The 57,028-nt window shown below is 64.0% G+C and carries 50 protein-coding genes and 1 pseudogene (1 of these 51 cut by a window edge); 24 read left to right on the top strand and 27 right to left on the bottom strand.

The features are described from left to right. Positions 1-278 precede the first annotated feature (278 nt). The 7 genes from QXZ85_RS00495 to QXZ85_RS00465 form a co-directional block, all read right to left on the bottom strand. Positions 279-989, bottom strand: a complete 711-nt coding sequence (locus QXZ85_RS00495; RefSeq protein ID WP_315706302.1) for a DUF1028 domain-containing protein — start codon at positions 987-989, stop codon at positions 279-281. 10 nt (positions 990-999) lie between these two features. Next, positions 1,000-2,802 carry a gamma-glutamyltransferase family protein gene (locus tag QXZ85_RS00490; RefSeq protein ID WP_315706301.1) on the bottom strand — a complete coding sequence of 601 codons (1,803 nt, stop codon included), beginning with the start codon at positions 2,800-2,802 and terminating at the stop codon, positions 1,000-1,002. Positions 2,803-2,903: 101 nt separating this feature from the next. Beyond that, positions 2,904-3,899 (bottom strand): oligopeptide/dipeptide ABC transporter ATP-binding protein, encoded by a 996-nt coding sequence (locus QXZ85_RS00485; RefSeq protein WP_316173667.1) that lies wholly within the window; start codon positions 3,897-3,899, stop codon positions 2,904-2,906. Beyond that, entirely contained in the window at positions 3,896-4,879 is a 984-nt protein-coding gene (locus tag QXZ85_RS00480) for an ABC transporter ATP-binding protein (protein WP_315706299.1), read from the bottom strand. The genes QXZ85_RS00485 and QXZ85_RS00480 overlap by 4 nt, the downstream gene beginning before the upstream one ends. Positions 4,880-4,910: 31 nt before the next feature. After that, entirely contained in the window at positions 4,911-5,882 is a 972-nt protein-coding gene (locus QXZ85_RS00475) for an ABC transporter permease (protein WP_315706298.1), read from the bottom strand. Next, entirely contained in the window at positions 5,879-6,865 is a 987-nt protein-coding gene (locus QXZ85_RS00470) for an ABC transporter permease (protein ID WP_316173669.1), read from the bottom strand. The genes QXZ85_RS00475 and QXZ85_RS00470 overlap by 4 nt, the downstream gene beginning before the upstream one ends. A gap of 103 nt (positions 6,866-6,968) precedes the next feature. Further along, entirely contained in the window at positions 6,969-8,567 is a 1,599-nt protein-coding gene (locus tag QXZ85_RS00465) for an ABC transporter substrate-binding protein (RefSeq protein WP_315729754.1), read from the bottom strand. Between the two features lie 564 nt (positions 8,568-9,131). Between QXZ85_RS00465 and QXZ85_RS00460 the strand changes: the two genes are divergently transcribed. Then, positions 9,132-9,392, top strand: a complete 261-nt coding sequence (locus QXZ85_RS00460) for a DUF6489 family protein (RefSeq protein ID WP_315706295.1) — start codon at positions 9,132-9,134, stop codon at positions 9,390-9,392. A gap of 134 nt (positions 9,393-9,526) precedes the next feature. Further along, positions 9,527-10,531: an alpha/beta hydrolase gene (locus tag QXZ85_RS00455; RefSeq protein WP_315706294.1), complete on the top strand. Its 1,005-nt coding sequence runs from the start codon at positions 9,527-9,529 to the stop codon at positions 10,529-10,531. Between the two features lie 111 nt (positions 10,532-10,642). On the opposite strand, the gene QXZ85_RS00450 is transcribed toward QXZ85_RS00455, so the two are convergent. Continuing rightward, positions 10,643-11,563 (bottom strand): alpha/beta hydrolase, encoded by a 921-nt coding sequence (locus tag QXZ85_RS00450; RefSeq protein ID WP_316173671.1) that lies wholly within the window; start codon positions 11,561-11,563, stop codon positions 10,643-10,645. 182 nt (positions 11,564-11,745) lie between these two features. On the opposite strand from QXZ85_RS00450, the gene QXZ85_RS00445 reads away from it, so the two are divergent. The 8 genes from QXZ85_RS00445 to paaE all read left to right on the top strand — a co-directional run bounded on the left by QXZ85_RS00445 (position 11,746) and on the right by paaE (position 17,748). After that, positions 11,746-12,144, top strand: a complete 399-nt coding sequence (locus QXZ85_RS00445; RefSeq protein WP_316173673.1) for a hypothetical protein — start codon at positions 11,746-11,748, stop codon at positions 12,142-12,144. Between the two features lie 156 nt (positions 12,145-12,300). Beyond that, positions 12,301-12,777, top strand: a complete 477-nt coding sequence (locus QXZ85_RS00440) for a phasin family protein (RefSeq protein WP_315764862.1) — start codon at positions 12,301-12,303, stop codon at positions 12,775-12,777. Positions 12,778-12,897: 120 nt separating this feature from the next. Next, a complete protein-coding gene (paaX, locus tag QXZ85_RS00435) occupies positions 12,898-13,764 on the top strand; it encodes a phenylacetic acid degradation operon negative regulatory protein PaaX (RefSeq protein ID WP_315706357.1) in 867 nt (288 codons plus the stop codon). A 93-nt stretch (positions 13,765-13,857) separates the two neighbouring features. Continuing rightward, positions 13,858-14,847 (top strand): 1,2-phenylacetyl-CoA epoxidase subunit PaaA, encoded by a 990-nt coding sequence (gene paaA, locus QXZ85_RS00430; RefSeq protein ID WP_315706290.1) that lies wholly within the window; start codon positions 13,858-13,860, stop codon positions 14,845-14,847. Between the two features lie 17 nt (positions 14,848-14,864). After that, positions 14,865-15,152: a 1,2-phenylacetyl-CoA epoxidase subunit PaaB gene (paaB, locus tag QXZ85_RS00425; RefSeq protein WP_315706289.1), complete on the top strand. Its 288-nt coding sequence runs from the start codon at positions 14,865-14,867 to the stop codon at positions 15,150-15,152. 133 nt (positions 15,153-15,285) lie between these two features. Further along, positions 15,286-16,062, top strand: a complete 777-nt coding sequence (gene paaC, locus QXZ85_RS00420; protein ID WP_315706288.1) for a 1,2-phenylacetyl-CoA epoxidase subunit PaaC — start codon at positions 15,286-15,288, stop codon at positions 16,060-16,062. Continuing rightward, a complete protein-coding gene (paaD, locus tag QXZ85_RS00415; protein WP_316173676.1) occupies positions 16,056-16,559 on the top strand; it encodes a 1,2-phenylacetyl-CoA epoxidase subunit PaaD in 504 nt (167 codons plus the stop codon). Before paaC ends, paaD begins: the two co-directional genes overlap by 7 nt. Before the next feature lie 112 nt (positions 16,560-16,671). Beyond that, positions 16,672-17,748, top strand: coding sequence for a 1,2-phenylacetyl-CoA epoxidase subunit PaaE (gene paaE / locus QXZ85_RS00410; RefSeq protein WP_315706286.1), 1,077 nt, complete (start codon positions 16,672-16,674; stop codon positions 17,746-17,748). 111 nt (positions 17,749-17,859) lie between these two features. Here the strand turns inward: paaE and paaK are convergent, their stop codons facing one another. Continuing rightward, a complete protein-coding gene (paaK, locus tag QXZ85_RS00405; RefSeq protein ID WP_315706285.1) occupies positions 17,860-19,191 on the bottom strand; it encodes a phenylacetate--CoA ligase PaaK in 1,332 nt (443 codons plus the stop codon). Positions 19,192-19,210: 19 nt separating this feature from the next. Beyond that, on the bottom strand, positions 19,211-19,669 hold the full coding sequence (gene paaI / locus QXZ85_RS00400; protein ID WP_315706284.1) for a hydroxyphenylacetyl-CoA thioesterase PaaI: 459 nt from the start codon (positions 19,667-19,669) through the stop codon (positions 19,211-19,213). Positions 19,670-19,889: 220 nt separating this feature from the next. On the opposite strand from paaI, the gene QXZ85_RS00395 reads away from it, so the two are divergent. Next, positions 19,890-20,954 carry a YeeE/YedE family protein gene (locus QXZ85_RS00395; protein WP_315741798.1) on the top strand — a complete coding sequence of 355 codons (1,065 nt, stop codon included), beginning with the start codon at positions 19,890-19,892 and terminating at the stop codon, positions 20,952-20,954. Between the two features lie 7 nt (positions 20,955-20,961). On the opposite strand, the gene QXZ85_RS00390 is transcribed toward QXZ85_RS00395, so the two are convergent. From QXZ85_RS00390 to QXZ85_RS00370, 5 genes are all read right to left on the bottom strand, one after another. Then, positions 20,962-22,188: a bifunctional alpha/beta hydrolase/OsmC family protein gene (locus QXZ85_RS00390; RefSeq protein WP_315741540.1), complete on the bottom strand. Its 1,227-nt coding sequence runs from the start codon at positions 22,186-22,188 to the stop codon at positions 20,962-20,964. Between the two features lie 88 nt (positions 22,189-22,276). After that, positions 22,277-22,639, bottom strand: coding sequence for a hypothetical protein (locus tag QXZ85_RS00385; RefSeq protein WP_315741539.1), 363 nt, complete (start codon positions 22,637-22,639; stop codon positions 22,277-22,279). Positions 22,640-22,682: 43 nt separating this feature from the next. Continuing rightward, a complete protein-coding gene (locus QXZ85_RS00380) occupies positions 22,683-23,345 on the bottom strand; it encodes a sulfite oxidase-like oxidoreductase (RefSeq protein ID WP_315741538.1) in 663 nt (220 codons plus the stop codon). 9 nt (positions 23,346-23,354) lie between these two features. Continuing rightward, a complete protein-coding gene (locus tag QXZ85_RS00375; protein ID WP_316173678.1) occupies positions 23,355-24,680 on the bottom strand; it encodes an MFS transporter in 1,326 nt (441 codons plus the stop codon). 167 nt (positions 24,681-24,847) lie between these two features. Further along, the gene (locus QXZ85_RS00370) at positions 24,848-25,624 is read right to left on the bottom strand and encodes an SDR family oxidoreductase (protein WP_316173679.1); all 777 of its coding nucleotides are present in this window, start codon (positions 25,622-25,624) and stop codon (positions 24,848-24,850) included. A 167-nt stretch (positions 25,625-25,791) separates the two neighbouring features. Here QXZ85_RS00370 and QXZ85_RS00365 point away from each other — a divergent pair, with 167 nt between their 5' ends. Further along, on the top strand, positions 25,792-26,868 hold the full coding sequence (locus tag QXZ85_RS00365) for a tartrate dehydrogenase (protein WP_315706278.1): 1,077 nt from the start codon (positions 25,792-25,794) through the stop codon (positions 26,866-26,868). A 125-nt stretch (positions 26,869-26,993) separates the two neighbouring features. Here QXZ85_RS00365 and QXZ85_RS00360 read toward each other — a convergent pair whose 3' ends face one another. From QXZ85_RS00360 to QXZ85_RS00350, 3 genes are all read right to left on the bottom strand, one after another. Next, a complete protein-coding gene (locus QXZ85_RS00360) occupies positions 26,994-27,905 on the bottom strand; it encodes an NAD(P)-dependent oxidoreductase (protein ID WP_316173680.1) in 912 nt (303 codons plus the stop codon). Between the two features lie 212 nt (positions 27,906-28,117). Continuing rightward, entirely contained in the window at positions 28,118-29,368 is a 1,251-nt protein-coding gene (locus QXZ85_RS00355; RefSeq protein WP_315729752.1) for a Zn-dependent hydrolase, read from the bottom strand. A 32-nt stretch (positions 29,369-29,400) separates the two neighbouring features. Further along, on the bottom strand, positions 29,401-30,330 hold the full coding sequence (locus QXZ85_RS00350; protein ID WP_315706275.1) for a LysR family transcriptional regulator: 930 nt from the start codon (positions 30,328-30,330) through the stop codon (positions 29,401-29,403). 114 nt (positions 30,331-30,444) lie between these two features. Between QXZ85_RS00350 and QXZ85_RS00345 the strand changes: the two are divergent. The 6 genes and pseudogenes from QXZ85_RS00345 to QXZ85_RS00320 all read left to right on the top strand — a co-directional run bounded on the left by QXZ85_RS00345 (position 30,445) and on the right by QXZ85_RS00320 (position 36,052). Continuing rightward, positions 30,445-31,264 (top strand): annotated as a pseudogene (locus QXZ85_RS00345) (putative hydro-lyase). 85 nt (positions 31,265-31,349) lie between these two features. After that, entirely contained in the window at positions 31,350-32,594 is a 1,245-nt protein-coding gene (locus tag QXZ85_RS00340) for an ABC transporter substrate-binding protein (RefSeq protein WP_316173682.1), read from the top strand. 159 nt (positions 32,595-32,753) lie between these two features. Next, on the top strand, positions 32,754-33,632 hold the full coding sequence (locus tag QXZ85_RS00335) for a branched-chain amino acid ABC transporter permease (RefSeq protein ID WP_315706272.1): 879 nt from the start codon (positions 32,754-32,756) through the stop codon (positions 33,630-33,632). Next, entirely contained in the window at positions 33,632-34,636 is a 1,005-nt protein-coding gene (locus tag QXZ85_RS00330) for a branched-chain amino acid ABC transporter permease (protein WP_316173684.1), read from the top strand. Before QXZ85_RS00335 ends, QXZ85_RS00330 begins: the two co-directional genes overlap by 1 nt. Then, the gene (locus QXZ85_RS00325) at positions 34,633-35,364 is read left to right on the top strand and encodes an ABC transporter ATP-binding protein (protein ID WP_315729748.1); all 732 of its coding nucleotides are present in this window, start codon (positions 34,633-34,635) and stop codon (positions 35,362-35,364) included. The genes QXZ85_RS00330 and QXZ85_RS00325 overlap by 4 nt, the downstream gene beginning before the upstream one ends. After that, on the top strand, positions 35,348-36,052 hold the full coding sequence (locus tag QXZ85_RS00320) for an ABC transporter ATP-binding protein (protein ID WP_315751103.1): 705 nt from the start codon (positions 35,348-35,350) through the stop codon (positions 36,050-36,052). Before QXZ85_RS00325 ends, QXZ85_RS00320 begins: the two co-directional genes overlap by 17 nt. Positions 36,053-36,253: 201 nt before the next feature. Here QXZ85_RS00320 and QXZ85_RS00315 read toward each other — a convergent pair whose 3' ends face one another. The 5 genes from QXZ85_RS00315 to QXZ85_RS00295 all read right to left on the bottom strand — a co-directional run bounded on the left by QXZ85_RS00315 (position 36,254) and on the right by QXZ85_RS00295 (position 41,639). Then, positions 36,254-37,156, bottom strand: coding sequence for an ABC transporter permease (locus QXZ85_RS00315; RefSeq protein WP_315729746.1), 903 nt, complete (start codon positions 37,154-37,156; stop codon positions 36,254-36,256). Then, positions 37,157-38,080: an ABC transporter permease gene (locus QXZ85_RS00310; protein ID WP_315706355.1), complete on the bottom strand. Its 924-nt coding sequence runs from the start codon at positions 38,078-38,080 to the stop codon at positions 37,157-37,159. Positions 38,081-38,201: 121 nt separating this feature from the next. Further along, entirely contained in the window at positions 38,202-39,494 is a 1,293-nt protein-coding gene (locus tag QXZ85_RS00305; RefSeq protein ID WP_316167976.1) for a PotD/PotF family extracellular solute-binding protein, read from the bottom strand. Between the two features lie 20 nt (positions 39,495-39,514). Next, positions 39,515-40,555 (bottom strand): ABC transporter ATP-binding protein, encoded by a 1,041-nt coding sequence (locus QXZ85_RS00300; RefSeq protein ID WP_316173687.1) that lies wholly within the window; start codon positions 40,553-40,555, stop codon positions 39,515-39,517. Between the two features lie 421 nt (positions 40,556-40,976). After that, entirely contained in the window at positions 40,977-41,639 is a 663-nt protein-coding gene (locus QXZ85_RS00295) for an aldolase (RefSeq protein WP_316167980.1), read from the bottom strand. A gap of 222 nt (positions 41,640-41,861) precedes the next feature. Here QXZ85_RS00295 and ltnD point away from each other — a divergent pair, with 222 nt between their 5' ends. The 5 genes from ltnD (at position 41,862) to QXZ85_RS00270 (ending at position 49,250) form a co-directional block, all read left to right on the top strand. After that, entirely contained in the window at positions 41,862-42,875 is a 1,014-nt protein-coding gene (gene ltnD / locus QXZ85_RS00290) for an L-threonate dehydrogenase (protein ID WP_315706264.1), read from the top strand. Between the two features lie 23 nt (positions 42,876-42,898). Further along, positions 42,899-43,681 (top strand): 2-oxo-tetronate isomerase, encoded by a 783-nt coding sequence (gene otnI, locus QXZ85_RS00285; protein WP_316173689.1) that lies wholly within the window; start codon positions 42,899-42,901, stop codon positions 43,679-43,681. After that, positions 43,678-44,955 carry a 3-oxo-tetronate kinase gene (gene otnK, locus QXZ85_RS00280; protein ID WP_315741530.1) on the top strand — a complete coding sequence of 426 codons (1,278 nt, stop codon included), beginning with the start codon at positions 43,678-43,680 and terminating at the stop codon, positions 44,953-44,955. Before otnI ends, otnK begins: the two co-directional genes overlap by 4 nt. Before the next feature lie 287 nt (positions 44,956-45,242). Next, positions 45,243-47,270 (top strand): HAMP domain-containing methyl-accepting chemotaxis protein, encoded by a 2,028-nt coding sequence (locus tag QXZ85_RS00275; protein WP_316173692.1) that lies wholly within the window; start codon positions 45,243-45,245, stop codon positions 47,268-47,270. 288 nt (positions 47,271-47,558) lie between these two features. Further along, entirely contained in the window at positions 47,559-49,250 is a 1,692-nt protein-coding gene (locus QXZ85_RS00270; RefSeq protein WP_315769518.1) for a methyl-accepting chemotaxis protein, read from the top strand. 58 nt (positions 49,251-49,308) lie between these two features. On the opposite strand, the gene QXZ85_RS00265 is transcribed toward QXZ85_RS00270, so the two are convergent. From QXZ85_RS00265 to QXZ85_RS00250, 4 genes are read right to left on the bottom strand one after another with little or no spacing between them, the layout of a single operon-like run. After that, the gene (locus tag QXZ85_RS00265; protein WP_316173695.1) at positions 49,309-51,225 is read right to left on the bottom strand and encodes a diguanylate cyclase domain-containing protein; all 1,917 of its coding nucleotides are present in this window, start codon (positions 51,223-51,225) and stop codon (positions 49,309-49,311) included. Continuing rightward, the gene (locus QXZ85_RS00260) at positions 51,222-52,334 is read right to left on the bottom strand and encodes a hypothetical protein (protein ID WP_315706258.1); all 1,113 of its coding nucleotides are present in this window, start codon (positions 52,332-52,334) and stop codon (positions 51,222-51,224) included. The genes QXZ85_RS00265 and QXZ85_RS00260 overlap by 4 nt, the downstream gene beginning before the upstream one ends. A gap of 26 nt (positions 52,335-52,360) precedes the next feature. Next, positions 52,361-54,331, bottom strand: coding sequence for a glycosyltransferase (locus tag QXZ85_RS00255; protein WP_316173697.1), 1,971 nt, complete (start codon positions 54,329-54,331; stop codon positions 52,361-52,363). Next, the gene (locus QXZ85_RS00250; protein WP_315706256.1) at positions 54,331-55,536 is read right to left on the bottom strand and encodes an HlyD family secretion protein; all 1,206 of its coding nucleotides are present in this window, start codon (positions 55,534-55,536) and stop codon (positions 54,331-54,333) included. The genes QXZ85_RS00255 and QXZ85_RS00250 overlap by 1 nt, the downstream gene beginning before the upstream one ends. Before the next feature lie 474 nt (positions 55,537-56,010). Here QXZ85_RS00250 and QXZ85_RS00245 point away from each other — a divergent pair, with 474 nt between their 5' ends. After that, positions 56,011-57,028, top strand: the 5' portion of a protein-coding gene (locus QXZ85_RS00245; protein WP_315706255.1) for a methyl-accepting chemotaxis protein. The gene runs 674 nt beyond the window's last position; 1,018 of the gene's 1,692 nt are visible here — the first part of the coding sequence; the start codon lies at positions 56,011-56,013; its stop codon lies off the right edge, out of view.

Below are 57,028 nucleotides of genomic sequence, written 5' to 3'. Positions count from 1 at the left end.
TTGCGAGACCGGCGCGCCGCCCCAAGAGCCGTCTCAAGAGTTGCGTGATCCATGCGGTATCAATGTGCGCTGGACACTTCGAAGCGAACGAGCGGCGCGACGCCGACTGCCGGAGAAGGTGCGTGTACAGCGCGCCGAAATCTGTCGAGTAGCAAAACGCAGCTGTGGTTTGCCTGCGGCATGTGCACGGTGTGATCGACCGCGCGGCATCGCGAAAGCACTTCAATGCTTGATCATCGTCGCCGTACGACCGGTTCTTGAGGCTCGATCGACTTTGCTCAGGGCTGGTTCGCCACGATGGCTGAGATTCCGGCCTCTATGACGGCCCGATCAGTGACGCCGGCGGGGTTGGCGCGCGTGGGCAGGAACTCGCGGAACTTCGTCCAGTGCGCCCGGCTCACCTGCTCGAGACGTTCGAGCTCGGCGAGCGGATCGGGGTGGTCGTCAACCCTGAGGTCAAGGATCGACCATTCCTCTTCGCCATAGATCGACAGAGCGGCCGATTGCTTGCCGCGCTTGTCGCCGCCGGCCGCTTCGCCCGCCCGCAAGGCAGCGATCAGCCGTGGCGCGAAGGGCAGGGCCGCATTGGTCAGATAGGCGCTTGCAGTCTCCTTCAGCACCTCTGCGCCGGCAAGCATATTGCCCGCGATCGAAAAATCCTCGCCTTCGAGATGCCCGCACCAGGGGATGCAAGCCTTGCCCGTATGCGCAGCTATCCGCCCCGCGTGATCGAGGATGTGTAGTTGCCGGCTGTCGCGGCCGGGATCGGCCGATGTGAGGATCTGGATGATCTCTTGCGGGGACCTGCCTTCGCGCAGCAGCTTTGCGCCGTCGATGCCGTAATAGGGATTGACCAGCGCTTGCGTCGCGATGCCGCCGCGGCCGGCGACGATGAAGGGGACGCGGGCGCCGACGGCGAAGAAGCGCGTGGCGACGGCGATCCCGATCTGGCCGGTGGAGCGGTCCTTGGCGATGATCGACCAGGTCATGCAGGGCGACCTATCGTCCGGCTGCGTAGCCTTGCATGCCGCGCGGATTGGCGGCAGCGCGGCGGCGACAGCCGATCTTGGAGGCTGCGGTCAGGCGGCCTTCGGACCAGTCCGGTCCGATCTCGACGATGTGGCCGCGGCGGCGGAGCTCCTCGACCGTGGCCTTCGGCACCCGGTTTTCGAGCACCAGCACGCCGGGGCGCGCGGTGCGCGGCCAGAACGAGATCGGGAAATGCTCGGAGTGCCAGGCCGGCGCGTCGATCGACTCCTGCAGATTCATCTTTGCGTGGACGTGGCGCAGGAAGAACTGCGTGTTCCACTGGTCTTGCTGGTCGCCGCCAGGCGATCCCCAGGCCAGATACGGCTCCCCGTCGCGCAACGCCATGGTCGGCGACAGTGTGGTGCGCGGACGCTTGCCCGGCACCAGCGCCGCTGGATGGTTTTTTTCCAGCCAGAACATCTGCGCCCGTGTCCCCAAGCAGAAGCCGAGCTCGGGAATGACGGGGGACGACTGCAACCACCCGCCCGAGGGCGTGGCCGAGATCATGTTGCCGTCGCGGTCGATAATGTCGAAATGCACGGTGTCACCGCGCACCTCACCGAAGCGGCCGACGGTCGGCTCGCCGGTGCCCATGGCACCGACCGCCTCGCGTGCGCCCTCGGCATGGCGCAGCTTGACCAGCGCGCCAAAACCTTCGACCGAGCCGGGCCGCAGTTCGAGCGAGGCCTTGTCCGAAATCAACTTGCGGCGTTCGTCGTTGTAGGTGTCGGACAGCAGCGTCGCGATCGGGATTTCGGTGAAATTGGGATCGCCATAGAACGCCTCGCGGTCGGCGTAGGCGAGCTTGGCGGCTTCGATCTGCAAATGGATGAAGTCGGGTCCGGTCGGATCGAGCCCGTCGAGCGAAAAGCCTTTCAACAGCGCGAGCTGCTGCAGCAGCACCGGTCCCTGGCTCCAGACGCCGGCCTTGCAGACGGTGTAGCGGCCGTACTCATAAGTGAGCGGCTCCTCAACGGTCGGCTGCCAGCGCGCCATGTCGTCGCCGGACAGCACGCCGCGATGCCGCGAACCCGAGACGTCCATGATCTCCTGCGACCGGCAGAAGCGATCGATGGCTTCGGCGACGAAGCCCTGCGACCACGTCGTTCGCGCGCGTTCGATCTGCGCTTCGCGATTTTCGCCCGCACTTTCTGCCTCCTGCAGGATGCGCGCATAGGTCGCCGCCAACTGCGGGTTGGTGAACAGCGTCCCGGGTTTCGGGACATCGTTGTTGGGCAGATAGACCGCCGCCGACGTCGGCCAGTGTGCGCGGAACAACTCCTCCACGGTCCGGATCGTCGCCGAGATGCGTTCGACCAGCGGATAGCCGTCGCGCGCATAAGCGATTGCAGGCTCCAGCACGTCGCGCAGCCGCATCGTGCCGTAGTCGCGCAGCAGCAGCATCCAGGACTCGAACGTGCCGGGCACGCAGGCCGCGAGAAGCCCGGTGCCGGGCACCATATCGAGACCCTCGCTCCGGTAATGCGCGATGGTGGCGCGTGCGGGCGCGGGCCCCTGGCCGCAGATCACTTCGGTCCGGCCGCGCCTCGCATCATGCAGGATGATCGGCACGTCGCCGCCGGGGCCGTTGAGATGCGGCTCGACCACTTGAAGCGTGAAAGCCGCCGCGACGCCCGCATCGAAGGCGTTGCCGCCTTTCTCCAGCATGGCCATGCCGACCGCAGTCGCGAGCCAGTGCGTGGAGGTCACGACGCCGAATGTGCCCTCGATCTCGGGGCGGGTGGTGAAGGGATCGGGATTGATGAAGCTCATGTGCATTCCATCTGGCAGCGCGGCGGTGACGCGTGGAGTTGATCATGGCTCCGCTGGCATGCCAACCACCGCGGCCACAGACCTCGTGTGCATTTGGGTGATTACGCCGGCACGGCCGTCGCTGCGGTGTGATTGACGGCATGGCAGGCCACCCCGTCGATCAGAGCCGGCGCCTCAAGACGGCAGCGGTCGAACGCCAGCGGGCAGCGCGGATTGAAGCTGCAGCCGGGCGGCGGATTGATCGGGTTCGGAATCTCGCCCTTGACCGGAATGCGCTGGCGACCGGACATCGAGAGGTCCGGCACCGCACCCAGCAGCATCTTGGTGTAGGGCATGCGCGGATTGCTGAACAGCGCGCGTCCTTCCGCGATCTCGACGATGCGGCCGAGATACATCACGCCGATGCGGCTCGCCATGTGGCGCACGACCGCGAGGTTGTGGCTGATGAAGAGGTAGGTGAGGCCGAGCCGGTCCTGCAGGTCGCGCATCAGATTGAGGATCTGCGCCTGCACCGACACGTCGAGCGCGGAGGTCGGCTCGTCGCACACGATGAACTCGGCCTCGGAGGCGAGCGCGCGTGCGATCGCGATGCGCTGGCGCTGGCCGCCGGAAAACTCATGCGGGAATTTCTGACCATCGTCGGGATGCAGGCCGACCAGGGTCAACAATTCGCCGACACGATCCTTGATCTGTCGCTCACCGTCGATCACACCGAACGCGCGGATCGGCTCGGCGATGATGGCCTGGACGCGGAAACGCGAATTGAGGCTCGCATAGGGGTCCTGAAACACCATTTGAATGCGGCGGCGCAGTTTCCGGCGCACCAGAGCCTGGCGTGGATCGGTCATCGACACGCCGTCGATGATGACCTCGCCCGACGTCGGCGGCAGCAGGCCGACCACCATCCGCGCCACCGTCGTCTTGCCCGAGCCGGATTCGCCGACGAGGGCGAAAGTCTCGCCGCGTCTGATGTTGAAGCTGACGCCATCGACAGCCTTCAGGAATTCCTGCTGCCCGCCCTCGAGCACGCGGTTGAGCCAGGGCTTCGACACGTCGAAGACCTGGCGCAGATTCCTGACCTCGACGAAATCAGTCATGCTGCGCTCTCCGTGGCCCGATCATAGAGGTGGCAGGCGACGGCCTGGGCTCCCTGGCGCAGCGGTTCAGGCCGCTCGATCCGGCAGCGATCGAACGCAAAGTCGCAGCGCGGATTGAAGGCGCAGCCGGCCGGTATGGCGGAGAGCCGTGGCATCGAACCTGGGATCTGCACCAGCCGTTTGTCCTCGCCTGCGAGCGTCGGGATCGCGCCCATCAAACCCTTGGCGTAAGGATGCAGCGGATTCTTGATCACCTCCTGCACCGGGCCGATCTCGGCAATGCGGCCGGCATACATGACGGCGACGCGGTCGCAGGTCTCGGCGATCACGCCCATGTCGTGCGTCACCAGCATCACCGCCGTGCCATGATCGCGGCCGAGCCGCTTGATCAGCGCGATGATCTGCGCCTGCACCGAGACGTCGAGCGCGGTGGTCGGCTCGTCTGCGATGATCAGTTCGGGCTCGGCGCAGAGCGCGAGCGCAATGACGACGCGCTGGCGCATGCCGCCGGAGAATTCGTGCGGATAGCCGTCGATGCGCTTCTCCGGCGCGGGAATGCCGACTTCGGCCAGCAGATCGATCGCGCGCCGGCGGGCCTGCTGGTCGGTGAGACTGGTATGGGTCTTGATGGTTTCGACGATCTGATCGCCGATCCGGTAGAGCGGGTTCAGCGAGGTCAGCGGATCCTGGAAGATCATGCCGATCCGCTTTCCGCGCACCTGGCGCATCGCTTCCGCCTCGAGATTGTCGATCCGCAAGCCGGACAAATAGATTTCGCCGCCGGCGATGCGGCCGGGCCGGTCGATCAGGCCGATCACGGCCAGCCCGGTGACGGATTTGCCGGCGCCGGATTCGCCGACCACCCCGAGCACCTCGCCCTTGGCGATGTCGAAAGAGATGCCGTCGATCGCGTGCAGGATGCCGCGGCGACTGGCGAACTCGACCTGCAGATTGCGCACGGACAGAACGGGGACAGACATCAACTGATACCTTCAGATCGCGACGGGCGGTTCACCGCAGCTTCGGATTGAGTGCGTCGCGCAGCCAGTCGCCGAGCAGGTTGATCGCAAGAATGAGCAGAGCCAGCGTCAGGCCCGGGAACGCCACGATCCACCACTCGCCGGCAAACAGATAATTGTTGCCGATACGGATCAGGGTGCCGAGCGAGGGCATGGTTTCGGGCATGCCGGAGCCGAGAAAGGACAGCGTCGCCTCGGTGATGATGGCGAGCGCGAGGTTGATGGTCGCAATCACCAGCACCGGCCCGGTGGTGTTGGGCAGCACATGGCGCAGCAGGATCACTGGCGCCGGCAGGCCGATCAGCTGTGCTGCCGCGACGTAGTCCTTGTTCTTCTCGATCATGACCGAGCCGCGCACCGTGCGCGCATATTGCACCCAGAAGCTCAAGCCGATCGCGATCACCAGCACGGCGAGCATGCTCGCGGAATCGAGGCGGTCGCCGAACACGGACTTGACGACGCCGTTGACCAGAAGCGCGATCAGGATCGCGGGGAAGGTCAGCTGCACGTCGGCAATGCGCATGATGATGGTGTCGACCACGCCGCCGAAATAGCCGGCGACCAACCCGAGCCCGACGCCCAGCACTCCCGACAGCACGACGCCGAGCACGCCGACGACGAGCGATATCCGCAAGCCATAAAGGATCGCCGACAGCACGTCGCGGCCCTGCTCGTCGGTGCCGAGCAGGAACGGGCTTTGGCCGTCGGCAGTCCACAGCGGGGCAATGCGCGAGTTCATCAGCTGCAGTTGCGCCGGATCGAACGGATTTTGCACCGCGAGCAGGGGAGCGAAGACCGCCAGCAGGAACAGCGCAAGCGTCACGATGGCTGCCACCATCGTGAGCTTCGAGCGACGGAAGGAATAAAGCAGGTCGCTCGCGAGCGCGCGCTTCAGCCAGCTGTCGGAGCCGCCCGGGGCCGGCGCGCTTGCCTCGGCGTTGTGGGGGACGACGGTGTCGCTCATGACGAGGCCGGCCGGCTGATGGTCGCGCGCAGGCGCGGATCGACCACGGTGTAGAGGATATCGACGATCAGGTTGATGGTGACGAACATCAAGGAAACCATGACGAGGTAGGCGGCCATGATCGGGATGTCGACATTCTGCACCGCCTGGACGAATAGCAGGCCCATTCCCGGCCACTGGAACACCGTTTCGGTGATGATTGAGAAGGCAATAACCGAGCCAAATTGCAGGCCCACCACGGTGATGACGGGAACCAGCGTGTTGCGCAGCGCATGCCCGAAATGGATCGCGCGCGTGGTCAGCCCGCGGGCACGTGCGAAGCGGATGTAGTCGGTGCGCAGCACTTCCAGCATTTCAGCCCGCACCAGCCGCATGATCAGCGTCATCTGAAACAGCGCGAGCGTCACCGAAGGCATGATCAGGGCTTTCAGCCCGGAGGCGGTGAGAAGGCCGGTGCTCCACCAGCCGAGCTTCACCGTGTCGCCGCGGCCGAATGATGGCAGCCAGCCGAGCGTCACCGAGAACAGGTAGATCAGCAGAATCCCGATCAGGAAAGTCGGCAGCGAAATGCCGATCAACGAGACCGCCTGCAGAAGCTTCGCCGAGAGCGAGTCGCGCCGCAGCGCGGAATAGACGCCCATCAGGATGCCAAAGACCAGGGCGAGGATCGTGGCGCAGATCGCAAGCTCCAGCGTGGCGGGCATCCGCTCCTTGAGGAGGTCGGCCACCGGCTGGCGGAACTGATAAGACACGCCGAAATTGAATTGCGCTGCATTGATCAGGTAGTGCGCGAACTGCACGATTACGGGATCATCGAGACCGAGCGATTTGCGGATGTTGGCGCGCTCGGCCGCGGATGTATCCAGCGCCACGATCTGGCTGACGGGATCGCCGGCGAAGCGGAACATCGCGAAGGCGATCACACCGACCACAATCATGACGCCGATGGCCTGGATGACCCGGCGAAGCGTGAAGGCGAGCATCTTGTCTCTAACTTCCTCCAGAAAGCGTGGCGGGTAGCATCGCGCGCCGCAAATGAAAAGCCCCGAAAGCGACACAAGCTTCCGGGGCTCTGAGGCTTGCCGCTTATTCGGACTTGGTGGCCAAGTACAGCAGCACCATGTTGTCCGCGCGCAGCGGAATCTTCACTTTTTTCGAGACACCCCAGGCGACCGCCTGCTGGTGCAGCGGGATGTAGCCGTAATCCTTGATGCCGATCTGAAACGCCTGCTTGATCAGTTGATCGCGCTTGGCGGTGTCGGTCTCGACCAGGATCTTGTCCGTCAGGGCGTCGAGGTCCTTGTTGCAGTAATTGCCGAGATTGGCCTCGCCGCGGGTCGGGTCCTTGGCGTCGTCGCGGCAGCCCATGATGTCATGCAGCACGTTGTGCGAGTCCATCGAGGAGGGGGTCCAGCCCAGAAGGAAGAACGACGTGTTGTAGCCGCCGGGCTTCAGGACCTTGGCGAAATACTGCGCCTTGGGCTGGGCCAGCAGGTTCACCTTGACGCCGATGCGGGCCAGCATGCCGACCACGGCCTGGCAGATCGCGGCGTCGTTGACGTAGCGATCGTTCGGGCAATCCAGCGTGACTTCGAAGCCGTCGGGATAGCCGGCTTCGGTCAAGAGCTTCTTCGCGGCGTCAGGATCGGCCTTCTCCCGGGTGAAGTCTTTCGACAGGTCGAACAGCTGCGGCGCGATCATCAGCGCCGTCGGCGTCGACATGCCGCGCATGACGCGGGTCTTGATCAGGTCGACGTCGATCGCCTTGTAGAAGGCCTCGCGGACGCGGACGTCCTTGAACGGGTTCTTGCCCTTGACGTTGGAGAACAGGAGCTCGTCCCTGCTCTCGTCCATGCCGAGGAAGATGGTGCGCAGCTCCGGACCGGTCAGCACCGTGGCCGTGCCGCTCGAATTGACCCGCTGGATGTCCTGCACCGGCACCGGCTCGATGATGTCGACCTCGCCGGAGAGCAGCGCCGCTACCCGCGTCGCATCGGAGGCGATGGTCGTGAACACGATCTCCTTCAGATTGTGCTCGGGCTTGCCCCACCAGTTCGGGTTCGCCTTGAACACGGTCTTGACGCCGGGCTGGTGGCTTTCGACCATGAACGGGCCGGTGCCGTTCTCATGCAGCGAGGCATAGCTCGGCGTTGTCGCCGAGACCGGCGTCGGCGCGACCGAGTTGTTCTCCTCGCACCACTTCTTGTCCATGATGTACCAGGTATCCCATTGCGAGATCAGAATGGGATTGGGCGCAGCCAGCTTCACGTCCACCGTGTAGTCGTCGACCTTGATGAACTTCGCATCGGGCGGGACGTTGGACAGGAAGTTCGAGCCGTTGGCGCGGACGCGTTCGGCCGAGAAGATCACATCGTCTGCGGTGAAGGGATCGCCGTTGTGAAACTTGACGCCCTTGCGCAGGTGGAAGCGCCAGCGGGTCGGCTCCGGCGTTTCCCAGCTTTCGGCCAGTCCCGGAACGATCTTGAGATCCTTGTCGCGCGCCGTGAGGCCTTCATAGATATGGGCGTGGTGCGCGATCGTGGTCGATTCCTTGAAGGAATAGGGGTCGAGCGATTTCAAGGTCCCCTGGTTGGCATAGCGCAAGCTCTGGCTCGATGCCGGCCCCGTCACGAAGGCGAGGAGCGCGAGGGTGAGCGCTGAGATAAGCGAGTGGCGTATCGCCATATGTTCAAATTCTCCGCTTTAAGCCGCTAGTCTTTTCGGCAGTCTGATGAGCTGGCGCCCATTCGTGTTTGACCTGATGATCGTCGCAACGCGTCCCGAGTGGACTTCGGAAGGCAACAGGCAGCGCGCGCACTTGAGATGCCGCAAGATGCCGGTCGCTTGCAAGACTGGTGCCGGGCCAAAGCGGCCGTTTCAGGTGCAAGGCGTTTGCCAGCAGTTCAGGCCGGACGTCCTCCGACGGCCGGCATGTTGCAGAGTTCTCCTGCCGCGGACAAGCCCGCCCCGATTACCCATTGGGGTATGGTTAGCCGCCGCCCCCGACATCGCAGTGCACCAGGGTGGATCAGGGAGCGACTGTCCGGGGCACAGCCTCGCTCTACTCCCCGGTTGACCATATTGCAGGAATCGCGTGCGCTGCAGCGCGGCTCGCTTGCGAGAGAGACTTGGTGCGGTGATACTCTTCTCATCGCTTCTGAACTGAAACGGTCCCGGCGACTTGTTGGCTGGGGGCAGGGCTCTTCAGGTCGGCGGCACGAGGGCGGTTCGAACAGCGCGGAGCGCGACATGAAAGTCAATATCGAGATCGATTGCACGCCGTTGGAGGCGCGGCAATTCTTCGGACTGCCTGACGTCGGCCCGATGCAGACCGCCGTCATGGACAAGCTGCAGCAACAGATGATGAGCAACATCGACAAGATGGCCCCGGAGGCCCTGCTGCAGAGCTGGTTCAGCTTCGATCCCAAGCTGGCGGAGAAGTTTCAGGATCTGTTCGTGACCATGACCGGCCTCGGTGGCCCCCGGTCGAACGACCGGAAATCTGCCTGATCGCCTGCTTGGCATGTCGTCTGAGGCGGCGCCGTCGGCGGCCGCTTGCGTTGGCTTGAGCTGACCTGCACGATCATGGCGGGCGGCTCAACTGCTGCGCCGCCCGATAACAAAGCACACGAACGGGAGGAGCTATGAGCGAGGCCACGGCCATGCCGCCGCTGCAGTTTGCCGAAACCAACGGCATCCGCATGGGCTATTACGAGGCGGGACCGGCTACCGACCGGCCTCCCATGGTGCTGTGCCATGGCTGGCCGGAACTGGCTTTCTCCTGGCGGCATCAGATCAGGGCGCTCGGCGAAGCCGGCATCCGGGTGATCGCACCCGACCAGCGCGGCTATGGGGCGACCGATCGGCCGGAGCCGGTCGAGGCTTATGACCTCGAGAATCTGACCGCCGATCTGGTCGGCCTGCTCGATCATCTGAAGATCGACAAGGCGATCTTTGTCGGTCACGACTGGGGCGGCTTCGTCGTCTGGCAGATGCCCTTGCGCTATCCCGACCGCGTCGCCGGCGTGGTCGGCATCAACACGCCGCATCTTCCCCGCGCGCCCGCCGACCCGATCGATATCATGCGCAAGCGCTTTGGCGAGACGATGTATATCGTCCAGTTCCAGGATCCGGGACGCGAGCCGGACCGGATATTTGGAAGCAGGGTCGAACAGACCTTCGACGCCTTCATGCGCAAGCCGCTGCCGCGCAACGATGCCGATGCGAAGGAGCCGCCGGTCGGCGGCATCGGCGCGGCGAGAACGGTCAACTTGGCCTTTCCGCAGATGGTGGCTGCCTATGACGCCAGTCGCGACAACCGACAGCCGATCCTCTCGGACGATGAAAAGCGGGTGTTTGTCGAGACGTTCAAAAAGACCGGCTTCACCGGCGGGATCAACTGGTACCGCAACATGTCCCGCAATTGGCGGCGATCCGAGGGGCTGGATCACATCGTCCGCGTGCCGTCCCTGATGATCATGGCCGAGAACGATGCCGTGCTGCCGCCGTCTGCTGCGGACGGCATGGAAAGGCTGGTCCCTGACCTCGAGAAATATCTGGTGCGCGACAGCGGCCATTGGACGCAGCAGGAACAGCCGGCGGAGGTCAGCGCCAAGCTGATCGAATGGCGTAGGCGGCGGTTCGGGTGATCTGAAGAGATAAGACTTTCAGCCGATCTTGAGGTGCCTCCCGGCGAACGCATGCGAACGCAGGGACGACACTTTGTTTGCGGCATCAGGTTCTATCCAACTAGTGCCTCGTCACGCCGCCTCGGCGCTGGCGCCGTGCGCATGCGCTGCGATCGCATCGATGATCTGCGGCCATGTCCGGATCGTCAGTGCGTGCCCCATGCCGTCGATCATCAGCAGTTTGGCATTCGGAATCGACTCAGCCGTGTCCCGCCCGCCGGCCGGATGCACCAGCGGATCCCGGGTGCCGTGAATGACCAAGGTCGGCACCTTCACCAAATGCAGCCGTGGTTTGCGGCTGCCGGAGGCCAGGATCGCCCGGAGTTGCCGGGCGACGCCGGCTGCATTGATGCCGCGGGCAAAGCAGCGTTCGGCCAGCGCACGGTCGCGTGCTTCGTCTTCCGGGAAGGAACCGGCCCGCAGCATCTTCCAGGTGAGGGCGAAGCGTTCGATATACTGCTCCTTGGTCTTGGGTGCCGGCATCATCAGCATCATCGCGGCCTCCCGGCTCGGCGGCGGAATCCGCGGATTGCCGGTGGTCGACATGATCGAGGTCAATGACCTCACGCGGTCGGGGAAGGAGAGTGCGACCTCCTGGGCGATCATGCCGCCCATCGAGGCGCCGACCAGATGGGCGGACTTGATATCGAGCACCTCCATCAGCCCGACCGTATCCTTGGCCATGTCGATGAGCTTGTAGGGTGCGGATACCGGGATATGGAAGAAGCGCAGCTTGAGCAGCTCGAACGGCGTCAGCCGCTTGCCGCCGTGCATCTTGCCGGATTGGCCGATATCGCGATTGTCGAAGCGGATGACGCGAAAGCCGCGGGCAGCGAGTTGCGCGCAGAACTCATCGTCCCAGATCATCATCTGGCCGCCAAGCCCCATGATCAGCAGCAGCGGCTCCGCGCTGGGATCGCCGAAGATCTCGTAGCAGATGTCGATTCCGTTGGCGCGCGCGATTTGCGGAGGCTGATGAGCAATGGCGGTCACAACTGGGTTCCTCGTTGCAAAGCGGGGGGAACTGTATCGCATGTTGCCGAAACCGGGAGAAGGCGGTGCGCAGGCCGCCTCATTCGCCGCATGTCTCGATCGGCTCATGAAGGCTGGCCCATGATATGGTGGCTACCAAGGTTTGAGTCTCGTGATCTCGCTCGGCGACAAGGAGGATGCCGATGGTGGACAAAACGGGTGATGCGATTGCGTTGTGGCAGCAAATGGTCGGTGAGATGCAGAAGAGCTTTGCCGCCTTCGCCAAGCAAGGCTTGGGCTCATCGCCAATGGGACGCCAAGCGGACAACCGGGGAGCGTCCGCTCCGGGAGCGCAGCAACAGATCGCCGATCTGATGGAAAACTATTTCATCGGCATGAACCTGCCCAGCCGCGGCCAGCTCAACGAGATGGTCGAGCGGCTCCGGTCGATCGAGCTCGAATTAAGCGAGATCAAGGTGCTGCTACAGCAGGCGGTCAAGACTGCTCCTTCCAAGCAAACCGCCCCTCGAGCCGGCAAACGCAGCTCTAGGCGTGCAGCCGCGGATGCAGAATCCCCGGACTCGGTGAAACGGCTCGATTAAGCGCTCGGCGGTTCTCCATCCCGCGTAAGGATAGCGATCGTATGTTGCAATGCAATATTTATGTTGCAATGCAACATGTGGCGTGGCATGACTATGAAACCCCGGGTCCATGTGGGCGGGGGAGAAGCCATAGCTCAGCAGAGGATGGAGAAATCAATGACCACTGAAACCAACACTGGGTTCGACAGCGTCAAGCAGGCCTTCGGGCCGATGACCGACGCCCTGAAGAACCTGCAAACGATGGAAATGCCGGAATCCGCGCGCGAGTTCTTCAAGAAGGCCACGTCGACGGCCAAGGAGCGCGTCGCCGATGCTTTCGCCGGCTCGGAAAAGGTGACCGCAGTGATCGAGACCGCTGTTGCTGAGGGTGTCAGCGAAGCGACCAAGATCACCCGCAACATCCAGCAGGCGATCCATCAGGATACCGAGGCGTTCTTTGACGGGCTGGACAAGCTGGCGTCCGCCAAGACCTTCAGCGAGGCGGTCCAGATCCAGTCGGAACTCGCGCGGGCGCGCGGTGAAGCGCTCATCTCGCGGGCGAAGTCGAGCACCGAGTATTTCGGCAAGCTGGTGGCCGATGGCGCCAAGACCATCCAGGACAACCTGTCCAAGGCCTACACCAAGTCGGCCTGATCGCCGTCGGGCCCTCAACGTACTGAATGCCGCCTGGGCCCGCGCTTTGCGGGCCTTCTTTTTTGATCCGTTTGGACCTGCGGTGTCGGAGTGCGACAAAACACGCTATGCGTGGTCACCATGCCGCAGCCGCTCTCCCACATCATCGATCAGCTCAAGCGCGAGCCCTCGCGCACCGGCTCGCTCATCATCACTGTGTTCGGCGACGCCATCGTGCCGCGCGGCGGGACGGTGTGGCTTGGAACGCTGTTGGAATTCTTCGCCGGCCTCGATATCGACGGCAACGTCGTGCGCACGGCGATGTCGCGCCTCACCGCCGAAGGCTGGTTCGAGCGCGGTAAGGTCGGCCGTAACAGCTTCTATCGCCTGGTGAAGCAGGGACAGCAGAGCTTTGCCGCCGCGACCCGCCACATCTACGACCCGCCGCCGACGGAATGGACCGGGAGCTTCGAGCTGCTCCTGATCAGCGGCGCCGATCAGCGCGAGGCGGCGCGCGATGCGCTCAAGAATGCGGGCTTCGGCAGTCCGCTGCCGGGCGTGTTTGTCGCGCCGGCGGGCACCGTCGTACCGGAGGAGGCCCGGGAGGCGCTGCGTCTCGATGCGTCCGCCGCCCCCGACATGGCCCGGCGCCTCTTGGCCGAGAGCTGGACACTGGACCGCACGGCGGAGGCCTATCTGAAGTTCATTGCCACCTTCACGCCGCTGCAGATTTGCCTGCACAAGCAGCAGGCTTTGTCCGAGGGTGACGCCTTCACCGCGCGCATCCTCTTGATCCACCATTACCGCCGCATCGTGCTGCGCGATCCGCTGCTGCCGGCGGAACTGTTGCCGAAGGACTGGCCGGGAGGTCGGGCGCGGAGGCTGTGTGGCGAGATCTATCGCGCCCTGCTGCCTGGTTCCGAGCGCTGGCTCGACCGGCACGCAACCGACGAGAATGGCCCGCTACCGCCAGCCGGGGAGGCGCTCGGCCGCCGTTTCGGCGATTGATGATCTGCGCTGATATATTACAAAAATGGATTGCATAGATTAGATTGTGTTATATATTGCCGGCAACCAAGTCCTGGGAGGACACGTCGCCGCATGTATACGCAGGCGCTCAATACGCCCGAGGAGGGCTCCCTTGCGGAGGACATGGCACAGGCGGCGCGCTTCCAGGCGCGTATCGACGCCGAGGAACGCATCGAGCCCAACGATTGGATGCCGGTCGCCTATCGCAAGACGCTGATCCGGCAGATTTCCCAGCACGCCCATTCCGAGATCGTCGGCATGTTGCCGGAAGGCAATTGGATCACGCGTGCGCCGAGCCTGCGCCGCAAGGCCGCGCTGCTCGCCAAGGTGCAGGACGAGTGTGGCCACGGCCTCTACCTCTACGCCGCCGCCGAAACGCTCGGAGCGTCCCGCGAGGAACTGGTCGACGCGATGCTGGCCGGCAAGGCCAAATATTCCTCGATCTTCAATTATCCGACGCTGACCTGGGCGGACATCGGCGTGATCGGCTGGCTGGTCGATGGCGCTGCGATCATGAACCAGATTCCGCTCTGTCGCTGCTCCTATGGCCCCTATGCGCGAGCGATGATCCGCGTCTGCAAGGAGGAATCCTTCCACCAGCGCCAGGGCTACGAGATCATGCTGACGCTGTGCCGCGGTACGACCGAGCAGAAGGCGATGGCGCAGGATGCGCTGAACCGCTGGTGGTGGCCGGTGCTCATGATGTTCGGTCCGCCCGATCAGGTGAGCCAGCACAGCGACGCTTCCACGAAGTGGAAGATCAAGCGCTTCTCTAACGATGAGCTGAGGCAGAAATTCATCGATGCCACGGTGCCGCAGGCGCAATATCTCGGGCTCGCCATTCCCGATCCCGAGATGACGCAGGACGATAATGGGCATTGGATTCACGGCACGATCGATTGGAATGAGTTCAAGCAGGTGCTCGCCGGCAACGGTCCCTGCAACCGCGACCGCATGGCCGCACGTCGCAAGGCTCACGAAGACGGTGCTTGGGTCCGCGAGGCAGCGGCCGCCTATGCACGCAAGCGCCGCTATCGCGACACCGCGCAGGCTGCCGAATAGATCGAAGGGAGATCGCCATGGCAACGCCGGACACCCCGCTATGGGAGGTCTTCATCCGCAGTCGTAATGGCCTCGCGCACAAGCATTGCGGCTCGCTGCACGCGCCTGACGCCACCATGGCGTTGCAGGCGGCGCGCGACATCTATACCCGCCGCGGCGAGGGGCTGTCGATCTGGGTGGTGCCGTCGAGCGCGATCACTGCTTCCGACCCCGCCGACAAGGGCATGATGTTCGAGCCAGCTGAGTCGAAGATCTATCGCCACCCGACCTTTTACGAAGTGCCCGACGAGGTCGGGCATATGTGATTGCCGACGGACGTTCAGCCATCCGTCATTGCGAGCGCAGCGAAGCAATCCAGGCTGTGTGCGCGGAGATAGTCTGGATTGCTTCGTCGCGTTGCTCCTCGCAATGACGTCGAGTATGCCGCAGGTATCGAGCATGGCCGCCGCTTCGATCGAAGTCACCGAAACCCCGCTGGTGCTCTACACGCTGCGCCGCGCCGACGATGCGCTGATCCTCGGTCATCGGCTGTCCGAATGGTGCGGCCACGCGCCCATGCTCGAAGAGGATATGGCGCTGTCGAACATGGCGCTCGACCTGATCGGCCAGGCGCGCGAACTTTATGGCTACGCCGCGAAAGTCGAAGCTCGCGACAATGACGAGGACGCGCTCGCTTATCTCCGCGACGTGAGACAATACCGCAACCTGCTGCTGGTCGAGCGTCCCAATGGCGACTTCGCCTATACGATGGTGCGGCAATGGTTCTATTCGGCCTTCGCCGATCGCTACTGGCAGGCGATGATGCGCTCCAACGACGCGACACTTGCGGCGATCGCAGCGAAGTCGGAAAAAGAGAGCGCCTATCACCTGCGCCACGCGAGCGAATGGATCATCCGGCTCGGCGACGGCACCGATCAAAGCCATGCGCGGGCGCAGGCGGCCATCGACGACCTCTGGGCCTATACCGGCGAGATGTTCAGCATCGATGACAGCGAGCGCGGGTTGATCGACGCCGGGGTTGCGATCGATCCGACGACGCTGCTACCGGATTGGCTGGCGGCGGTGTCGCAGATCGCGCGCGAAGCCACGCTGGTTCTGCCGGAGAACGACTGGATGCAGCAGGGTGGCCGCGACGGACGCCACAGCGAGCATCTCGGCCACCTGCTGAGCGAGCTGCAATATATGCAGCGCAGTTTTCCGGGCGCTACATGGTAGCGAATGCGACCAGCGACGCCGATCTGCGCCAGCGCGCCTGGGAGGCTGCCGCGAGCGTGACCGATCCGGAAATTCCGGTATTGACGATCGATGATCTCGGCGTGCTGCGCGAGGTCGAGGTCAGCGGCGACCGCGTCGAGGTCGCTGTGACCCCGACCTATTCCGGTTGTCCCGCGATGAACATGATCGCGCTGGAGATCGAGCTTGCGCTCGAGCGCGCCGGCTTTCGTGAGATTCACGTGCGCACCGTATTGTCGCCGGCCTGGACGACGGATTGGATGAGCGAGGAGGGCCGCCGCAAGCTGAGGGAATACGGTATCGCGCCGCCACTAGCCGCAAATAGCCGCCGTGCGCTGTTCGGCCTCGAGCAGGTGAGCTGTCCGCAATGCGGTTCTGCGGAGACGGAGCTGTTGTCCGAATTTGGCTCGACCTCGTGCAAGGCGCTGTGGCGCTGCAAAGCCTGCCGCGAACCGTTCGATTATTTCAAGTGCCACTAGCTCATGAACATCCGTCATTGCGAGCGCAACGAGGCAATCCAGAATGCCCGGATGGCAAGAGCCTGGATTGCTTCGTCGCGTTGCTCCTCGCAATGACGGAGGGATAGGTTCGATGTCCACTCCGCGCTTCCATCATCTCGCTGTCAACGACCTGCGCCGCGAGGCGCCTGATGCGGTCTCGCTGACGTTTGCGATTCCCCGCGAGCTTGCCGGCGACTATCATTTCTCGCCCGGGCAATATCTCACCCTGCGCACCACGCTCGGCGGCGAGGAGGTGAGGCGGTCCTACTCGATCTGCTCAGGCCCCGATGACGGCGAGATCCGCATTGCGGTGAAGCGCGTCGATGGCGGCGCGTTCTCCAGTTTCGTGACCGATGAACTGAAGTGCGGCGATGAGCTCGACGTGATGACGCCGACCGGCCGCTTCGGCGTAGCACCCGAGCCGGATGCGGCACGCATCCATGTCGGCTTCGCGGCCGGCTCCGGGATCACGCCGATCCTGTCGATCATCAAGGGCGTGCTGGCGCGCGAGCCGAAGAGCCGATTCTTCCTGTTCTACGGCAACCGCGCCACCGCGGGTATGCTGTTTCGCGAAGAGCTGGAGGAGCTCAAGGACCGCTACCTCGATCGGTTGTCGATATTCCATGTCATCTCCGGCGAGGAGCAGGACATCCCGATCCTGCACGGTCGCCTCGATGCCGAGAAGGTGAGGGTGCTGTTGCGTTCGCTGGTGCCGGCCGAGAGCGTCGACCATGTCTTCATCTGCGGTCCCTCGGGCATGAGCGACGAGCTCGAGCCGACCTGCCGTGAGCTCGGCATCGCCGCAGACCGCATTCATGTCGAGCGCTTCGTCTCCGGGCTCGGCGGCAAGCCGCGGCCGAAAGCGGTCGTGCCAGCGTCGGCGCCGCCAAAGGCAATGGCGGCCCTGATCATCGACGGCAAGCGGCGCGAGGTGCCGGTCGCCGAGGGCGAGGCGATCCTCGACGCCGCATTGCGCGCCGGCGTCGATCTGCCCTTTGCCTGCAAGGGCGGCATGTGTTCGACCTGCCGCGCCCGGCTCGTCGAAGGCAAAGCGGAAATGGAACTGAACTATTCACTGGAGCCGTGGGAGCTCAAGGCCGGTTTCGTGCTCACCTGCCAGGCCAAACCGACGACGGAGCGCGTCGTCGTGGATTACGATCATATGTAACCGCGGCGTCATTGCGAGCGAAGCGAAGCAATCCAGTATGCGTCCGTCTTGAAAGTCTGGATTGCTTCGTCGCTTTGCTCCTCGCAATGACGACGGTGAGTGCGAACTTGATTAATCCTTCGGCCTACTGTCCTTCACGCGTTTGGCCTTGCCGGCCGAGCGCTCCAGCGTGTCGGGGGCCACCACCTTCACCTTCGCAGTCAGGCCGATCGTGTTCTTGATGTGCGTGGAGATGAAGTCGGCATGGCCAGTCAATCCGCTGCCGTCCCAGACCTCCTGCCGCGCCTCGGCGAAGATCGTCAGCTCGTCCATGCGGCCGTCGCGCGTCAGCTCCAGCATGAAGTGGCCGCCGCACCAGTCGGTCGCCAGCAAGATTTCCTCGATCTGGGTCGGGAACAGGTTGACGCCGCGCAGGATGATCATGTCGTCGGAGCGTCCCGTGACCTTCTCCATCCGTCGCATGCCGGGCCGCGCTGTGCCGGGTAACAAGCGCGTCAGGTCGCGGGTGCGATAGCGGATCACGGGAAAGGCTTCCTTGGTCAGCGAGGTGAACACCAGCTCGCCCATCTCGCCTTCCGGCAGCACCGCGCCGGTGTCGGGGTCGATGATCTCCGGATAGAAATGATCCTCCCAGATGTGCAGGCCGTCCTTGGTCTCCAGGCATTCCTGCGCGACGCCGGGACCGATCACCTCCGAGAGCCCGTAGATGTCGGTCGCGTCCATGGCGAAGGCGTCCTCGATCTCGGCACGCATCGCGTTGGTCCAGGGTTCGGCGCCGAAGATGCCGAGCTTGAGCGAGCTCTGCCGTGGATCGAGGTTCTGCCGCTTGAACTCATCAAGGATCGCCAGCATGTAGCTCGGCGTCACCGTGATGATCTCGGGCCGGAAGTCGTTGATCAGCTGCACCTGACGCTCGGTCATGCCGCCGGAGATCGGCACCACGGTGCAGCCGAGCTGCTCGGCGCCGTAATGCACGCCTAAGCCGCCCGTGAACAGGCCATAGCCATAGGCATTGTGGATGATCATGCCACGTCGGCCGCCGGCGGCGCGGATCGAGCGCGCCATTACGCTCGACCATGTCGCGATGTCGGCCCTGGTGTAGCCGACCACGGTCGGCTTGCCGGTGGTGCCGGAAGAGGCGTGGATACGGACCAGCTGCTCGCGCGGGACCGCGAACATGCCGAACGGGTAATTGTCGCGGAGGTCGGTCTTCGAGGTGAACGGAAACTTGGCGAGATCGGAGAGGTCGCGAAAGTCGGACGGGTGCGCGCCGATACGGTCGAACGCGCGCTTGTAATGCGCGACGTTGTCATAGGCGTGCTTGAGCGACCAGGCCAGCCGTTCGGTCTGCAGCGTCATGATCTGGTCGCGCGAGGCGCGCTCGGTCTCGTCCATCTCAGGCACGTAGCCGTCCGGCTGTGATTGGGATCTGGTGAGGGCCATGGCTCTTTGTTCTCCGGCGTCAGCTTGGGCCGTGGGCATCGCCGACGGTCACGAGCGTGCCGCCGATGCTGCGGGAGTGGCCGCGGAATTCTGCGATGACGACTTCGCCTGCAAAGACGCGAACGTCGTAGATGCCGGAGCGTCCGCTCCGCGAGATTTCGGTCGCACGCGCGATGAGACGGTCGCCGAGCTTGCCTGGGCGGATGAAGGTGATGCTGCCTTGCGCCGCCACGGTGCGCTCATTGTGGGTGTTGCAGGCAAAGGCGAAGGCAGAATCGGCGAGTGTGAAGATAAAACCGCCATGGGCGATGCCGTGACCGTTGACCATGTGCGGCTGAATCGTCATCTGCAGCGTTGCCCGGCCCGGGCCGATCTCGACGATCTCCATGCCGAGCCCCTGGCTCGCCCGGTCGTCCTTCCACATGGCCTCGGCGCAGGCTCGCGCCAGCGCCTCCGGCGAAGCTCGCTCGCCGGTCATCGCCATATCTCCAACCGCCGGCGAATCTCCGGTTGCGCAGCCACGGCGTTCTCTCCCAATGGTGCTTGTTGGAACAAGCTTTCTGAACTAGTTAAACACGCATCGTGGCAAAGATTCCGCGCGCGTCAAGCGAAAGCCGGTGATGCCCCGGCATCGCTGTCCCCGTTTCCGTGCTGCAAGAAGGATCCCGCCATTGCGCGAAGCCGCCGATCTGGCTGTCATCGCCGGTCTTGTGATCGGCCTCGTCTATGGCGCGGTGGGGCTCTTGAGCGGGTTTTGCATGATGAGCTCGTTGCGCGGCTGGTGGGCGGGCGGCGACAGTCGTCTGGTCCGCACCTACGCCCTGGCGATGGGCGTCGCCATCTTGGCCACGCAGATGTTGGCCATCGAGGGCTTCGTTGACCTTGGCAAGTCGATCTATCTGCAGCCGACCTTCTCCGTACCCGTGATGTTCGCCGGCGGCCTGCTGTTCGGCTATGGCATGGTGCTGGCGAACGGCTGCGGCTCGCGGGCCCTGGTGCTGCTCGGACGTGGCAATCTGCGCTCCTTCGTCGTGGTGGTTGTGCTCGGGATCGTGGCCGAGATGACCTTGAAGGGATTGATCGCGCCGGTGCGGATTGCGCTTGTGCAGGCTTCGCAGGCCACGACGACAGCGACGTCCTTGCCGGCCTTGCTGTCGAGCGGCGGGCTGCATGGCGCGTCGGCTCGGCTGTTGCCGGCACTCGTTCTGTCCGGTGCGCTTCTCAGCTTCGCCTTCGCACATCGCCCGTTTCGCCATGCACCGGGCCAGATCGCCGCGGGGCTCCTGGTCGGGCTTCTGGTCGCGGCCGGATGGTTCGCGACCGGATATCTCGGGGCTGACGATTTCAATCCGGTGCCGGTGGCGTCGTTCACCTTCGTGGCGCCGATCGCCGACAGCCTGCAATACGTGATGCTCTCGACCGGCCTCACGGTCAATTTCGGTGTTGCCACGGTCGGTGGTGTTCTGGCCGGCAGCTTCGGGACGGCCCTGCTGACGAGGCGCTTCAAGCTCGAAGGCTTCCATTCGCCTCGTCATATGCTGCGGTCGGCCGGCGGAGCGGCGTTGATGGGCGTCGGCGGCGTGATGGCATTGGGCTGCTCGGTCGGGCAGGGGCTGACTGGCCTGTCGACCCTGGCGCTGGCCTCGTTCGTCGCCGTCGCCGGCATCTTTGCCGGCACGGCACTGGGCTTGCGCGGGGCGCTGCGGGTTCAGCCGCTGGCGCATGAGCCGGGACAGGCTCTCAAGAGCGAGCCCGCGCGCTGAGGCCCGTTCAGTCCGCTCGCCGCGTGAGAATACGGATCTCCGAGGTCAGGGTCCGATGCACCGGGCACTTGTCGGCGATCTCCATCAGCTTCGCACGCTGGGCCTCGTCGAGCGCGCCGTCCATGACGATCACCCGTTCGATCTGATCGATCAGGCCGACCTTGGTCTCGCACTCCGCGCAATCTTCTGCGTGGATCTTGCTGTGCGTCAGCCGCACGGTGACGCGATCGAGCGGCAGGAATTTGCGTTCGGCATAAAGGCGCAACGTCATCGAGGTGCAGGCGCCAAGCGCGGTCAGCAGGAAGTCGTAAGGGCCGGGCCCCGAGTCCTGGCCGCCGGCCGCGATCGGCTCGTCGGCTGTGAGCTGGTGCGGGCCGACACTGATCGTCTGCTGGAATTTGCTGCTGCGGGTCTCGCGCACGACCACTTCGCGCGGGCCCTCATCCGCTGCCGCGGCCGTCGGCTGTGACACCGGCGGTTCGATGTAGCGGCTCGCCCAGCTCGCGACGACGTCTGCGATATAGGTGGCGTCCTGTTTGCTGCTGACGAGATGGTCGGCATGGTCGAGCGAGACGAAGCTCTTCGGGTGCTTGGCGGTGACGAAGATGCGCGTGGCGTTGTCGATACCCACGGTGTCATCGACAGGCGAATGCATGACGAGCAGCGCCTTGTGCAGGTGAACGACCTTGTCGAGCAGACGCTGCTCGGCGACGTCATCGAGAAAGGAGCGGCTGATGCGGAACGGCCGGCCGGCGAGCGAGACCTCGGCCGAGCCTTGGACGCGGATGTCCTCGATCTTGTCCTTGGACAAACCCGCGACATGGGCGGGATCGGAGGGCGCCGCGATCGTGACCACGGCTTTGGCCTCCGGGATCTCCGCGGCCGCGGCGAGCATGGCGGGGCCGCCGAGGCTGTGGCCGATCAGGAGCGCCGGCGCGGCCCGCGTCTCGCGCAGGTGGTCGGCCGCACGGATGAGGTCGGCAACGTTGGAGGAAAAGGTCGTGTTGGCGAAGTCGCCTTCGCTGGAGCCGAGCCCGGTGAAATCGAAACGCAGCACCGCGATGCCGTGGGCTGCGAGCGCCATTGCGATCCGTCGCGCCGCGTGGGTTTCCTTGCTGCAGGAGAAGCAATGCGCAAACAGCGCATAGGCGTGCGGCTGGCCATCCGGCAGATCGAGCGCAGCGGCCAGCTTCTCGCCATTTGCGCCGTCAAACTGGAAACGTTCGGTCGGCATCGTCTGGTCCCCAATCGTTGCGTCTCAACCACCGCTCAAGCCGAGGGCGCGGACGACCTCAGCAGTTTCACTCGCGACACAGCAATGGTCAGTCTCGAGGCGGCAAAAGTTGAATTTCCTGTTCGCCGTTCCGGATCACTGACCGCAGGTCTTGGGCGACGATATCGGAGATCCATCGGACGAGTGCTGGAAGGGCTTCGTCCTTCGCTCGCCGACGAAGTTCGGGCAAGTCCCGCTCCATCGCGGTGCCCACTTTGATGTGGAGACGTTCAAAAGGCACGTGGCCGTTTGGCGGCCAGTATCGTGCATCAAACAGCCGCCTGCCGTGGCTACGAACGAGATGGACGTGAATTCCGATGTTTGCCTTCGTGAGTGCCTCGACGATGACGGAGGGCTTGAGGAGATAGCCATAGCCTTTCGGGATCTCGCCCGTCTCTGAGGTAAATTCCATGCTCTATCTCCGGCGCTTTTCTTCATGACGAGGCCGCCCCTTGTCACTCCGAATAGCGCTGCTCGGCCCAGGGATCGCCGCGATTATGATAGCCGCGCACCTCCCAATAGCCGGGCGCATCCTTGTCGAGAAATTCGATCCCCTTCAGCCATTTGGCGCTCTTCCAGAAATACAGATGCGGCACGACGACCCTGACGGGACCGCCATGCTCGCCGGTCAAGGGAACGCCGGACCAGCTGTGCGCGAGCAGCGCGTCCGCAGCCGCGAAATCCTCAAGCGAAAGATTTGTGGTGTAGCCGTCATAGGAATGCAGCACGACGAAATCCGCCGCGTCGCGCGGCCGGCAGGCGGCGAGCAGGTCGCGTGTCGAAAGCCCTTCCCACTGGTTGTCGTAGCGCGACCAGGTGGTCACGCAATGGATGTCGGAGACGAACTGCCGCTGGTGCTGGGCGAGAAAGGTTGGAAAGTCCCAGTACAGCGGAGTCTCGACCGCGCCGTAGACGTCGAGCCGCCAGCGTTCGCGCGAGATCCCGGGCGTGAGCCCGAGATCAAGCACGGGCCAGTCCCGCGTCAGGTGCTGTCCCGGCGGCAGCCGCTGATCCTCGGGCCGCACGATCTTGCCGGTGAGGAACTTGCCTTCGCTGGCCCAGCGCTGCTTGCTGCGGGTGAGCTTGCTCTCGGGCGGAACCTCGTCCCCGTCGGCCATTTCAACACCTCATTCGTGCCGATGCATGGCAGAAGCATGCTTGGTGTCGCGCATCGTCGCATAGATGATCAGCGACAGGAAGATGATGCCGGACAGGTAATAATAGAACCAGGTCTCGTGTCCGATGCTCTTGAAATAGAGCGCGATGGCCGGCGCCGTGCCGCCGAAGATCGAGACCGTCAGCGCGTAGGGAACGCCGACGCCGAGCGCGCGCACATTGGTCGGGAACAGCTCGGCCTTCACCACCGCGTTGATCGAGGTGTAGCCGGCGGTGAAGATCCAGGCGCCGCAGATCAGGAGGAAGGCGATGAACGGCTCCTTCGTCTCCTTCAGCAATGTCAGGATCGGAATGGTCGCAAGCGTGCCGGCGACGCCGAAGAAGATCAGAAGCGGCTTGCGGCCGATCTTATCGGAGATCGCGCCATAGATCGGCTGCAGGATGGTCGCGAACAACAGTGAGCCGAAGATCACGGTCGTGGTCTGGTCTGCGGTGAGGCCGACCGAAAGCTTCACGAACGTCTGCATGTAGGTGGTGAAGGTGTAGAACGCCGCGGTGCCGCCGGCCGTCAGGCCGACCACCAGCAACAGCTCCCGCGGATATTTGAACAGCTGGACGATCGAGCCGGAGGGACGGACCTTCTTCTTCGCTTCGACGAAGGCTTCGGTCTCTTGCAGGTTCCGTCGCATCACCGCGACGAAGATCGCGAGCCCCGCGCCGATCGCGAATGGAATGCGCCAGCCCCAGTCCTTCAGCTGATCGGGTGTCAGGAACACCTTCTGCAGCAGCAGAAGCACGATGATCGCCGTGAGCTGGCCGCCGATCAGCGTCACATATTGGAAGCTCGAATAGAAGCCGCGGTGCTTGGCGTCCGCGACTTCGCTGAGATAGGTGGCGCTGGCGCCATATTCGCCGCCGAGGCTCAGGCCTTCGATCACGCGCGCCAGGGCCAGGATGATCGGTGCGGCGATTCCGATCGACGCATAGGTCGGCGTCACCGCGATGATCAGCGAGCCGAAGCACATGCAGAGCACCGAGACCGTCAGCGACAGCCTGCGGCCGAAATGGTCGGCGATATAGCCGAACAGCCAGCCGCCCAAGGGGCGCATCAGGAAGGTGGCCGCGAACACCACGGCGGCATTGAGCTGCTCGACGACCGGGTCCTTCGACGGAAAGAAGGCTGGTGCAAAATACAGCGCGAAAGCCGTGTAGGCGTAAAAATCGTACCATTCGACCAGGTTGCCGGCTGAGCCGATCAGGATCGCACGGATCCGGCGCTCTACATCGACGAACGTTGTCGTTTCTTGTCTTGCAGGCTGCAGCGCCTGGTCTGTCATTTCAAGTCTCCGGGAACGCGATTGTTGGGGCCCTTCTACGGCACGCGACCGGATTGTCAAAATGTCAAAAGTATATCGGTCTGGCCTGCGCCGGGTGCGCTTCGTCAGTCCCGGGTGGCGTCACGGTGCGCCACATCCTCGTCCGCAGCAGGGGCGGAGCAGGGCAGTTACGCCCAGCCGGCGGCTATGCCGCCGTCGACGGTAAAAATCACGCCAGACGTATAGCCGGAGCGGTCGGAGGCGAGAAACGTCATCAGATCGGCGATCTCGCGCGGATGCGCCGGCCGGCCCAGCGGCAGGCTCTTCTGGAATTCCCGGTAACGGCTTTCGTCGCCGAACAGGTCGCGGGCGCGGGTCTTGAGCAGCGTTACGTGGCGGTCGGTCCCGACCGGCCCGGGATTGATGCCGACGACGCGGATGTTGTCGGCAAGGCTCTTGGAGCCGAGCGCACGGGTGAACGCCATCAACGCTGCATTGCCGGCGCTGCCGCAGATGTAGTTGGCGTCGAACTTTTCACCGGCCGCGCCGATATCGTTGACGATCACGCCGTGGCCGCGGGCCTTCATCTGCGCATAGACGAGCCGGGTCAGATTGATGAAGCCGAACACCTTGAGGTCCCAGGCATGGCGCCAGGTCGCCTCGTCGATCTTGTCGAGCGAACCGCCGGGAATGTCGCCGGCATTGTTGACGAGGATGTCGATGTCTGCGGCTTCCTGCGCAAGCCTGGTGACATCTTCCCGCTTTCGCAGGTCGACGACGTGGGCTGCGGTATCGATCTGGTGTTGGGCACGAAGCCGGTCGGCAAGCGCTTTCAGTTGATCGCCGCTTCGCGCGGCGAGGCGGAGATGGCAGCCTTCCTCGGCGAAAGCCTCGGCCGCGGCGGCGCCGATACCTTTGGAAGCGCCGGTGATGAGGATGCGCTTGCCGGACAAATGCAGATCCATGGGATGACTCGGGGGCTGGTGGGGCGGAGAGGTCCGATGAATTTCAAGTGACGAGCCGGTGCGGTCAACATTGCAGTGCAGCGTTGCGCTTCACGTTGCTTTGAGCCATTGCATGGACCGCAGACAGCGGCCGAGCCAACCGGCCCGAAGAACAAGGAATCTCATCGATGAGCGCCAACAAACCCTACCGGATCGCAGTCATTCCCGGCGACGGCATCGGCAAGGAGGTGATGCCGGAGGGCATGCGCGTGATCGAGGCCGCGGCGAAGAAGCACGGCGTTGCCGTGCAGTTCGATCATTTCAATTTCGCCTCCTGGGACTATTACGAGAAGCACGGCGAGATGATGCCGGAGGACTGGAAGGAAAAAATCGGCAAGCACGACGCGATCTATTTCGGCGCAGTCGGCTGGCCGGCGAAGATTCCGGACCACGTCTCGCTCTGGGGCTCGCTGATCAAATTCCGCCGCGAGTTCGACCAATATGTGAATCTGCGGCCCGTGCGCTTGATGCCGGGCGTGCCGTCGCCGCTCGCGAACCGCAAGCCGGGCGATATCGACTTCTGGGTGGTGCGCGAGAACACCGAAGGCGAATATTCGTCGGTCGGCGGCCGAATGTTCCCGGGCACCGAGCGCGAATTCGTCACCCAGCAGACGGTGATGACCCGCACCGGCGTCGACCGCATCCTGAAATTCGCCTTCGAGCTTGCGCAGTCGCGGCCGAAGAAGCATCTGACCTCGGCGACCAAGTCGAATGGCATCTCGATCACGATGCCCTATTGGGACGAGCGGGTCGAGGCGATGGCGAAGAACTATCCGGGCGTGAAGTGGGACAAGTATCACATCGACATCTTGACCGCCAATTTCGTGCTGCATCCGGACTGGTTTGATGTCGTGGTCGGCTCCAACCTGTTCGGGGATATCCTCTCCGATCTCGGCCCGGCCTGCACCGGCACGATCGGCATCGCACCGTCGGGCAACATCAATCCGGAGCGGAATTTCCCGTCCGTATTCGAGCCGGTGCACGGCTCGGCGCCCGATATCGCGGGGCAGGGCATCGCCAACCCGATCGGCATGATCTGGTCGGGCGCGATGATGCTGGAGCATCTCGGAGAGAAGACCGCCGCCAACGCGATCGTCGGCGCGATCGAGCGCACGCTGGCCGAGCGCACTTTGCGGACCCGCGACCTCGGCGGCAATGCCGACACCGTGACGTGCGGGAGGGCGGTTGCGGATATGGTGGAGTAATCACCGCTGTTCGTGTGCTGTCGTAGGGTGGGCAAAGGCGCGCATGCGCCGTGCCCACCACTACATACGAACGCTGCCGGATGGTGGGCACGCTTCGCTTTGCCCACCCTACAAGAAATAACCGTCTATGCCTTCGCCACCCGCCGGCAATGCTCCCAGGCGGCGTGGATCAGGTTTTCGCTCGCTTCCGGCGTGCGGAACGCGGAGTGCGCTGACAGCGTCACATTGGGGATCGTCGTGAGGACATGATCCTTCGGCAGCGGCTCGATGTTGAAGACGTCGAGGCCGGCATGGCGGATGTGGCCTGATTTCAGCGCCTCGATCATCGCGGCCTCGTCGACGATGGCGCCGCGCGCGGTGTTGACCAGGATCACGCCCTTGCGCATCTGCGCGATGCGCTCGCGCGACAGGAAGCCGCGGGTCTCGTCGTTGAGCAGCAGGTGCAGTGAAACGACGTGGCTGCTTGCAAGCAGCTCGTCGAGGTTGACGAAAGTCACGCCCGGATGCGTCTTCGGCGTCCGGTTCCAGGCGATCACTTTCATGCCGCTGCCGGATGCGATCCGGGCCACTTCCGCGGCAATACCGCCGAAGCCGATCAGGCCGAGCGTCTTGCCGGTGAGCTGCATGCCGTCATCGCGCAGCCAGTTGCCGGCGCGCATCTCGCGATCCATCTGCGCCAGCCCGCGCGCGGACGCCCACATCAGCGCGATGGCGGCTTCGGCCACGGCCGTGTCGCCATAGCCCTTGATCAGGTGCACGATGATGCCGAGCTCTGCCAGCTCTTCGGGGTTCATGTAGCTGCGCGCGCCTGTTCCGAGGAACACGACGTGCTTCAGCCCCTTGCAATGCTTTGCGACCTCGGTCGGCAGTGCGGTGTGATCGACGATGCCGATCTCGGCGCCGTCGAGAACGGCGGGCCAATCCTCGGGGGTAATGTTGGGATCGAGGTTGACCTTGACCGCGATGTCATCCGGCCTGCGCTGCCGTTCGAAAATCTCCGCAAGCGAGTCATTGGCGTCGATGAAAACTCCGCGCACGTGATATTCTCCTTCAAGAGTGGGCCCGAGCACTCGCGCCAACAAAGGTACGCTCCCTCCCCCCTTGTGGGGGAGGGCCGGGGGGGGGGACCCCGTGAAGACTGCCGCTGTGGACCCCCACCCCCGGCCCCTCCCCGCAAGGGGGGAGGGGAGCGCAGCGCGTTCTGCGGCGATCGGCTTGACAGACAATTAGTTCAGCAAGACGACGGAAGTCACGACGCGACGCCGGCGAGCGCCAGCACCGTGTGCATCAGGACATTGGCGCCGGCGGCGCAATCCGTCTGCGTGGCATCTTCCAGCTCATTGTGGCTGATGCCGTCTTTGCAGGGCACGAACACCATCGCGGTGGGCATGACCGTGTTGAGGTTGCAGGCATCGTGCCCGGCGCCGGAGGTGATGCGACGGTGCGAATAGCCGAGGCTTGCAGCGGCATGCTCCACCGCATCGACCAGTTTGGGATCGAAATGCGTCGGCGGCTTGCGCCAGACCAGATCGATGGCGATATCGACTTTGCGCCTGGTCGCGATCTCGGCAGCGGCTGCGCGCAAGCCCTTGTCGAGGGCTTCGAGCGTGTCGGCGTCCTTGCTGCGGCAGTCGATGGTGAAGGCGATCTCGCCGGGAATGACGTTGCGCGAGGGATTCAGGATCACGGCTTCGCCGATGGTGGCGACCGCATTCGGCCCGAGCCTGATTGCGATCTGCTCGAGCGCCAGTGCGAACTGCGACAGCGTCAACAGCGCGTCGCGGCGCAGCGGCATCGGCGTCGAGCCGGCGTGGCTTTCGAATCCCGTGATCCGGCCGTCGTACCAGAATACGCCCTGGCCGGAATCGACCACGCCGATGGTCTTGTTCTCGGCTTCGAGGATCGGGCCCTGCTCGATATGCAGCTCGACGAAGCTTCCGAATTTCTGGGTGCCGACCTTGGTCTCGCCGCGATAGCCTATTCTGTCGAGCGCCTCGCCGACCGTGACACCTTCGGCGTCCTTGCGCGACAGGATGTCCTCGACGGTGAAATCGCCGACATAGGCGGCCGAGGCCATCATCGCCGGCGCGAAGCGCGAGCCTTCCTCATTGGTCCAGTTGACGACGCAGATCGGCGCCTCGGTCTCGATATCAGCATCATTCAGCGTGCGGATCACTTCGAGCGCGCCCAGCGTGCCCAGGATGCCATCGAACTTGCCGCCCGTCGGCTGGGTATCGAGGTGCGAGCCGATCCCGACCGGCGGCTTCGACATGTCGCGACCTTTGCGCAGGCCGAACATGGAGCCGAGCGCATCGACATGCACTTCGAGGCCGGCATCCTCGCAAGCCTTGCGAAACCAGTCGCGCACCTGCCTGTCTTCCTCGCTCAAGGTCAGCCGGCGTACGCCGCCTTTTGCCGTGGCGCCGAACTTGGCGGTCTCGTGAATGGTACCCCAGAGGCGGGCGGAATCGATCTGCAGATTGGTGGTGGCTCGGCTCATTGCATCTTCCATTTCACCCGGCATCGAGGCCTTCAATGGCTCGGCACCAATTCCGCGTCAACCGATGCCGGCGCTTGGCTGCTCATCTGCGCCGTCTGGGCTGCAAGCTCGGCGACGCGCTCGATCGCGATCATCTCGGGCGAGGCGAGCCAGCTTGCGGTGAAGGTGAGCGGCGAGATCCGCATATCGGTTTTCAGCTCCTGCAGGCGGCCATCGGCGAGTTCGCGCGCGACGATCGCGGCCGGGATCACGGCGACGCCGAGCCCTTCGATCGCCATGTGAATCACGGTCGCCAGCGATGCGCTGGCATGCAGCCGGATCGGCGGCAGGTCGGGGCGGTTGAACAGCGAGCGAACGTTCTCGTAGGGCTGGGTCTTGCGTGGGAAGGTGATGATGGGAAACTTCGCGATCTCCGCGATCGTCAGCAGCGCACCGCCGAGACCGAGCGCGGGGCTTGCCAGGAAGCTGATCGGGTAGTCACACAGCACGCGGTTACGAATGCCGGGCGCCGATGGCGGGCCGAGGGCGAATGCGAGTTCGATCTCCTGCGCCAGCAGCCGGGCATGGAGGTTCGGCGTGACGTCGACCTCGATCTCCAGCGAGAGGTTCGGGTAGCTGTCGTTGACGTGCTTGATCAGCCGCGGCAGCCAGTCATGCACGATGGTTTCGGCGACGCCGAGCCGCAGCACCCCGCGCATCGCCGAGCGATCGCCGACCTCGGCGAGCATCTCGGTGCGCAAGCCGATCAGCTTCTCTGCATACACCAGCATCTGCCGTCCGCTCGGCGTTGGGGAGGCCGCGCGGTGATCGCGGTTGAGCAGCTTCACCCCGAGCTCGCGCTCCATCTGGGCGATGCGCTGGGAAATGGCAGGTTGGGTGGTGTTGAGCCGCTGGGCGGCGCCGCGAAAGCTGCCAAGCTTCACCACCCAGAGGAAAGTTTCGATCGATCGGAAATCCAGCATTGTCACTCGCGTCGGATCAATCAGATTTATCGTTTCCGATTAAAAACGAAGATTAGACTTTATAGCACGGCTGGGGTTGAGTGCGTTTGTCGAGATATTAGGCAAATGGCTCAAATGACTGTTTCGGCGGCAGTGCAGCATGGATGGTAATGAAGTAGGGATTTTGCCCAGCCATCAGGCGCGGCTCGACTATCGGGCAGGCAGGGGCTGGAGCACAGCTGGCGTCGCCAACGGCTTCGTGCAGGGCAATCTTGCGATTCTGCCGGAGCGTTATGCCGGCGCATTTCATCGTTTCTGTCAGCTCAATCCCAAGCCGTGTCCGATCATCGGCATGTCGGACGTCGGTGATCCGCACATTCCCTCGCTCGGCACCGATCTCGACATTCGTACCGATGTGCCGCGGTATCGCGTCTGGCGCGATGGCGAACTGGTCGAGGAGCCGACCGACATTCTCTCGCATTGGCGGGACGATCTCGTCGCCTTCGTGCTCGGCTGCTCCTTTTCATTTGAAGAAGCACTGATGGCGGACGGGCTGCCGATCCGGCACATCGAACGCAAGGTGCGCGTCCCGATGTACCGCACCAACATTGCCTGCCAGCCTTCGGCGCCGTTCGCTGGGCCCATGGTGGTCTCGATGCGCCCGTTCAAACCGGCCCAGGCGATCCGGGCGGTGCAGATCACCACGCGGTTTCCAGCCGTCCACGGCGCGCCGGTGCATCTCGGCCATCCGCATCTGATTGGCATCGCCGATATCAACAAGCCTGATTATGGTGATCCGGTGCCGGTTGCGGCCGACGAGATTCCGGTGTTCTGGGCTTGCGGCGTCACGCCCCAGGCGGTGATAGCAGCGGCAAGGTTGCCGTTCGCGATCACCCACGCGCCCGGGTTGATGTTGATCACCGATCTTAAAAACAAGGACCTTGCCGTGCTTTAATGGGCAGTGTCTGCCGCTTCTTGAGGCTTTACCGACCGCATTAATCGCTTCATCGATGCCAGCCGTTTGATAAGGGAATCTTGCAATGAGCATCACGCGCCGAAATGTCTTGCTGGGAGCTACTGCCGCCGCTGCGCTCGGGCCGATCGCGGCCCGCGCGCAAACGTCCGAGGTGAAGATCGGGATCATCTATCCGTTCTCCGGCGCCAGCGCCCAGATCGGCGTCGACGCGCAACGCGCCTTCGAGACCGCGGCCGAGATCATCAACAACAAGTATGATTTCGATCTGCCGCTCGCGCGCACCGAGGGCCTGCCGGGGCTCGGTGGCGCCAAGGTTAAGCTCGTCTTCGCCGATCACCAGGCCGACCCGCAGAAGGGTCGCGCCGAGACCGAGCGCCTGATCACCCAGGAAAACGTCTGCGCCGTCATCGGCTCCTACCAGAGCGCGGTGGCCGTCACCGCGAGCCAGACCTGCGAGCGCTACCAGATCCCCTATATCTCGGCCGACAATTCCTCGCCGAGCCTGCATCGTCGTGGGCTGAAGTATTATTTCCGCGCCGCCCCGCATGACGAGATGTTCTCGCAGGCGATGTTCGACTTCTTCGATGCGATGAAGAAGAAGGGCACCAAGATCGAGACGCTGGCGCTGTTCCACGAGGATACGATCTTCGGCACAGATTCCGGCAACTCGCAGCTCAAGCTCGCCAAGGAGCGCGGCTACAAAGTAGTGGCCGACATCAAATACCGCGCCAACTCGCCGTCGCTCTCGGCCGAAGTGCAGCAGCTGAAGGCGGCCAACGCAGACGTGCTGATGCCGTCGAGCTACACCACCGACGGCATCCTCCTGGTCAAGACCATGGCGGAGCTCGGCTACAAGCCGAACGCGATCGTGGCACAGGATGCCGGCTTCTCGGAGAAGGCGCTTTATGATGCCGTCGGCGACAAGCTCGAAGGTGTCATCTCGCGCGGCTCGTTCTCGCTCGACCTCGCCGCCAAGCGGCCGATGGTCGGCAAGATCAACGACATGTTCAAGGCGAAGTCGGGCAAGGACCTGAACGATTTCTCCTCGCGCCAGTTCATGGGCCTGATCGTGATGGCCGACGCCATCAACCGTGCCAAGTCGACCGATGGCGAGAAGATCCGCGAGTCGCTGGTCGCGACCGACATGCCGGGCGAGCAGACCATCATGCCGTGGAAGCGGGTGAAGTTCGACGAGAGCGGCCAGAACAACGACGCCGATCCGGTGCTGCTGCAATATGTCGGCGGCAAGTTCGTCACGATCTTCCCGGAGCAGGCGGCGGTGGCTCAGGCCATCTGGCCGATGAAGTAAGGGCCGTCCGGCGCGACAGGCGGTGACGGTTGGGATGATGACGGAGCATCCATTTTGCTCCGTCATTGCGAGGAGCGCAGCGACGAAGCAATCCGGAGCATTTTGCGAAAACTGGATTGCTTCGCTTCGCTCGCAATGACGGGAATGGAGTGACTTGCTGTGACAGCCGAGACCATCATTCAAAGTCTCGCGTCGGGCCTGCTGATGGGTCTGCTCTACGGCCTGATCGCCGTGGGGCTTGCCCTCATCTTCGGGCTGATGGACGTGGTGAATTTCGCCCATGGCGAATTCCTGATGATCGCGATGTATGCGACCTTCTTCCTGTTCGCCTTCTTCGCGCTCGATCCCCTGTTGGCGGCGCCGCTGGTCGCCGCCGCGCTCTTCATCTTCGGGGCAGTGGTTTACTTGCTGGTCGTGAGATTTGCGGTCAGAGCCAAGGCCAATACCGGCATGGTGCAGATCTTTTCCACCTTCGGTCTCGCCGTGCTGATGCGCGGGCTGGCGCAGTATTTCTTCACGCCCGACTATCGCAGCATCACCCATTCCTGGCTTGGCGGTAAGACGATCTCGATCGCCGGCATCTATCTGCCCGAGCCGCAGCTGGTCGGGGCGCTGATCGCGATCGCGGCCTTTGCCGGGCTCTATTTCTTCATCCATCGCACCGATTTCGGCCGGGCGCTGGAAGCGACCCGCGAGGATGCGGGCGCGGTGGCGCTGGTCGGCATCGACAAGAACAAGGTGTTTGCGCTGGGTTGGGGCCTTGGTGCTGCGCTGGTCGGGCTCGCCGGCGCGGTGATGGCGATCTTCTTCTACGTCTTCCCGGATGTCGGCGCATCGTTTGCGACCATCGCCTATGTCACCGTGGCGCTCGGCGGCTTCGGCAGCGTGTTCGGCGCTTTCGCCGGCGGCATCATCGTCGGCCTGGTCGAGGCGGTCACAACGCTGATCTTGCCGGCTTCGCTGAAAACGGTCGGCATCTATGCCGTCTACCTGTTTGTCGTCTTCATCCGGCCGCGCGGCCTGTTCGGGTCGATCTGATGGACAAGGCTTTCGCTCAACGCCGCCGCCGCGACCTGATCATCGCTGCCTGCCTCGCAGGGCTTGCTGCGCTGGTGCCGCTGTTCGTCAAGGATGTCTATTATCAGAACATCATGGTCTTGACCCTGCTGTACGCGGCTCTATCGCAGAGCTGGAACATCCTGTCCGGCTATTGCGGCCAGATCTCGCTGGGACATGCGCTCTATTTCGGGCTCGGCGCCTACACGACGGCGCTCCTTTATACCAAGTTCGGCGTGCTGCCCTGGTTCGGCATGCTCGCGGGCGGGGCCATTTCCTCGGGGGTCGCGATGGCGCTCGGCTATCCCTGCTTCCGGCTGCGCGGGCACTACTTCGTCATCGCCACTATCGTCATTGCCGAGATCGCGCTGCTCCTGATCCAGAATTGGGACTGGGCAGGGGCCGCGCTCGGCATCACGCTTCCGATGAAGCGCGACAGCTGGCTGACGTTCCAGTTCGCCCGCTCAAAGCTGCCTTACTTCTATTTTGCGCTGGCGCTGGCCTGCGTCGCCTGGTTCGTGACCTGGTGGCTGGAGGATTCCAAATGGGGCTATTGGTGGCGCGCGGTGAAGGACAATCCGGACGCCGCCGAGAGCCTCGGCGTGGTCGTGTTCGATTCCAAGGTGGGCGCGGCGGCCGTCTCGGCGTTCCTGGTGGCGATCGGCGGCAGCTTCTACGCCTTGTTCGTGTCCTACATCGATCCTGAAAGCGTGATGGGCTTCCAGTTCTCGCTGCTCATGGCGCTTCCCGCGGTGCTCGGCGGTATCGGCACGCTGTGGGGCCCGGCGCTGGGCGCCGTGATCCTGATTCCGCTGACCGAGTTGACTCGCTCCTATATCGGCGGCTCCGGACGCGGCGTCGACCTCATCGTCTATGGTGCGCTGATCGTCGTGATCTCCTTGGCGCGGCCGCAAGGCCTGGTCAGCCTGTTCACGCGCAAGCCAAAGCCGGCCGCCGGGGCCGTCCGAGAGGCGGTGACGTCATGACGATCCTGCTGGAGACCCGCAACATCACCCAGCGCTTTTCGGGATTGACCGCCAACAGCAATGTCTCGATCTCGGTGCAGCGGGGCGAAATCGTCGGCCTGATCGGTCCGAACGGCGCCGGCAAGTCGACGCTGTTCAACCTGATCGCTGGCGCGTTCCGCCCGACCGAAGGCACCATCGTCTTCGACGGCGAGGATGTCACGGCGCTGCCTGCTGCGGAAAGGTGCCAGCGCGGCATTGGCCGCACCTTCCAGGTGGTTAAGAGTTTCGAGAGCATGACGGTGATCGAGAACGTCATCGTCGGCGCCTTGGTGCGCACCACCGTGATGCGCGAAGCGCGCCGCAAGGCGCATGAGGTGCTGGCGTTCTGCGGGCTCGACGCCCGGGCTGATGTGCTGGCGAGCGATCTCGTGCCGTCGGAGAAGCGACGTCTGGAGGTGGCGCGTGCGCTGGCGACCGAGCCGAAGCTGTTGCTGCTGGACGAGGTGCTCACCGGTCTTACGCCGGTCGAGTCGCAGAAAGGTGTCGAGCTGGTGCGCCGGGTGCGCGACACCGGCGTCACCGTGCTGATGGTCGAACACGTCATGGAGATCGTGATGCCGCTGGTCGATCGCGCCATCGTGCTGGATCTCGGCAAGGTGCTGCTCGAAGGCAAGCCCACCGACGTGGTCCGCGATCCGAAAGTCATCACTGCCTATCTTGGGGACCGCCATGCTGTCGGTGCGTGACGTCACCACGGCCTATCAGGGCCTGGTCGCGATCTCGAATGTCTCGATCGATGTCGAGAAGGGCGAGATCGTCTGCGTCGCCGGCGCCAATGGCGCGGGCAAGTCGACGCTGTTGAAATCCATCGCCGGCGCCGAGCGGCCGCGCGCTGGTAGCATCACTTTCGATGGCAGCCGGATCGACGGCCTTGCGCAGCATCTGATTACCGCGCGCGGCATCGCCTACGTGCCGGAGAACCGGCGGCTGTTTCCGCGCCTGTCGGTGCGCGACAATTTGCGGCTCGGCAGCTATCTCTATCGGAGCGAGAGCAACCGCGAGGAGCCGCTTGAGTTCGTGTTCAAGCTGTTCCCGCGGCTGTCGGAGCGGCTGGAGCAGCGCGCCGAGACGCTCTCGGGCGGCGAGCAGCAGATGCTTGCGATCGGTCGGGCGCTGATGACGCGGCCGCGGCTGTTGATGCTGGACGAGCCGTCCCAGGGCATCATGCCGAAGCTGGTGGACGAGATCTTCCAGTCGGTCAAGCGCATCCGCGACGCCGGCATGACCGTGCTCATCGTCGAGCAGCGCATGGCCGAGTGCCTGGAGATCGCCGACCGCGCCTACATCCTGCAGACCGGCCGCGTCCTGATGAACGGCAAGGCCAGCGAGATCGCTGTGAATGCCGATGTCCGCAAGGCGTATCTGGGGCTGTAGGCACTCTCCATCGTCATTTGCGAGGAGCCGCAGGCGACGAAGATTTGTAGGGTGGGCAAAGGCGCGGAGCGCCGTGCCCACCGGCTGCGAGCGTTAAAGCGCAAGGTGGGCACGCTTCGCTTTGCCCACCCTACGGTTCTTCGCTCCTCGCAATGACGAAGAGCCTACTCGCAATGACGGAAGCTATTGGCGTGGGCAGCCCTACACCGTTCCCTTGCCGGCGTCGGAGCCGTGGCGGCGCTGGCGCGCCTGCAGCACCAGGATGACGGCGAGTGCGGCGAAGATCACCAGGAACGACACCGCTGACGTCAATGTGCCCAGCGCGTAGATGTCCGGCTTGGTCACCGTCGTGGTCAGGCCCTGCAATTCCAGCGGCAGGGTGTTGACCGAGCCGATCGCCTGGCTGGAGCGGGCCAGCTCGTCCCAGGACAGCGTGAAGCCGAACAGGCCGATGCCGACCACCGATGGCAGGATGATGGGCAGCACCACGTAGCGAAACGTCTGCCACGGCGTGGCGCCGAGGTCGCGCGCGGCTTCCTCGAGACGGCCGTCGAAGCGGTTGAAGATCGCGAACATGATCAGCAGGCCGAATGGCAACGTCCAGGTCAGATGCGCGCCGAGGCCTGAGGTGAACAGGCCCATGCCGGTGGTCCAGCCGTCGGCGAGCCATCCGAGCCCGACATCGGCGCCGTGTTTGTTGATGAAATCGTCGAGCAGGCGGAATTCCAAGGCGATGCCGAGCGAGGTGATGATCGAGGGCATGATCAGGCTGGCGATCGCGGTGTAGAACAGGATCGACGATCCGCGGAATGGCTTGCGGAACGCCATACCGGCGGCCACCGAGAGCACCACCGTGATCACCATCACGACCAGGCCGAGCGCGAGCGAGCGTTTGAACGCGGCGCCGATATCGACGATTCCGGCGCCGGAAAACACCTTGCCGAACCAGACGAGCGATACGCCGTTCATCGGGAAGGTGAGGCCGCCATCCGGCCCCTGGAAGGACAGGATGTAGATCGCGATCATCGGGCCGTACAGGAACAGCACATAGGCCGCGAAGAATGCGGCGAGGATGTAGAAGGAGCGTGGACGTCTGTCTCCCATTTACAGCTCCTTGCGCACGTCGACGATCCGCGTCAGCGCGGAGATGATCAGGATGGTGACGCCGAGCAGGATGACCGCGTTCGCCGCCGCGGCTGGAAACTGCAGCGCGGAGAGACGCGATTCGATGATCTTGCCGGCCGATGCGATCTGCTGGCCGCCCATCACGCCGACCGTGACGAAGTCGCCCATCACGATCGTGATCACGAAGATCGAGCCGATCACGATGCCCGGCTTCGATAAGGGAATGACGATGTTCACCAGGGTCTGCCAGCCGCTCGCGCCGGCGTCATAGGCGGCCTCGATCAGCCGCTTGTCGATGCGGACCATCGAGTTGAAGATCGGTACCACCATGAAGAAGGTGAAGAGGTGCACCAGCGCCAACACGACCGAGAATTCGGAGAACAGCAGCCATTCGATCGGTTGGCCGATCAGGCCGGTGCCGATCAGGCCCTGGTTGACGAGACCGTTGCGGCCGAGCAGGGGGATCCAGGCGATCATGCGGATCACGTTCGATGTCCAGAACGGAATCGTGCAGAGCAGCGACAGCACGATCTGCCAGGTCTTGCTGCGGACGTGAAATGCGAGGAAGTAGGCCACCCAGAAGCCGATGAAGAGCGTGAGGCTCCAGGTGAGCAGGCAAAGCTTCAACGTCTTCAGATAGGTTTTCAGGATGGTGCAGAGTTCGGGCAAGCCCGAGATGCAGCCTTCGAACGTATCGGTGTAGCCGCGCAGGCTGAACGCCGGGATCATCTCATATTCGTTGTAGTCCCAGGCGCTGACGATGATGACGAGAATGAGCGGCAAAAGGAAGAACAGCGCAAACACCAGCATCATCGGCCCGGCCTGCAGCCAGGCGATGGACCGCATCGCAGCTTTGCGCAGTCCGCTGCCGGATGTTGCCTGGTCCGAACCGGACGCGGCCATCGGCGCGAGCTGCGAGGTCAGATCGGCGGTGCCGGTATCCTGCGTCATGACAACGATCTTTGGAGAAGTCTATGGAAGGTGCGTGCCGCGCCATCCGGCGCGACACGCAATCAGGTGATCATCAGGCCGCGATGAACTCGTTCCACTTGCGGACCATGTAGTCGTTCTCGTCCATCACGGCGTTCCAGCAGGCCACCGCCCCCATGCGATCGTCGTAGGAGCCACCGTCACGCACCGCGCCGGCCTTCTCGAGCAGGGTGCCGTCCGGCGCCTTGATGTCGTTCTTCGCCGGCTTGCCTTCCATCCAATAGCCCCATTCGTCTTCGGTCATGTTGGCCTTGGCGGTGGAGAGCACGGCGGAATAGTAGCCCTGGCGGTTGAGATAGGCGCCGGCCCAGCCGGAGAGATACCAGTTGACGAACTCATAGGCCCAGTCGAGCTTGGGTCCGCCGGCCACGGCCTTGGAAACGCAGAAGCCCGAGGCCCAGGAGCGATAGCCTTCCTTGAGCGGCTGGAAGATGCAGGGGATGCCCATCGACCGCACCTTGGTCACGGCGGGCGACCACATCGACTGGATCACGGTCTCGCCTGAGGCCATCAGGTTGACGGACTCGTTGAAGTCCTTCCAGAAGGCGCGGAACTGGCCGGCCTTCTTGGCTTCGGTCAGCACTTTCATGGTGAGGTCGATCTCGGCCTTGGTCATGTTGCCCTTGTCGGCATATTTGTATTGGCCGGTCGCTTCGACCACCATCGCGGCGTCCATGATGCCGATCGAGGGGATGTTGAGGATCGAAGCCTTGCCCTTGAATTCGGGGTTGAGCAGCTCCGCCCAGGAGTCGATCGGGCGCTTGATCAGGTCGGGGCGGATGCCGAGCGTGTCGGCATTGTACACGGTCGGGATCAGCGTGATGTACTCGGTCGGCGTGGCCGAGAAGGTCTTCGAGTTCGCTCCGTCGAGGTAGAGCACCTTCCATGGCGCGGTGCCCTGGCCGCCGATCTTCTTGCCGTTCGGCAGCTCACCCTTGGTGAACACCGGCGTGATGTTGTCGAATTCCTTGATCTTCTTGGCGTCGAGCGGAAAGATGTTGCCCGAGGGCACCAGCTTTTTCAGCGAGAAATACTCGGTGTCAAGCACGTCGAACGAGTTCGGCTGGGTGATGACGCGCTTGGTCACGTCGTCGGTGGTCGCGGTGATGTATTCGATCTTGATGCCGGTATCGGCGAGGCACTTCTTCGAGATCTCGTCGCCTTCGTTCACGGCCGTGCCGAGGTAGCGCAGCACTTTCGCATCGGCTGACTTGACATAGGGAAAGCCGGTGATGGCGCCCGAACCCGCGGCGAGGCCAGCGATACCGGCGGCTCCCTTGAGCAGGCGTCGCCGGCTGATGGTGGTCTTCTTCGAACGATCGATCATGGTGGTCTCCATGGAGGATATCAAGCGACAAGTTCAGGCGAGGTGGCGGTTGCGGGGCTGCGCGGCGATGTCAGGGAATCGGCAAGCGCGGGATTCCAGGTCGCAATCACCTGCTCACCGATGCTGTAGCTCGTGGCGTCGAACTGATCGTCGGTGAGCTGAGCGGAGATCTCGCGGCCGCCATCGGCCGCGGCTATGGCGACGAGCACATAAGTGCCCTGATATTCGATCTTGCTGATCGTGCCCGAGACCTGCGGCCCGTCGATCGCCTGTCCCGGCTTCTTCAGGAGAATGCGGTCGACGCGCACCGCGTAGCTCGCATCGCCGAGGGTGATGACGTTATGGCCGCCGATGAATTTCGCGGCGAATTCGGTGCGCGGGTGGTTGAAGATCTCACGCGGGCTGCCCTGCTGCTCGATGCGGCCGGCATTCATCAGCACCACGAGGTCGGACAGCGCCATCGCCTCGTCCTGCCCGTGGGTCACGTGAATGAAAGTCAGCCCCAGCTCGCGCTGCAACCGCTTCAGCTCGGCGCGCATGCGCAGTCGCAGGAACGGGTCGAGCGCCGACAGCGGCTCGTCCAGCAGCAGGATCTGCGGCGAGGTGATCAGCGCGCGGGCCAGCGCGACGCGCTGCTGCTGGCCGCCGGAGAGCTGCGCCGGCAGCCGCGCCTCGTAGGCCTGCATGTCGACGAGCTCGAGCAGTTTGCGGGCTTCGGCATGGCGCTCCGCTTTTGCGACGCCCTTCATCTTCAAGGCAAAGGCGACGTTGTCGATCACGGAGAGATGCGGGAACAGCGCATAGGACTGGAACATCATCGCGGTGCCGCGCCCGGCCGGCGGCAGATCGGTGACGTTCTTCGCGCCGACTATGATGTCGCCGGAGGACACCGATTCGTGCCCCGCGATCATCCGCAGGGTCGAGGTCTTGCCGCAGCCGGAGGGGCCGAGCAGGCAGCAATAGGAGCCGGCAGGAATCTTCAGATCGATCGCGTCGACGGCGGTGACGTGGCCGTACATTTTCGTGACCTGCACCAGTTCCAAGCTCGCGCCTGCCGCCATCCGAATTCCATCCCTCTCGTAAGGCTGGAAGCGCGGCTTGAGCTCCGGTCGGCGCCGCGTTCCAACCGCCAGACATCTGCAACGGATATGCCAGCTGCCGGGGTGGACGCGCTGGCGCGCTCCGTATTTGCACTCAGCTCGATCGTATCCAGCGATAGGGGCGCGCAGGCGCAAGACGGCGCACGCGCAAGTCGAGGAGCCGTGAGCGCCACCGGGAGCAACACTGGTGCTGGTGCTGAGCAGGCCCCGCCTCAGTGCCCAACGAGAGCTTCGCTCCACATGATCGCTGCCTTAATTCTGGGCAGTTTTCCTCATTTGAGGCACAGGCTCAAGGGGCTGCATGCAATGTATCAGCCGGGAACGCCAGCAGCCTCGGCTTTGCCGTGCCGCGAGCCAAAGGCTTACATCTCAGGCTGACGTCTCACGTGTGAACGTGCGGCTCAGGCAGCGTCAGCCCGAAGGTCTTGACGAGGTCGGCGATCTGCTGCGGCGAGAGATAGCGGGGATTCATCCCGCGCAGCAGGAGATAGAGCTTGGCCGTCTCCTCCAGCTCCTCCATAGCGAACACGGCCGCTTCCAGCGTGTCGCCGGATACGACGGGGCCATGATTGGCGAGCAGCACCGAGGAATAGCGTCCGGCCAGGCCTTTGATTGCGTCGGCCACCGCCGGATCGCCCGGCCGGTGATAGGGCACGAGCGCGGTCTGGCCGCAGCGCATCAGATAATAAGGAGTCAGCGGCGGCAGGGCGGCCCGCGGGTCGATCTCGGGCAGCATCGAGAGCGCCACGGAATGGGTGGAGTGCAGATGCACAACGGCACGGGCCGTGCTCCGGCTTTGGTACAGCGCGGTGTGCAGCGGCACCTCCTTGGTCGGCGCATCGCCGGAGACGAGCTTGCCACCGGCATCGAGCCGCGACAGCCGGGCCGGATCGAGGAAACCGAGCGAGGCATTGGTCGGCGTCACCAGCCAGCCGCCATCGTCGAGCCTGACGCTGATATTGCCGGACGAACCCGGGGTCAGCCCACGCTCGAACAGCGAGCGGCCGAACCGGCAGATGGCTTCGCGTAATCTCGTTTCTGCCATGGCGTGGAGTCCTCGCTGTTATCTAGACGATCAATGGACCTTTGCTTTTTGCCCTTGAAGCCAACCGACGGCGACGTAGGCGCCAAAGGCGTCGTCCATAGATCGCGACGATGGTCAACACGCTGCCGGCGATCATTGAGGGCAACCCGATCAGTACCCACAAAAAAATCAGAAATGTAGGGGGCATGCGGCTTCGCTCCGAGGGCCCGTCGGATTCTGGCGATGTTCTCTCATGCTTTGGCAGCGTGGCCAAGCCATGCTACCGAAAGGGGGAGCCGGGCCAACCGGCTGAGATCAGGAAACGCCTTGAGGATTTGCCGTATGTCATCGCCATCTCAAACGAAAGTCGCCGTGATCGGGCTCGGCTCGATGGGCTTTGGCATGGCCACTTCGCTGCGGCGCAGCGGTTTTGCGGTGACCGGTTGCGACGTCTCCGCGGATGCGGTTGCGCGCTTCGTGGCGGAGGGCGGGAAGGGAGCCAAGACGCCGGCCGAAGCGGCTGAAAGTGCCGACATCGTCGTCAGCGTCGTCGTCAATGCCGCGCAGACCGAGGCGATCCTGTTCGGCGCCGGCGGCGTGGCCGAGACGCTTCCCAAGGAGTCCGTGTTCATCTCCTCGGCGACCATGGACCCCGACGTCGCGCGTCGGCTCGCCAAGCAGCTGGAGGCGACGGGCCGGCATTATCTCGATGCGCCGATCTCCGGTGGCGCGCAGCGCGCCGCGCAAGGCGAATTGACGATCCTCGCCTCCGGCAGCGCCGCGGCCTTTGCCAAGGCCCGGCCGGCGCTGGATGCGATGGCGGCCAAGCTCTACGAATTGGGCGAGGCGGCAGGGCAGGGTGCTGCGTTCAAGATGATCAACCAGCTGCTCGCCGGCGTCCATATCGCCGCTGCGTGCGAGGCCATCGCGTTCGCCGCCAAGCAGGGTCTCGACATCAGGAAGGTCTATGAAGTGATCACGGCCTCAGCGGGCAATTCCTGGATGTTCGAGAATCGGATGCCGCACGTGCTCGACGGCGACTATGCGCCGCGCAGCGCGGTCGAGATCTTCGTGAAGGATCTCGGCATCATCCAGGACATGGCGCGATCGACGCGCTTCCCGGTGCCGGTCGCATCGGCCGCGTTGCAGATGTTCCTGATGACGGCAGCGGCCGGCATGGGCCGCGACGATGATGCCTCGGTGGCTCGGATGTATGCGCAGGTGACCGGCACGACGCTGCCGGGCTCATCCAAGTAACGACGTCACGACGAGTTCTCAGCATGCCCCGTTTCGCCGCCAATCTCACCATGATGTTCACCGAGCATCCGTTTCTCGACCGCTTCGCGGCGGCCGCGAAGGCCGGCTTCACCGCGGTGGAATTCCTGTTTCCCTATGCCTATCCGGCCGAGGAGGTCGGCAAGCGGTTGCATGACAACGGCCTGGCCCAGGCGCTGTTCAACCTGCCGCCGGGGGATTGGGACGCCGGCGAGAAGGGCTTTGCGGCGCTGCCGGAGCGCTTCGATGATCTCAAGGCGAGCCTCGCGACGGCGTTGCCTTACGCGCAGGCGACCGGCGTGAAGCGCGTGCATCTGATGGCCGGCATCGCCGAGCGCAGTGACGCCAAGGCGGTCGAGGCCTTCATAAAATCGGTGACATGGGCGGCCGAGTTCTTCGCGCCTCATGGCCTCGACGTCGTGATCGAGCCGATCAACGCCCGCAACGTCCCCGGCTACTTCCTCAACGACTTTACTTTTGCGCGCGAGCTGATCCGGGACTTGAAGATCCCGAACCTGAAGCTGCAGTTCGACATCTATCATTGCCAGATCATCCATGGCGACGTGACGATGCGGCTGCGCGAGATGATCGACATCATCGGCCATGTCCAGATCGCCAGCGTGCCCTCGCGCCACGAGCCTGATGACGAGGAGCTGAACTATCCCTTCCTGTTCGCCGAGCTCGACCGGCTCGGCTATGCCGGCTTTGTCGGCTGCGAATACAATCCGCGCGGCAAGACGGAAGAGGGCCTGGGATGGTTCGCGCCATATAGGAGAGTGAAGCCATGACCATCAAGCTTGGCTGCATCGCCGACGACTATACCGGAGCCTCCGATCTCGCCAACACGCTGACGCGCGCAGGGCTTCGCACCGTGCAGACCATCGGCGTGCCGGCCGAGGACCTTGCGCTGCCGGACGTCGACGCCGTCGTCGTGTCCCTGAAGAGCCGATCGATTGCGGCACCGCTGGCGGTGGCCCGCTCGCGCGAGGCGGAGACATGGCTGCGCGGCCGCGGTGCCGATCACGTACTGTTCAAGATCTGCTCGACCTTCGATTCCACCGACGCCGGCAATATCGGACCGGTGATGGACGCACTGCGCGACGATGCCGGCGAAACGGTGGTGCTGGTGACGCCGGCTTTTCCCGAGACCGGCCGCACCGTCTATCAGGGGCATCTGTTCGTGGGCCACGTGCCGCTGAACGAGAGCCCGTTGAAGGATCATCCCCTCAATCCGATGCACGATGCCAACTTGGTGCGGGTGTTGTCGCGCCAGAGCCGTGCCAAGATCGGCCTGGTCGATCTCGCCACTGTTGTTCGCGGCCCCGAGGCGGTGCGTGCCCGCCTGGCAGACCTCGCCGGCCAAGGTATCGGCGCTGCCATCATCGATGCGGCGTTCGATGCCGATCTCACCACGATCGGGGCGGTGGCGCTGACCCATCGCGTGTCGGTCGGTGCCTCGGGCATCGGGCTTGGGCTCGCGCGGGCGCTGGTCGAATCCGGCGCTGTCAAAGCCGCGGCTGCCGATGCCGCGAACGACGCTCCGGTCGGAGGCCCGGCGGCATGCCTGGCCGGCAGCTGCTCGCAGGCGACGCTCGCGCAGATCGCTCAAGCTGAGAAGATCATGCCGGTGCTCCACCTCGATCCCGAGCAGATCCTCGCGGGCAAGGACGAGGCACGCCGCGCGCTGGCCTGGGCGATCGAATGTCTTGCGGACGATCCGGTGCTGATCGCCGCGAGCGCCGCGCCTGAACAGGTGGCCGCCGTGCAGGCACGCCATGGCCGTGAGGTCGCCGGACACGCGATCGAGCAGACGATGGCTGAGATCGCCGAGGGGCTGGTGCAGGCAGGCGTGCGGCGGCTCGTCGTCGCGGGAGGCGAGACGTCGGGGGCGGTGGTCGATCGGCTCAAGATTCCGGCCTTCCTGGTCGGACCCGAAATCGCACCCGGCGTGCCGGTGTTGCGCACTGTCGGCGCGCGATCTGCCGAAATGCTGCTGGCGCTCAAATCCGGCAATTTTGGCGGCTCACAGTTCTTCTTGGACGCGCTTGGGTTGATGCGCTGAACCTGGTGTCGCCAATTTTATCCATGCAAAAATGCTTGGTGCGGTTGCGGCGGGAGGTGAGCCGCCACCTGTTAGTCCGAACGGTCTGAATGAGTTTTCATCAGATGCACATCTGATGAGCCGGAGTGCTGGGTCTCGCGCCGCTCTCTGGCTTGGGTAGGGCCACAGTTCGACGTGCGCTCGTCCTTAGCGATGCAGGGTCATCCCGTAGATTAACGGTCTCTATGGACCTTATCCTTATACCCTGGAGCTGGACGCCGCTGATGCGTCCATCTGTAGGTGGGGCAATGAAACTGAATCGGATTGGCTACAAACTCGGACTCGCCGGCGCCATCGGCGCGACTCTCGCGATCGGCATGATCGCAAATCAGATGATCGCAGAGCATGCGGTCAACGCGGCAAACGAGCAGACCGAGCGTTCGCAGCGCGTCGTCGAAAGCGTGATGGCGGCGAGCATCGACATGCAGCAGAGCCAGCTTGCCGGTCGTACGGCGCGGTTGGCACGGGTGCCGGTCGAGGCCGAGAAGGCCGCGGCCGATATTCAGCAGTTCTCCACTGCGATGACCAGGGATATTGATGGAGCCCTGGCCAACGTGACGAGCGCCGAAAATCGCGCGCGGCTCAACCGGCTCAGGGAACTGATGACGAACTATTCCTCCGGTGCGGTCGAGTTGGCGCAAGCGCAGAAGTCCCTGCTGCGGGAGATCGACAAGCGCAGCGCAGTATCCGACGAATGGACCAAGAGTCTTCAGGCCGTGCTCACGTCGCCGGCGTTGCCGAACCTTGCTTTCCGCGAGCGCGTTGAGCGGCAGCTTCATGCCGCGGATGCCAAGCTGAACTATATGCGCGCGATGGCCTGGCAATTCGGCATGACCGGCGATGCTAACGCGACCACGCTGCTCAAGCGGGCCATGCCGTTCTTGAAAAGCGCGCTGACCGACGCTCGCATGCTTGCCGACGATCGCGCGTTGCAAGCCGCGATCAACCGGCTGAACGGCATCGCATCCGATTTTACGGCCGCCAACGATGAGGTGGTCAAGATCGAGAGTCTCAAGGAGGTGCTGCTGCGCGATCGGACGCTCAAATATCTCGGCGAGGCCGGCGAATTAATGGATGCATCGATCAGCGATGCGCACGCGCAGCAGGCAAGTGCCAGACGGCACGCCGACGAAGTGGCGGCGCAGGCCGGCGAACTCACGCTAATCGCGGGCGTGGCGGTTCTTCTCTCCGTGGTGGCATCGGTCGTATTCTCCTTCCTCGGCATTGCCCGGCCGCTGATGCGATTGAATGCAGCGCTGGCCGAGATGGCGCAAGGCAGGCTCGACATCCGCATTCCCGGCGCCGGCCGCGGCGACGAGATCGGCGACCTCGCGAAGACCGTGACCGTGATCCAGGCCAACGCGGAACGGAAGGCTAATGCCGAGGCGGAGGCCAAGAGCGAGCAGGATGCCATGACGGCCCGTCATCGCAAGGCCGACATGCAGCGGCTCGCTTATCAGTTCGAGGAGGCGATCGGCGAGATCGTCAACACGGTGTCGTCGGCGTCGGCGCAGCTCGAGAGCTCGGCCGGCACTTTGACCGCGACGGCCGATCGCTCCAAGCAGCTGGCGAGCGCGGTCTCGGCGGCATCGGAAGAGGCCACCACCAATGTCCAGTCGGTGGCGTCTGCGACCGAACAGATGGCCTCCTCGGTCACCGAGATCAGCCGTCAGGTGCAGGAATCGGCGCGCATCGCGGGCGAAGCGGTCGGCCAGGCCCGCACCACCACCGGCCGGGTCAGCGAACTGTCGAAGGCGGCGACACGGATCGGCGACGTCGTCGAACTGATCAACACCATCGCAGGTCAGACCAACCTCCTGGCGCTGAACGCCACGATCGAGGCGGCGCGCGCCGGTGACGCCGGTCGCGGCTTTGCGGTGGTGGCGTCCGAAGTGAAGGCGCTGGCCGAGCAGACCGCGAAGGCGACCGGCGAGATCGGCCAGCAGATCGCGGGTATCCAGGCCGCGACGCAGGAGTCCGTGGGCGCGATCCGCGACATCTCCTCCACGATCGAGAAGCTGGCGGAAATTTCGTCGACGATCGCCGCCGCTGTGGAGGAGCAGGGCGCGGCGACCCAGGAAATCTCGCGCAATGTGCAGCAGGCGGCGCACGGCACCCAGCAGGTCTCGTCCAACATCACCGATGTCGAGCGCGGCGCCACAGAGACCGGCTCGGCTTCGACCGAGGTGCTGGCGGCCGCCAAAGCCCTGTCCGCAGACAGCCAGCGGCTGCGGGTCGAGGTCGGCAAGTTTCTGGGTTCGGTTCGCGCGGCCTAGCTCACGCCGTTCGAAACGACGAATGGTCACGGAGCATCACGCGGCTTGCCGCGATATCGCAACGTCGTTCACTCCGGCGTGATCACATGGCGGCTGTACCGACGGTACGGCCGCACCTTAATGCGATCTCAATCATTTTTTCGTTCCGTGAAATTACGGAACGGTTCTCGATTCACCCTTCAAGGCTTGCATCAGGGCGTTCCCTGGACCTTCGGCCCGCGTAAGCCCGCCGGCGTCCGCATTCCGCTGCCCGCGCGCGCCGCGCCCGAAAGTAAAGAGACGACAGCCATGCTTGCCCAATATTCAATCCGCGCGAAGATCATCTCGGTCGTCGCCTTCCTGCTGCTTGCCGTCACCGGCACCGGACTATTGGCGGTCGTCAACGTGCGCGCGATCAACGCCAACACGGTCGAGATCGCGACTATCCGCCTCCCAAGCGTGCGCCTGCTGGGCGAGATACGGCAGGGGTTCATCCAGAATCGCAATGTCGTCCGTGCGCATCTGCTTGCCGAGACCATGGAAGACAAGCTGAGGATCGAGACCACCCTGGCGTCGAATGCGCAGGCGACAGAGCGCGCCATCGAAGCTTACCAGCGCTTGATCGCATCGCCGGAAGAACGGGCCAACTACGACGAGTGGTCGAAGGCCTGGACACAATACAAGCAGGACGTCAAGGACGTGCTTGCGCTTTCGCAGAGGGACGCCGGCAAGTTTGCGCGCGAGGCCAACGATCTGAACACCAGGAAGGCCTCCAAGCTTCTGATGGCAGCCGAGGAGGTGCTGAAGAACGGAATCGAGCTCAACAACAGGCTTGCCGACAAGGCCAATAGCGATGCCGCGCAGAGCTATTCATCGGTCCTCACCATGATGACGGCCATCCTGCTTCTCACCTTGATCGCCGGCGTCGCGCTCAGCGCCTATCTGGTTCGCGACGTCTCGAGCGGAATCGCCTCGATCGTGAAGCCGATGCAGTCGCTCAGCGACGGTGACCTCTCGGCGGAAGTGCCGCACCGGGGCGAGAAGACCGAGATCGGCACGATGGCCGATGCCTTGCAGCTGTTCAAGGAGGCCCTGATCGCCAAGAAGGCCGCGGATGAGGCCAACGCGCACGATGCCGAGGCCAAGATCGCCCGCGGCCGCCGCGTCGACGACATCACGCGCAATTTCGAGGCGATGATCGGCGAGATCGTCAACACGGTCTCCTCGGCCTCGACGCAGCTCGAGAGCTCGGCCGGCACTTTGACCTCGACGGCCGATCGCTCGAAGCAGCTGGCGACCGCGGTCTCGGCGGCCTCGGAGGAGGCCACCACCAACGTCCAGTCGGTGGCATCTGCGACCGAACAGATGGCCTCCTCGGTCACCGAGATCAGCCGGCAGGTGCAGGAATCCGCGCGCATCGCGGGCGAAGCGGTCGGCCAGGCCCGCACCACCACCGGCCGGGTCAGCGAACTCTCGAAGGCGGCGACCCGCATCGGCGACGTCGTCGAACTGATCAACACCATCGCGGGCCAGACCAATCTCCTGGCGCTGAACGCCACGATCGAGGCGGCGCGCGCCGGTGACGCCGGTCGCGGCTTTGCGGTGGTGGCGTCCGAAGTGAAGGCGCTGGCCGAGCAGACCGCGAAGGCGACCGGCGAGATCGGCCAGCAGATCTCGGGTATTCAGGCCGCGACTCAGGAATCCGTGAGTGCGATCCGCGACATCTCCTCCACGATCGAGAAGCTGGCGGAGATTTCGTCGACGATTGCGGCCGCTGTCGAGGAGCAGGGCGCAGCGACCCAGGAGATTTCGCGCAACGTGCAGCAGGCGGCCCACGGTACTCAGCAGGTCTCGTCCAACATCACCGATGTCGAGCGCGGCGCCACAGAGACCGGCTCGGCCTCGACCGAGGTGCTCGCGGCCGCCAAAGCCCTGTCCGCAGACAGTCAGCGGCTGCGGGTCGAGGTCGGCAAGTTCCTGGGTTCGGTTCGCGCGGCCTGATGGCGCGGGTCTGACGCGACCCTGCCAGCAGCGCCGGCCGCAGTGCCGCTATTGTTGATCATGCCCGTGCGACATTGGGCAGAGGCACCACTTGTGCCGACATCATCAATCGGTCGCGGCCAGCCATCTTGGCGGCATAAAGCGCCTTGTCGGCTGCATCGACGAGGCGGTTGGGATCCATTTCGCCGATCGGGATCATCGTGGTGCCGCCGAGGCTCAGCGTGACCATCCGCGACGGCGGGTTGAGATCGTGCGGAATGCCGAGCGCGCCGACGGCCGCGCGGATTCGCTCTCCGACCTGAATGCAGCCGTTGGCGTCGGTGCCCGGCAGCAGCAGCGCGAACTCCTCGCCGCCGTAGCGCGCGGCGACGTCGGCCGGACGCTGAGCCTGTTCGGCGAGCACACGGGCCACCGCTCGCAGACAGTCGTCGCCGGCCTGATGACCGTAATTGTCGTTGTATTTCTTGAACAGGTCGACATCGATCAGGAGCAGCGACAACGGCCCACCCTCGCGCCGCGCCCGTCCGCATTCTTCCTTCAGGTGCGCGTCGAAGTGACGACGATTGGCTAGTCCTGTGAGGCCGTCCGACAGCGCCAGCGCCGTCAGCTTCTCCGCCGCCGTCTTGAACTCGGTGATATCGCGCGAGATTGCCACCATGCCATCGATCTGTCCGCGTCGATTGCGGGTGACGCGCAGGGCGGTTTCGACCCAGATCTCGCCTTTCTCGCGGTGACGATTGCGGTAGACGATCCGGGCTTCCTCGATTTCGCCCGCCTGCAGCGCGTTGGCGGTACGCTGAATGCCGGGTAGATCTTCATTGTTGAGGCCGGCGAGAGCCGACGTGCCCACGAGCTGTTCCGGCCGCCAGCCGATCACCTGCAGGCTGGAGGGGGAGGCGTAGTGGATCTTCCCGTCGAAGCCGATGCGCGTAATCAGGTCGCCCGAATGTTCGGCGATGAGACGAAAATCCGCTTCTCCGGCTGAGAGCGCCAACGCCAAGCCCTCGCGCTGACCCAACTGGCGGACCACGATGATGCCGACGGCGGCGATCATGCCGGTCAATAGGAGCACCGTCCCCATCCGGATCAGCGCGGCACGGCGCCAGGGCATCAGCAGCTCCTCCTTCGCTTCGGTTGCGACCACCATGACGGGGTAACGCTTGGCGAGCTGATAGAAGCTGACTCGTTCGCGGCCATCGAGCAGCGAGGTGAAATTAAGGGTGCCGGACGACGGCCGCCGATCGAGCTCCTTGAACAGAGGTCGGCTCGAGAGATCCCGGCCGACGTAGTGACCATCATCGGGGCTGCGAGCAAGAATGATGCCCTTCCTGCTCATCAGTGCGATGGAGCCGTTCTTATCCACGTTGAATTGACTATAGAAATTTTCAAAGTAGTTCGCATCGACCGTGACAAGGGCAACGCCGCCAAAGGCGCCGTCGGGGTGGTTGAAGCGTCGCGATACGGTAATGACCCATTGCCCCGTGACGTCGCTTTTCACCGGCGGGCCGATGAGGGCGCTGCGATCGGTCGAGGTGCGATGGTAACCGAAATAAGCCTGATCGGCGTCGTTGCGACCGGTGAGGTCGACGGTTTCGCTGGTGGCAAGCCAGCGGCCGTCTTCGCCAAGGACGACGACGCCGCCGATGCGGTTGTCCTTCTTCCGGCGATCGAGATAACGTTGGAGCTCGGCGAGCGCTGTGGGGCTTGTGCTGCGGAGTTCGAGTTGGTTGACGAGCATGTTGAGCACCGTATCAGCGAGCTCGAACGTGTCGTCGGCGTGCTGCGATAGCGAGACCGCGAGGTTCGCCATATCGGTTTCGGCGTTGCGCAGCTCGGATTGCCGCGCCGTCCACTCGCGCCAGCCGCTGAGGGCAATGATGGCGATGCAGGCGAGAGCGACCAGGCCCGCGACCTTCGGCGTCAGGCGCATTCGGTCGTGACCGTCGTCGCGGATTTTGTCGCGGGCACCGCTCATATGCCGCTTCCGCTGTCTTCCGGTGGGCTGCGCACTTTCCCCATCAGCTTCGACTGAAGCCTGACCAGGGCGTCGCGCAGCCGCGTCGCCTCGTCGTACCGGGTTTCCCGAGCCAGCATGCCGGAAAACGGATCTTTAACCATGGCCTCCGCAGCGTGGGCAAGACGGCGCAGCGGCGTCACCACCCATTGCGCGGCGAAATTGAGCAGGACCAGGATCGAGAACACGCCACCGGCAACATTGAACCAGAACGAGCGCACCAGCTCGCGCGTCGGCGCCATCGCGGCAACGGCGTCCTGCCGGATCAGGAGGGACCAGCCGAAGCTCGGCAGATCGGCGTACCCCACAGTGGGGATGGTGACGGTGAAATAGTCCTTGCCGTCGGGCCATCGCTCGATGAGAGCGACCGAAGCCCCGCGGCTTGCGGCTTGCGCCGAGCCGATCGTCAGCGGCTTGCCGACGAGATCCGGCGCGCCGAATAGCACGATGCCGTCGCGCGACAGCAACACCAGATCGATGTTGCGCGACGCCAGCGCCGCGACGGATTCGATGACCCATTTCCAGTCGATCTGGGCGCCGATGACGCCGGCGGGGGCGCCGTCATGCATCAACGGAGCCGACATGGCGATGAAGCGGTACGGTCCCGATGCCGTCTGCAACAGCCGTTCCAGCGCCTCGGACTCGTGATCATCCACCGCCGTCGGCGCTCCGAGCCCCTGCCTGAACCAGCGCAGGTCCGCGACGCTTCGCCCTTCCGCCATTCCGTCCTTGCTCGCGATCACCTTGCCGCCGGGGTCGGCAATGCCGAGCCAGGCATAGCGCTGCTCGAGCTGGCTCACGAACTGGATCTGCCGCCGCGCCTCCGGGATGTCAGCGGGATCGATGATCGCGGCGAGGCGCGACACGTCGATCCACATGCTGTACATCTGCCGCGCCAGCAGGCTTGCGCTGAGCTCGCCACGCGTCCTCAGTTGCTCGATCGCGAGTTCCTCGCCGCGTCGCTGCAGCGACGCCGAATAGAGGACGGCTGCGGCCAGCGCCGTCACGACGATCAGCGTCGCGCCGCCGAGGAACACCGCAGTCTGCAAGCTCCACCGTCGCCTCGTCATCGGCTTCTCCTCAATCTGCCATGTCCTCAATCTGCCATGGCTCGCGCCAGCTCGTGCAGCATGCGGCCGAGATCGCCACTGTCGGCGCCGGGCACCCCGCTCGCCGTGTGCAGCCGCTCGATGATCTGGGCTCGCTGTTGTGGCGTCACCGCAAATATGAGCCGGTAACCATCGTCGGTCGGCGCCGCGACCCTGGTCTCGATGTCGCCGATCAGCGGCAGCGTGAGCGTGCCGGTGGCGCCCGTCGCAAGGCCGACCGGACCGCTGACGCGCGCGCCGCCGGGGCCCAGATTGACGATCCAGCCGCGTTGTGCTTCGCCGCCGACCGTCAGGGTGATCGGCTCGACGATCTGGCGTTGCGGCCGGTTGTAGCGGGGACGGTCGATGCACACGGCGATCGCCACCGACAGCACCAGAATGTTGTAGACCGTCCAGAACATCACGACGACGACGCCGTCTCCGGCGGTCGGCGCCGTATTGAAGACGAAGTCGGAGGTCAGCGAGACGATCAGGCCGCCCACCGAGAGTGCGAGCAACATTATGAAGGGACGCATCAAGGGCCACTGGACGATGATCTTCGCCCGATCGCCGCCTTTGGCCGTCACCGAGAACTTGTGCGGTCCTTTGGTCAGGAGGCCGAGAACGGTGGCCCTGAAGATCGGCCATGCGACCACGAGCTGCGTGACATCGTTAAGGATCGGCACGAACAGCCGCTTGGAGATCCAGTTCAGGGTCGCCATCAGCGCGAGATAATACGGCACATAGTAGCTGATGACGTCGGTGACGTTCGCATTGACCACCATGATGCCGGTCCACCAGTACAATAGTGGACAGATCACGCCGGCGAGGCGGAATGAAAAGGTTGTGCTCCAGTAGAGGAACGAGTCCAGGACGCTCAAGCGGTCGATCAGGCGGAGATTGTTATGTCCGAACGGGTTGTACACGTTGCGGACGATCTGCATCATGCCGAGGCACCAGCGGCTGCGCTGCGTCACATATTCCGGCAGGCCTTCGGCCGCGAGCCCTTCCGACAGGGCCTCGTTGAGGTAGACCGTTCGCCAGCCATGTTCGGACAGCCGCAGCGTCAGCAAGAAATCCTCGGTGACGCTCTCGGTCGGTACGCCGCCAATCTCCTCGACGGCGCGAGCCCGCAACATCGATGAGGTGCCGCTGCAGGCGGCGATGCCCCAGGCGTCGCGCGACGGTTGGACATTGTCGAAGAAGTGGCGCTGATCGTCGGGATAGGCCGTGCCGATGCCGAGATTGTGCTGGATCGGGTCCGAATTGAAGAAGTGCTGAGGCGTCTGCGCGAGGCCCACGGTCGGCTCATGAAACAGCGCCAGCGTCCGTTCGATGAAGTCGGCATGGGGCACGAAGTCGGCATCGAAAATGGCGACGAAGTCCGGCCGGTCCGCATCCAGCGCCCGCAGTCGCAAGGCATTGTTGATGTTGCCGGCCTTTGCATGCGACTTGTCGCTACGGGCGAAATAGCCGATGCCGTGCTCCGTGCAGAGATCCCGCAGCCAGGGCCGACTGCCGTCGTCGAGGATGAACACGCGTAACGACGGATAATCGATCGCCTTGGCGCCGACGATGGTTCGCTCCAGGACTTCGATTCGTTCGTCGTAGGTCGGAATGAAGATGTCGACCCGCGGCGGCGGTCCCGGAAGCCACCAGCCGGCATGGCGGTCGGCCTCGGTGGTCCGCTCCTTCGTACGGGCAAGGATGACGAAGGCCACGGACGAGGACAGAAGCGTCAGCGCCTCCAGGATGGCAAAGCCCCAGCTGAACGCCGCACTCGTCGTCCACCCCAGTGGCGCCAGCGTGACGGTGAAACGCCAAGCCACGTAACGCCAGCCCAGCAGGATGGAGCCGCCCAGGAGCAGGGCCCGCCAGTACCATATCTTCGGGTCGAGGAGGGGCAGCATCAGGAGGCGCAGTCCGACGATGATGGCAGCGCCTGCGAACGCGGACAGGAATGGCGACAGCGTCGGCATCAGTAGCCGTACCGTGTGACGAAGCGGCGGAATGCCGCGATTGGACCGCTGGTGAAGATCACTCGGCCGGTGCGCCCGATGGCGCAGGACAGATCCGGCTGCTTGGCGAGATCGGGCACCGCAACGGTGACGTCGAACCGCTGCAAGTGCTGCGGCGTCGGGCCGACGGCGAGATTGGCGTAGAGTTGCGACGCGCCCGAGCCTCCGAGACGGGTCACCGTCCCATCGAATATCCGGTCGTCGCCGAACAGGCGGAACTGCACCGGCACGCCGATCGTCAGGCTGTCATAGAGTGTTTCGGGAACGCTCGCGGTCACCACGAGACTGTTGCAGTCGACCAGCTTGACGAGATCCTGGCCGCGACGGGCATATTCGCCATCGTCGACGAGGAAGTCCCAGGCCATGCCCGGCACACGGGCCTTCAGCGTCGCCGATGTCAGCCGGTTGATCCGGACATGTTCGGCGTCGATCTGCTGCTCGTATTGGGCAAGGCGCGCTTGGATCTGCTGCTCGTCCACGGCCAGTTCGGCGAGGCGCAGGTCCAGCTCGCGGATGCGCTGCATCGAGAACGGCACGTCGTTGTAGGAGTCGCCGATGAAGACCCCCGACTGCGCGGAGCTGAGCTCTGTCTCGAAATAATTGGTGCGCTGCTTCGCGCTTTCCACATCCTGCTTGGCGACGTCGAGCGAGGAACTGGCCTGGTCAAGATTGGCGACCGTCTGGACCCCGCGCTCCTTCAGTTCGTTGGCGCGCGCGAAGGTGGCGTCCGCGAGCTTCAGCCGGGCGGCGGCGGCATCCTGCGCCGCCTTGGCCTCGGCGATGCGCGCTTCGATCTGGCGGACGCGGCCCGTCTTGTAGTCGGTCGACTGGGTTTTGAAGGCGGCCCGCGACTGCTCGAGCGCCGAACGTTGTGCCGGTATCCGCTTGAGCGCGATCTTCTGCTCGTCACGCTCGCGTTCGAGATTGAGCAGGCGTGTGGTATCGAACCTGTCATCGACGATCTCGGCGATGAGTTCCCCGGTGTTGACCCGGGCGCCGATATTCGTCACCGCCAGCGTCACGCGGCCTTCAATCGGCGCGCGCACGACGTAGAGCCGGGCATTGACGGTCGCGTCTCCCGAAGTTCCGGCGAAATGCTCGCCGATGAGGATGTAGAGGCCGCCGGCCAGCAGCAGGACGCCGATGATGATGCGACCCAGTTTCATGCGCCCATCCCGTGCAGCAGTCTTCTGCAGCACCCCCGGTTCGATCGCTGCGCGCAACGCAGCCGCTTGTTTCCAGGTAGCATGGACGAATTCCGCTACTTTGACGCTAGTCAAGGGAACCTGACGGCAGGAGCGGATTTGCGACAGGTCCCTGTCAGGCGCGCGAGGGAGCCTGGCGCGCTGACAAGTTCAGGATTCAAGTCGGGCTTGGTGCCTGACATTCGCTTAAGCGGCGCGCAGATCTCGTGATGCGAATGTCAGACAGGCCACCCGGGGCCTGGGCTCGCCCCGGGCATCTTGCTCGGCCCGAAATGAATCGAGTCGATCGCTTCTCTTCATTCCGTACTGCTACGGTGCGGCCCGTTAACTCGGTTTAAGCTGCAGTGCGGTCTTACTCGAAGGAAATTTTCACTCTCGCAACTGTCCGCGCTGAAGCGGCAGTGCGCTGCGCCGCTGCAAGAAGAGATCTGCACCATGCTCGCCTCCATGTCGATCCGCGCGAAGATCATCACGGTCGTCGCGTTCCTGCTCGTTGCCATGACCGGCATGGGTCTGCTCTCGCTGAAGAACATGCGCTCGATCAACGCCAACACCGTCGATATCACCACCAATTGGCTGCCGAGCGTGCGGGTGCTCGGTGAGCTCCGCGCCAATGCGATCACCTTCCGCAACGTGATCCGCGAGCATATGCTGGCCGAGACTCTGGACGAGAAGGTTGCGCAGGAGAAGACTGCCGCCCTCGTCAACGACATGATCGCTAAAAGCCGGCTGACCTATGAGCCGCTGATCTCCTCACCGGAGGAGCGATCGATCTATAATGAGTGGGCCCGGCTCTGGGACGAGTACCGCAAGGGCACCGAGCAGGTGATGGCGCTGTCGCGCAAGGAGGCCGGGAAGGTCCCGCACGAGGCGCATGAGCTCAATCAGCAGACCGTCAACAAGATCGGATTGCAGGCCGACGAAGTCCTCAAGAAGGATATCGATCTCAACGATGCCGGCGCGGACAAGGCCTCGACGGACGCCGCCGACACCTATTCCTCGTCCTTCATGCTGCTGGTCGCCATCGTCGCCATCGCGGTGGTTGCAGGCATCGTGGTCAGCCTGTACCTGGTCCGGGACGTCTCCAGGGGAATCGCATCGATCGTGACCCCGATGCAGGCCTTGGGCCAGGGCGATCTTGCGGCCGAGGTGCCGCATCGCGGTCAGAAGACCGAAATGGGCGCCATGGCGGATGCGCTGCAGATCTTCAAGGAAGCGCTGATTGCCAAGAAGGCTGCCGACGAGGCGGCCACGCGCGACGCCGAGGCGAAGATCGAACGTGGCCGGAGGGTCGACAGCATCACGCGCGAATTCGAGGCCATGATCGGCGAGATCGTCAGCACGGTCTCCGCAGCGTCCACGCAGCTGGAAGCCTCCGCGGGCACTTTGACCTCCACGGCTGCGCGGTCCCAGCAGCTCGCCACCACCGTGGCCTCGGCATCCGAAGAAGCAT

The organism is Bradyrhizobium sp. SZCCHNGR1005 (assembly GCF_032489995.1).
Taxonomy (GTDB): domain Bacteria; phylum Pseudomonadota; class Alphaproteobacteria; order Rhizobiales; family Xanthobacteraceae; genus Bradyrhizobium.
The sequence above is the reverse complement of the archived record's forward strand: the minus strand, read 5'-3'. Positions and strand labels throughout refer to the sequence as shown.

Coding starts and splice junctions, on each gene's coding strand:
- QXZ85_RS00495 (WP_315706302.1), bottom strand. CDS start 989: ATGACCTGGTCGATCATCGCCAAGGACCGCTCCACCGGCCAGATCGGG.
- QXZ85_RS00490 (WP_315706301.1), bottom strand. CDS start 2,802: ATGAGCTTCATCAATCCCGATCCCTTCACCACCCGCCCCGAGATCGAG.
- QXZ85_RS00485 (WP_316173667.1), bottom strand. CDS start 3,899: ATGACTGATTTCGTCGAGGTCAGGAATCTGCGCCAGGTCTTCGACGTG.
- QXZ85_RS00480 (WP_315706299.1), bottom strand. CDS start 4,879: ATGTCTGTCCCCGTTCTGTCCGTGCGCAATCTGCAGGTCGAGTTCGCC.
- QXZ85_RS00475 (WP_315706298.1), bottom strand. CDS start 5,882: ATGAGCGACACCGTCGTCCCCCACAACGCCGAGGCAAGCGCGCCGGCC.
- QXZ85_RS00470 (WP_316173669.1), bottom strand. CDS start 6,865: ATGCTCGCCTTCACGCTTCGCCGGGTCATCCAGGCCATCGGCGTCATG.
- QXZ85_RS00465 (WP_315729754.1), bottom strand. CDS start 8,567: ATGGCGATACGCCACTCGCTTATCTCAGCGCTCACCCTCGCGCTCCTC.
- QXZ85_RS00460 (WP_315706295.1), top strand. CDS start 9,132: ATGAAAGTCAATATCGAGATCGATTGCACGCCGTTGGAGGCGCGGCAA.
- QXZ85_RS00455 (WP_315706294.1), top strand. CDS start 9,527: ATGAGCGAGGCCACGGCCATGCCGCCGCTGCAGTTTGCCGAAACCAAC.
- QXZ85_RS00445 (WP_316173673.1), top strand. CDS start 11,746: ATGGTGGACAAAACGGGTGATGCGATTGCGTTGTGGCAGCAAATGGTC.
- QXZ85_RS00440 (WP_315764862.1), top strand. CDS start 12,301: ATGACCACTGAAACCAACACTGGGTTCGACAGCGTCAAGCAGGCCTTC.
- paaX (WP_315706357.1), top strand. CDS start 12,898: ATGCCGCAGCCGCTCTCCCACATCATCGATCAGCTCAAGCGCGAGCCC.
- paaA (WP_315706290.1), top strand. CDS start 13,858: ATGTATACGCAGGCGCTCAATACGCCCGAGGAGGGCTCCCTTGCGGAG.
- paaB (WP_315706289.1), top strand. CDS start 14,865: ATGGCAACGCCGGACACCCCGCTATGGGAGGTCTTCATCCGCAGTCGT.
- paaC (WP_315706288.1), top strand. CDS start 15,286: ATGGCCGCCGCTTCGATCGAAGTCACCGAAACCCCGCTGGTGCTCTAC.
- paaD (WP_316173676.1), top strand. CDS start 16,056: ATGGTAGCGAATGCGACCAGCGACGCCGATCTGCGCCAGCGCGCCTGG.
- paaE (WP_315706286.1), top strand. CDS start 16,672: ATGTCCACTCCGCGCTTCCATCATCTCGCTGTCAACGACCTGCGCCGC.
- paaK (WP_315706285.1), bottom strand. CDS start 19,191: ATGGCCCTCACCAGATCCCAATCACAGCCGGACGGCTACGTGCCTGAG.
- paaI (WP_315706284.1), bottom strand. CDS start 19,669: ATGACCGGCGAGCGAGCTTCGCCGGAGGCGCTGGCGCGAGCCTGCGCC.
- QXZ85_RS00390 (WP_315741540.1), bottom strand. CDS start 22,188: ATGCCGACCGAACGTTTCCAGTTTGACGGCGCAAATGGCGAGAAGCTG.
- QXZ85_RS00385 (WP_315741539.1), bottom strand. CDS start 22,639: ATGGAATTTACCTCAGAGACGGGCGAGATCCCGAAAGGCTATGGCTAT.
- QXZ85_RS00380 (WP_315741538.1), bottom strand. CDS start 23,345: ATGGCCGACGGGGACGAGGTTCCGCCCGAGAGCAAGCTCACCCGCAGC.
- QXZ85_RS00375 (WP_316173678.1), bottom strand. CDS start 24,680: ATGACAGACCAGGCGCTGCAGCCTGCAAGACAAGAAACGACAACGTTC.
- QXZ85_RS00370 (WP_316173679.1), bottom strand. CDS start 25,624: ATGGATCTGCATTTGTCCGGCAAGCGCATCCTCATCACCGGCGCTTCC.
- QXZ85_RS00365 (WP_315706278.1), top strand. CDS start 25,792: ATGAGCGCCAACAAACCCTACCGGATCGCAGTCATTCCCGGCGACGGC.
- QXZ85_RS00355 (WP_315729752.1), bottom strand. CDS start 29,368: ATGAGCCGAGCCACCACCAATCTGCAGATCGATTCCGCCCGCCTCTGG.
- QXZ85_RS00350 (WP_315706275.1), bottom strand. CDS start 30,330: ATGCTGGATTTCCGATCGATCGAAACTTTCCTCTGGGTGGTGAAGCTT.
- QXZ85_RS00340 (WP_316173682.1), top strand. CDS start 31,350: ATGAGCATCACGCGCCGAAATGTCTTGCTGGGAGCTACTGCCGCCGCT.
- QXZ85_RS00330 (WP_316173684.1), top strand. CDS start 33,632: ATGGACAAGGCTTTCGCTCAACGCCGCCGCCGCGACCTGATCATCGCT.
- QXZ85_RS00325 (WP_315729748.1), top strand. CDS start 34,633: ATGACGATCCTGCTGGAGACCCGCAACATCACCCAGCGCTTTTCGGGA.
- QXZ85_RS00320 (WP_315751103.1), top strand. CDS start 35,348: ATGCTGTCGGTGCGTGACGTCACCACGGCCTATCAGGGCCTGGTCGCG.
- QXZ85_RS00315 (WP_315729746.1), bottom strand. CDS start 37,156: ATGGGAGACAGACGTCCACGCTCCTTCTACATCCTCGCCGCATTCTTC.
- QXZ85_RS00310 (WP_315706355.1), bottom strand. CDS start 38,080: ATGGCCGCGTCCGGTTCGGACCAGGCAACATCCGGCAGCGGACTGCGC.
- QXZ85_RS00305 (WP_316167976.1), bottom strand. CDS start 39,494: ATGATCGATCGTTCGAAGAAGACCACCATCAGCCGGCGACGCCTGCTC.
- QXZ85_RS00300 (WP_316173687.1), bottom strand. CDS start 40,555: ATGGCGGCAGGCGCGAGCTTGGAACTGGTGCAGGTCACGAAAATGTAC.
- QXZ85_RS00295 (WP_316167980.1), bottom strand. CDS start 41,639: ATGGCAGAAACGAGATTACGCGAAGCCATCTGCCGGTTCGGCCGCTCG.
- ltnD (WP_315706264.1), top strand. CDS start 41,862: ATGTTCTCTCATGCTTTGGCAGCGTGGCCAAGCCATGCTACCGAAAGG.
- otnI (WP_316173689.1), top strand. CDS start 42,899: ATGCCCCGTTTCGCCGCCAATCTCACCATGATGTTCACCGAGCATCCG.
- otnK (WP_315741530.1), top strand. CDS start 43,678: ATGACCATCAAGCTTGGCTGCATCGCCGACGACTATACCGGAGCCTCC.
- QXZ85_RS00275 (WP_316173692.1), top strand. CDS start 45,243: ATGAAACTGAATCGGATTGGCTACAAACTCGGACTCGCCGGCGCCATC.
- QXZ85_RS00270 (WP_315769518.1), top strand. CDS start 47,559: ATGCTTGCCCAATATTCAATCCGCGCGAAGATCATCTCGGTCGTCGCC.
- QXZ85_RS00265 (WP_316173695.1), bottom strand. CDS start 51,225: ATGAGCGGTGCCCGCGACAAAATCCGCGACGACGGTCACGACCGAATG.
- QXZ85_RS00260 (WP_315706258.1), bottom strand. CDS start 52,334: ATGACGAGGCGACGGTGGAGCTTGCAGACTGCGGTGTTCCTCGGCGGC.
- QXZ85_RS00255 (WP_316173697.1), bottom strand. CDS start 54,331: ATGCCGACGCTGTCGCCATTCCTGTCCGCGTTCGCAGGCGCTGCCATC.
- QXZ85_RS00250 (WP_315706256.1), bottom strand. CDS start 55,536: ATGAAACTGGGTCGCATCATCATCGGCGTCCTGCTGCTGGCCGGCGGC.